54 protein-coding genes and 3 tRNA genes (1 of these 57 running past the window's edge) are annotated in these 57,671 nt (G+C 32.7%); 33 read left to right on the plus strand and 24 right to left on the minus strand.

Features of this window, described 5'->3' with window-relative positions:
* The first annotated feature begins 85 nt into the window (after positions 1–85).
* From NH26_RS18105 to NH26_RS18115, 3 genes are all read left to right on the plus strand, one after another.
* Positions 86–162: transfer RNA gene (locus NH26_RS18105), tRNA-Asp, on the plus strand.
* Between the two features lie 37 nt (positions 163–199).
* A tRNA-Asp gene (locus NH26_RS18110) sits at positions 200–276 on the plus strand.
* A 37-nt stretch (positions 277–313) separates the two neighbouring features.
* Positions 314–390, plus strand: a tRNA-Asp gene (locus NH26_RS18115).
* Positions 391–428: 38 nt separating this feature from the next.
* Here the strand turns inward: NH26_RS18115 and NH26_RS18120 are convergent.
* Complete coding sequence (locus tag NH26_RS18120; protein ID WP_044223288.1) at positions 429–1,379, minus strand: RluA family pseudouridine synthase; 951 nt, start codon at positions 1,377–1,379, stop codon at positions 429–431.
* Positions 1,380–1,440: 61 nt separating this feature from the next.
* On the opposite strand from NH26_RS18120, the gene NH26_RS18125 reads away from it, so the two are divergent.
* A complete protein-coding gene (locus NH26_RS18125; RefSeq protein WP_242427337.1) occupies positions 1,441–2,634 on the plus strand; it encodes a site-2 protease family protein in 1,194 nt (397 codons plus the stop codon).
* On the opposite strand, the gene cas6 is transcribed toward NH26_RS18125, so the two are convergent.
* From cas6 to NH26_RS18145, 4 genes are all read right to left on the minus strand, one after another.
* Positions 2,621–3,337 (minus strand): CRISPR-associated endoribonuclease Cas6, encoded by a 717-nt coding sequence (gene cas6 / locus NH26_RS18130; protein WP_084812231.1) that lies wholly within the window; start codon positions 3,335–3,337, stop codon positions 2,621–2,623. The genes NH26_RS18125 and cas6 overlap by 14 nt on opposite strands.
* A gap of 281 nt (positions 3,338–3,618) precedes the next feature.
* Positions 3,619–5,511 (minus strand): asparagine synthase (glutamine-hydrolyzing), encoded by a 1,893-nt coding sequence (gene asnB / locus NH26_RS18135; protein ID WP_044223292.1) that lies wholly within the window; start codon positions 5,509–5,511, stop codon positions 3,619–3,621.
* Between the two features lie 150 nt (positions 5,512–5,661).
* Positions 5,662–6,786, minus strand: coding sequence for a chromate efflux transporter (chrA, locus tag NH26_RS18140; RefSeq protein ID WP_044223294.1), 1,125 nt, complete (start codon positions 6,784–6,786; stop codon positions 5,662–5,664).
* A gap of 290 nt (positions 6,787–7,076) precedes the next feature.
* Entirely contained in the window at positions 7,077–7,580 is a 504-nt protein-coding gene (locus tag NH26_RS18145; protein ID WP_044223296.1) for a metallophosphoesterase family protein, read from the minus strand.
* A 109-nt stretch (positions 7,581–7,689) separates the two neighbouring features.
* Here NH26_RS18145 and NH26_RS18150 point away from each other — a divergent pair, with 109 nt between their 5' ends.
* Positions 7,690–8,304, plus strand: a complete 615-nt coding sequence (locus NH26_RS18150; RefSeq protein ID WP_044223298.1) for a DUF4251 domain-containing protein — start codon at positions 7,690–7,692, stop codon at positions 8,302–8,304.
* 284 nt (positions 8,305–8,588) lie between these two features.
* A complete protein-coding gene (locus tag NH26_RS18155) occupies positions 8,589–9,098 on the plus strand; it encodes a YciE/YciF ferroxidase family protein (protein WP_044223300.1) in 510 nt (169 codons plus the stop codon).
* Here the strand turns inward: NH26_RS18155 and NH26_RS18160 are convergent.
* Entirely contained in the window at positions 9,095–10,387 is a 1,293-nt protein-coding gene (locus NH26_RS18160) for an N-acetylmuramoyl-L-alanine amidase (RefSeq protein ID WP_052431993.1), read from the minus strand. The two genes, NH26_RS18155 and NH26_RS18160, sit on opposite strands and share 4 nt — an antisense overlap.
* Positions 10,388–10,655: 268 nt before the next feature.
* Here NH26_RS18160 and tatC point away from each other — a divergent pair, with 268 nt between their 5' ends.
* Positions 10,656–11,489, plus strand: coding sequence for a twin-arginine translocase subunit TatC (gene tatC, locus NH26_RS18165; protein WP_044223302.1), 834 nt, complete (start codon positions 10,656–10,658; stop codon positions 11,487–11,489).
* A gap of 93 nt (positions 11,490–11,582) precedes the next feature.
* On the opposite strand, the gene recR is transcribed toward tatC, so the two are convergent.
* Both recR and NH26_RS18175 read right to left on the minus strand, forming a co-directional pair.
* Positions 11,583–12,188, minus strand: coding sequence for a recombination mediator RecR (gene recR, locus NH26_RS18170; RefSeq protein ID WP_044223303.1), 606 nt, complete (start codon positions 12,186–12,188; stop codon positions 11,583–11,585).
* 10 nt (positions 12,189–12,198) lie between these two features.
* Positions 12,199–12,489: an ATP-dependent Clp protease adaptor ClpS gene (locus NH26_RS18175; RefSeq protein ID WP_044223305.1), complete on the minus strand. Its 291-nt coding sequence runs from the start codon at positions 12,487–12,489 to the stop codon at positions 12,199–12,201.
* A gap of 128 nt (positions 12,490–12,617) precedes the next feature.
* Here NH26_RS18175 and NH26_RS18180 point away from each other — a divergent pair, with 128 nt between their 5' ends.
* From NH26_RS18180 to NH26_RS18190, 3 genes are all read left to right on the plus strand, one after another.
* Entirely contained in the window at positions 12,618–13,517 is a 900-nt protein-coding gene (locus NH26_RS18180) for an SDR family oxidoreductase (protein ID WP_044223307.1), read from the plus strand.
* Positions 13,518–13,744: 227 nt separating this feature from the next.
* Positions 13,745–14,515 carry a DUF6089 family protein gene (locus NH26_RS18185; RefSeq protein WP_044223309.1) on the plus strand — a complete coding sequence of 257 codons (771 nt, stop codon included), beginning with the start codon at positions 13,745–13,747 and terminating at the stop codon, positions 14,513–14,515.
* Positions 14,516–14,597: 82 nt separating this feature from the next.
* Positions 14,598–15,314: a DUF6089 family protein gene (locus NH26_RS18190; protein WP_139263161.1), complete on the plus strand. Its 717-nt coding sequence runs from the start codon at positions 14,598–14,600 to the stop codon at positions 15,312–15,314.
* 82 nt (positions 15,315–15,396) lie between these two features.
* On the opposite strand, the gene NH26_RS18195 is transcribed toward NH26_RS18190, so the two are convergent.
* On the minus strand, positions 15,397–16,014 hold the full coding sequence (locus NH26_RS18195; protein ID WP_052431994.1) for an outer membrane beta-barrel protein: 618 nt from the start codon (positions 16,012–16,014) through the stop codon (positions 15,397–15,399).
* Between the two features lie 167 nt (positions 16,015–16,181).
* Between NH26_RS18195 and NH26_RS18200 the strand changes: the two genes are divergently transcribed.
* Genes NH26_RS18200 through NH26_RS18210 form a run of 3 tightly spaced genes read left to right on the plus strand, consistent with a single transcriptional unit; the run spans position 16,182 to position 18,900 of the window.
* Positions 16,182–16,970 carry a S1/P1 nuclease gene (locus tag NH26_RS18200; protein WP_052431995.1) on the plus strand — a complete coding sequence of 263 codons (789 nt, stop codon included), beginning with the start codon at positions 16,182–16,184 and terminating at the stop codon, positions 16,968–16,970.
* A gap of 52 nt (positions 16,971–17,022) precedes the next feature.
* Complete coding sequence (locus tag NH26_RS18205) at positions 17,023–18,222, plus strand: MFS transporter (RefSeq protein WP_044223314.1); 1,200 nt, start codon at positions 17,023–17,025, stop codon at positions 18,220–18,222.
* A gap of 6 nt (positions 18,223–18,228) precedes the next feature.
* Positions 18,229–18,900 (plus strand): HAD family hydrolase, encoded by a 672-nt coding sequence (locus NH26_RS18210; RefSeq protein WP_044223316.1) that lies wholly within the window; start codon positions 18,229–18,231, stop codon positions 18,898–18,900.
* Positions 18,901–18,902: 2 nt separating this feature from the next.
* Here the strand turns inward: NH26_RS18210 and NH26_RS18215 are convergent, their stop codons facing one another.
* Positions 18,903–19,544, minus strand: coding sequence for a histidine phosphatase family protein (locus NH26_RS18215; RefSeq protein WP_044223318.1), 642 nt, complete (start codon positions 19,542–19,544; stop codon positions 18,903–18,905).
* 141 nt (positions 19,545–19,685) lie between these two features.
* Here NH26_RS18215 and NH26_RS18220 point away from each other — a divergent pair, with 141 nt between their 5' ends.
* The 5 genes from NH26_RS18220 to NH26_RS18245 all read left to right on the plus strand — a co-directional run bounded on the left by NH26_RS18220 (position 19,686) and on the right by NH26_RS18245 (position 23,750).
* Entirely contained in the window at positions 19,686–20,105 is a 420-nt protein-coding gene (locus tag NH26_RS18220) for a hotdog fold thioesterase (protein WP_044223319.1), read from the plus strand.
* Positions 20,106–20,232: 127 nt separating this feature from the next.
* On the plus strand, positions 20,233–20,742 hold the full coding sequence (locus tag NH26_RS18225; RefSeq protein WP_044223322.1) for a hypothetical protein: 510 nt from the start codon (positions 20,233–20,235) through the stop codon (positions 20,740–20,742).
* Positions 20,743–20,750: 8 nt separating this feature from the next.
* Entirely contained in the window at positions 20,751–21,941 is a 1,191-nt protein-coding gene (locus NH26_RS18230; RefSeq protein ID WP_084812234.1) for a sensor histidine kinase, read from the plus strand.
* Between the two features lie 405 nt (positions 21,942–22,346).
* Positions 22,347–23,204, plus strand: coding sequence for a carboxylating nicotinate-nucleotide diphosphorylase (gene nadC / locus NH26_RS18240; RefSeq protein ID WP_044223327.1), 858 nt, complete (start codon positions 22,347–22,349; stop codon positions 23,202–23,204).
* A 12-nt stretch (positions 23,205–23,216) separates the two neighbouring features.
* Complete coding sequence (locus NH26_RS18245) at positions 23,217–23,750, plus strand: hypothetical protein (protein WP_044223329.1); 534 nt, start codon at positions 23,217–23,219, stop codon at positions 23,748–23,750.
* A 96-nt stretch (positions 23,751–23,846) separates the two neighbouring features.
* Here the strand turns inward: NH26_RS18245 and NH26_RS18250 are convergent, their stop codons facing one another.
* The gene (locus NH26_RS18250) at positions 23,847–24,647 is read right to left on the minus strand and encodes an alpha/beta hydrolase (RefSeq protein ID WP_044223331.1); all 801 of its coding nucleotides are present in this window, start codon (positions 24,645–24,647) and stop codon (positions 23,847–23,849) included.
* Positions 24,648–24,698: 51 nt separating this feature from the next.
* On the opposite strand from NH26_RS18250, the gene NH26_RS18255 reads away from it, so the two are divergent.
* Positions 24,699–25,601: a MerR family transcriptional regulator gene (locus NH26_RS18255; RefSeq protein ID WP_044223601.1), complete on the plus strand. Its 903-nt coding sequence runs from the start codon at positions 24,699–24,701 to the stop codon at positions 25,599–25,601.
* Here the strand turns inward: NH26_RS18255 and folB are convergent.
* The 5 genes from folB to NH26_RS18280 are packed head-to-tail and all read right to left on the minus strand — an operon-like array spanning position 25,588 to position 28,830.
* A complete protein-coding gene (gene folB / locus NH26_RS18260; RefSeq protein ID WP_044223333.1) occupies positions 25,588–25,944 on the minus strand; it encodes a dihydroneopterin aldolase in 357 nt (118 codons plus the stop codon). The two genes, NH26_RS18255 and folB, sit on opposite strands and share 14 nt — an antisense overlap.
* Position 25,945: 1 nt before the next feature.
* A complete protein-coding gene (locus tag NH26_RS18265) occupies positions 25,946–26,596 on the minus strand; it encodes a DivIVA domain-containing protein (RefSeq protein ID WP_044223335.1) in 651 nt (216 codons plus the stop codon).
* Between the two features lie 39 nt (positions 26,597–26,635).
* Positions 26,636–26,857: a hypothetical protein gene (locus tag NH26_RS18270; protein ID WP_044223337.1), complete on the minus strand. Its 222-nt coding sequence runs from the start codon at positions 26,855–26,857 to the stop codon at positions 26,636–26,638.
* Positions 26,857–27,360 (minus strand): hypothetical protein, encoded by a 504-nt coding sequence (locus NH26_RS18275; protein WP_052431996.1) that lies wholly within the window; start codon positions 27,358–27,360, stop codon positions 26,857–26,859. The genes NH26_RS18270 and NH26_RS18275 overlap by 1 nt, the downstream gene beginning before the upstream one ends.
* The gene (locus NH26_RS18280) at positions 27,361–28,830 is read right to left on the minus strand and encodes a hypothetical protein (protein WP_044223339.1); all 1,470 of its coding nucleotides are present in this window, start codon (positions 28,828–28,830) and stop codon (positions 27,361–27,363) included.
* A gap of 268 nt (positions 28,831–29,098) precedes the next feature.
* On the opposite strand from NH26_RS18280, the gene NH26_RS18285 reads away from it, so the two are divergent.
* Positions 29,099–29,971 (plus strand): hypothetical protein, encoded by an 873-nt coding sequence (locus tag NH26_RS18285; protein ID WP_044223341.1) that lies wholly within the window; start codon positions 29,099–29,101, stop codon positions 29,969–29,971.
* Between the two features lie 5 nt (positions 29,972–29,976).
* Positions 29,977–31,074: a S41 family peptidase gene (locus NH26_RS18290; protein WP_044223344.1), complete on the plus strand. Its 1,098-nt coding sequence runs from the start codon at positions 29,977–29,979 to the stop codon at positions 31,072–31,074.
* Positions 31,075–31,407: 333 nt separating this feature from the next.
* Here NH26_RS18290 and NH26_RS18295 read toward each other — a convergent pair whose 3' ends face one another.
* Positions 31,408–33,075, minus strand: coding sequence for a 2-oxo acid dehydrogenase subunit E2 (locus NH26_RS18295; protein WP_044223346.1), 1,668 nt, complete (start codon positions 33,073–33,075; stop codon positions 31,408–31,410).
* Positions 33,076–33,397: 322 nt separating this feature from the next.
* Between NH26_RS18295 and NH26_RS18300 the strand changes: the two genes are divergently transcribed.
* The 3 genes from NH26_RS18300 to NH26_RS18310 all read left to right on the plus strand — a co-directional run bounded on the left by NH26_RS18300 (position 33,398) and on the right by NH26_RS18310 (position 38,113).
* The gene (locus NH26_RS18300) at positions 33,398–36,907 is read left to right on the plus strand and encodes a PD40 domain-containing protein (RefSeq protein ID WP_158021962.1); all 3,510 of its coding nucleotides are present in this window, start codon (positions 33,398–33,400) and stop codon (positions 36,905–36,907) included.
* A gap of 23 nt (positions 36,908–36,930) precedes the next feature.
* Entirely contained in the window at positions 36,931–37,344 is a 414-nt protein-coding gene (locus NH26_RS18305) for a hypothetical protein (RefSeq protein ID WP_044223350.1), read from the plus strand.
* 85 nt (positions 37,345–37,429) lie between these two features.
* On the plus strand, positions 37,430–38,113 hold the full coding sequence (locus NH26_RS18310; protein WP_044223352.1) for a VOC family protein: 684 nt from the start codon (positions 37,430–37,432) through the stop codon (positions 38,111–38,113).
* Positions 38,114–38,164: 51 nt separating this feature from the next.
* Here the strand turns inward: NH26_RS18310 and NH26_RS18315 are convergent, their stop codons facing one another.
* Positions 38,165–39,235, minus strand: a complete 1,071-nt coding sequence (locus NH26_RS18315; protein ID WP_044223355.1) for a M42 family metallopeptidase — start codon at positions 39,233–39,235, stop codon at positions 38,165–38,167.
* Between the two features lie 152 nt (positions 39,236–39,387).
* On the opposite strand from NH26_RS18315, the gene pncA reads away from it, so the two are divergent.
* Positions 39,388–40,023: a bifunctional nicotinamidase/pyrazinamidase gene (gene pncA / locus NH26_RS18320; protein ID WP_044223356.1), complete on the plus strand. Its 636-nt coding sequence runs from the start codon at positions 39,388–39,390 to the stop codon at positions 40,021–40,023.
* Positions 40,024–40,096: 73 nt separating this feature from the next.
* Here the strand turns inward: pncA and NH26_RS18325 are convergent, their stop codons facing one another.
* Positions 40,097–40,654 carry a ferritin gene (locus NH26_RS18325; RefSeq protein ID WP_044223358.1) on the minus strand — a complete coding sequence of 186 codons (558 nt, stop codon included), beginning with the start codon at positions 40,652–40,654 and terminating at the stop codon, positions 40,097–40,099.
* A gap of 239 nt (positions 40,655–40,893) precedes the next feature.
* Between NH26_RS18325 and NH26_RS18330 the strand changes: the two genes are divergently transcribed.
* Positions 40,894–41,625, plus strand: a complete 732-nt coding sequence (locus NH26_RS18330) for an electron transfer flavoprotein subunit beta/FixA family protein (RefSeq protein ID WP_044223359.1) — start codon at positions 40,894–40,896, stop codon at positions 41,623–41,625.
* 35 nt (positions 41,626–41,660) lie between these two features.
* Positions 41,661–42,614, plus strand: coding sequence for an electron transfer flavoprotein subunit alpha/FixB family protein (locus NH26_RS18335; protein ID WP_044223361.1), 954 nt, complete (start codon positions 41,661–41,663; stop codon positions 42,612–42,614).
* Between the two features lie 434 nt (positions 42,615–43,048).
* Here NH26_RS18335 and NH26_RS18340 read toward each other — a convergent pair whose 3' ends face one another.
* The 3 genes from NH26_RS18340 to NH26_RS18350 form a co-directional block, all read right to left on the minus strand.
* Positions 43,049–43,444, minus strand: coding sequence for a hypothetical protein (locus NH26_RS18340; protein WP_139263162.1), 396 nt, complete (start codon positions 43,442–43,444; stop codon positions 43,049–43,051).
* Between the two features lie 156 nt (positions 43,445–43,600).
* Positions 43,601–47,176: a chromosome segregation protein SMC gene (smc, locus tag NH26_RS18345; protein WP_044223364.1), complete on the minus strand. Its 3,576-nt coding sequence runs from the start codon at positions 47,174–47,176 to the stop codon at positions 43,601–43,603.
* 117 nt (positions 47,177–47,293) lie between these two features.
* Positions 47,294–48,607, minus strand: a complete 1,314-nt coding sequence (locus tag NH26_RS18350) for a tetratricopeptide repeat protein (RefSeq protein WP_044223366.1) — start codon at positions 48,605–48,607, stop codon at positions 47,294–47,296.
* Between the two features lie 218 nt (positions 48,608–48,825).
* Between NH26_RS18350 and NH26_RS18355 the strand changes: the two genes are divergently transcribed.
* From NH26_RS18355 to NH26_RS18370, 4 genes are all read left to right on the plus strand, one after another.
* The gene (locus NH26_RS18355) at positions 48,826–49,269 is read left to right on the plus strand and encodes a hypothetical protein (RefSeq protein WP_044223368.1); all 444 of its coding nucleotides are present in this window, start codon (positions 48,826–48,828) and stop codon (positions 49,267–49,269) included.
* Between the two features lie 54 nt (positions 49,270–49,323).
* Positions 49,324–50,811 carry an acetyl-CoA carboxylase biotin carboxylase subunit gene (locus NH26_RS18360; RefSeq protein ID WP_044223370.1) on the plus strand — a complete coding sequence of 496 codons (1,488 nt, stop codon included), beginning with the start codon at positions 49,324–49,326 and terminating at the stop codon, positions 50,809–50,811.
* The gene (locus NH26_RS18365; protein WP_044223372.1) at positions 50,808–51,200 is read left to right on the plus strand and encodes a hypothetical protein; all 393 of its coding nucleotides are present in this window, start codon (positions 50,808–50,810) and stop codon (positions 51,198–51,200) included. Before NH26_RS18360 ends, NH26_RS18365 begins: the two co-directional genes overlap by 4 nt.
* Positions 51,201–51,369: 169 nt before the next feature.
* Positions 51,370–52,035: an AlbA family DNA-binding domain-containing protein gene (locus NH26_RS18370; protein WP_044223374.1), complete on the plus strand. Its 666-nt coding sequence runs from the start codon at positions 51,370–51,372 to the stop codon at positions 52,033–52,035.
* A 36-nt stretch (positions 52,036–52,071) separates the two neighbouring features.
* Here the strand turns inward: NH26_RS18370 and porX are convergent, their stop codons facing one another.
* The gene (gene porX, locus NH26_RS18375) at positions 52,072–53,622 is read right to left on the minus strand and encodes a T9SS response regulator signal transducer PorX (RefSeq protein ID WP_044223376.1); all 1,551 of its coding nucleotides are present in this window, start codon (positions 53,620–53,622) and stop codon (positions 52,072–52,074) included.
* 324 nt (positions 53,623–53,946) lie between these two features.
* On the opposite strand from porX, the gene NH26_RS18380 reads away from it, so the two are divergent.
* Together NH26_RS18380 and NH26_RS18385 are read left to right on the plus strand one after the other, a co-directional pair.
* The gene (locus NH26_RS18380; protein ID WP_044223378.1) at positions 53,947–55,164 is read left to right on the plus strand and encodes a flagellar basal body-associated FliL family protein; all 1,218 of its coding nucleotides are present in this window, start codon (positions 53,947–53,949) and stop codon (positions 55,162–55,164) included.
* 82 nt (positions 55,165–55,246) lie between these two features.
* Positions 55,247–55,540: a Dabb family protein gene (locus NH26_RS18385; RefSeq protein ID WP_044223380.1), complete on the plus strand. Its 294-nt coding sequence runs from the start codon at positions 55,247–55,249 to the stop codon at positions 55,538–55,540.
* Positions 55,541–55,608: 68 nt separating this feature from the next.
* Here the strand turns inward: NH26_RS18385 and NH26_RS18390 are convergent, their stop codons facing one another.
* Positions 55,609–57,671, minus strand: partial view of a beta-mannosidase gene (locus tag NH26_RS18390; protein WP_044223381.1) — the 3' portion only. Its footprint extends 466 nt past the window's final position; 2,063 of the gene's 2,529 nt are visible here — the last part of the coding sequence; its start codon lies beyond the right edge, outside the window; the stop codon is at positions 55,609–55,611.

Consider the following 57,671-nt stretch of genomic DNA (forward strand, 5'->3'; position numbering starts at 1 on the left):
ATACCTGCCTGCAGGGGGTCGCGGGTTCGAGTCCCGTCTGTTCCGCCAACAAGTCTTCATCAAGACTTTCAAAAACTAGCTGACTGGAGCAGTAGTTCAGTTGGTTAGAATACCTGCCTGTCACGCCGGGGGTCGCGGGTTCGAGTCCCGTCTGTTCCGCCAACGAGTCTTCATCAAGACTTTCAAAAACTAGATGGCTGGAGCAGTAGTTCAGTTGGTTAGAATACCTGCCTGTCACGCCGGGGGTCGCGGGTTCGAGTCCCGTCTGTTCCGCCAACGAGTCTTCATCAAGACTTTCAAAAACTAGATGACTGGAGCAGTAGTTCAGTTGGTTAGAATACCTGCCTGTCACGCAGGGGGTCGCGGGTTCGAGTCCCGTCTGTTCCGCCAACAAATTGAAAGGTAAGTTCGAAAGAGCTTACCTTTTTTTATTTGACGTATTTTTCAATAATTTCTTTCAAATCATCAGGCAAACCAAGTTCATATTTCATTCGTTCTAGAGTCTGAGGGTGATCAAAGTGTAATAACCTTGCATGCAAACAGTGTCTTCCAATGCTATTTTGTAGGGTTGTATTTGCCGTGTATTGCACTTTCTCATATCTTTTGTCTCCTACTAAAGGATGATCAATGTATTGCATGTGAACGCGAATCTGATGGGTTCTTCCTGTCTCGAGGATACATTCTACAATAGAAAACTGAGGGTAGCTAGCAATGGTGGAGTAATGAGTGATGGCTTCTTTACCAAAAACACCGTCATCAGATACTTCTATACTCATTTTGTCATCAGGGTTTCTTCCAATATGTTTTTTGATCATCCCTTTTTGGGGATCAGGAGTTCCCCATACAATAGCATGATATACTCTGTTAGTAGATTTTCCCTGAAATTGGGCTCCAAGATGTTCTCTTGCTTGTACTGTTTTAGGGATGACTACAATGCCACTAGTGTCCTTATCCAGTCTTTGTACTAAACAATCCTTTATTAAGGCTGTAGGTTGATTAGTGACGTTATAATGATGTTGTAAAGCATTCTGTAGTGTCTCCTTATAAACTCCTAACCCAGGATGCATCGACATGTTAGCGGGTTTATTAATAACAATAAAAGCATCATTCTCTTCTAGAATATCAAGAGGATAATCATAAGGGATAAGTTCTTCTAATTTCCTAAAGGATTCAAACCATTCTACTTTATCAAACGGTTTTAATTGGTAGCTAGCTTTTGATTTTTTATCATTTACTAAAACCATCTGCATTTTGATATGTTTTTGAATTACATTCCTACTTTTATTAGGGAGTTTAATGGATAGGAAATGATCCAATCGCATGGCTTGCCCACCTTCAGGAATATCAAATGATGCATGTAGATGTTTTATTGATGACATTTTTGATTTTGTATCTTAAGATAATTACTAACTTGCAAGACTAATTTTTTAGAAGAAGAATATGGAAGAAAATCAGCCTTCATTTGAGAACAAAGGTGACGAAATTACTCAAGAAAAAATATCTGTAAAGAAAAAGTTTGTGGGAATGCCCAAATGGAAACATTTTTTACTTTTCCTATTAACGCTAACTGCAACAACTTTTGCAGGGTTAGAGTGGATTTATGGTAAATCTGTTTTGTTTGATAGTATAACTATTGAACAATGGTCTGGAGCAATGACTTATTCTTTTTGTTTTTTGGGGATATTAACTGTGCATGAATTTGGTCATTACTTTACTGCAAAGTATTACAAGTTAAAAGTGACTCTTCCTTATTTTATTCCTGTTTGGTTTTTTACATTTTTACCTTCTATAGGAACTTTCGGTGCGTTTATTAATATTAAATCAAGATTAAAAACGACAAAAGAATTTTTTGATGTAGGAGTAGCAGGTCCTTTAAGTGGATTTGTAGTGGCATTAGGAGTATTGATTTATGGCTTTACTCATCTTCCCGCACCAGAATATATATTTGATATTCATCCCGAATATCAAAAGTGGGGATTAGACTATGCCCAACATGCTTACAAAGATTTAGCAGAGGGGACTGATATGATGCTGGGTTCAAATCTATTATTTGAAATACTTAAGCATATTTTTGTAGATGATTTAACACTGTTTCCCAATCCACACGAGTTGATGCATTATCCATTTCTTTTTGCTGGATTTTTAGCCTGCTTTTTTACAGCATTGAATTTATTGCCTTTTGGTCAGTTGGATGGAGGGCATGCTTTATATGGAATGATTGGTCACAAATGGTTTCATAAAATTATTCCATTTACATATTCTATATTTTTGTTTTGGGGAGGTTTAGGTTTGTTTTCAGCAGAAGACCCTAACGATTACTTATTGAGTTACGTACCTTTGTATTTACTGTACTTGTATTATGTATCAATGAAGTTATTTAAAGACAAAGTAACGATTGGTATGTATGTAATGCTTGTATTTACATCACAATTTGTGCTCACTACATTTTATCCGAACATTCAAGGTTATACAGGTTGGCTCTTATGGGGCTTCATGTTGTCTCGTTTCTTAGGGTTGAATCACCCACGTCCAATAATAGAAAAAGGTGTTGATACCAAAAGAAAAATTATTGGAATCATCACCTTAATCGTATTTATATTATGTTTTTCGCCTGCTCCTTTTATTCTTGAGTAGTGCTATCTTTAACAATATAAGGGGCTTTGTTTGGTTTGAAGTTAGGTATATCTAACATTCCAAAGCCATGGTCAGCTAATTCACCAAAACCGTTGTGGTAAATAAACTCTTGTACTTCTGGAGCTGCTAAAACTTCAAAAGGAAGGGTATACCCTCTAGCCTCCATGATTTCTCCATTTTTAATAACAGAGTAAATTCGAGCAAACTTCTTATCCATTCTATTGATTTTTTCCAGATACTGCTGATCAGGAATGATTTGAAATCTAAAAAATGAAGAGATTTGTTCTGGAGTATAAAGCCCTGACTTTTCCATTCTATACATGGTTGAGTCGTATAGCATATCAGAAAATTCATCGCTTAGAGGGTTAACAAATAATTTATTGTTTAAACCTTCTACTTGATGGAACGGTACAATTGGAGAAATACACAAATATTTCATTGATTGATGAAACAATGGAGCTTCTTCAATTTCTACGGTATCCGCTTGAAGCATAAGATTACCTAATAAAATATGTGATTCTCTGAACAGTCCATTTACTACCCTATCAATAAATGATTGCGTTGGGCTTGTTAAGACAATGGTTGCTTTCTTAGAAAAATAATGAAGCCCTTCTCTTCCCACCTTTGTTTGGCCTTTTAAACCAGAAAAGGTAAAGTAAGAATTTTCAAACATATCGTTATCAGCACACGCTATTCTTAGCATGTTCTGTACGAGTTTTTGGTGATGGAAGGGTAAAATTGCTCCCTTGTTTCTAAGATTGAAGATTATTCTAATGCGCACCTTCTAAAAAATTTGTAGTTGGTAACAAAAGGAAATTCCTTAAAGATAAAAAAATTAAATGATGTAATTACTCACATCTATAATATGTAAATATAAGAGAGTGTTTGGTATTCTAAAAAAAATATCATCTCCTTAAATAGCATATAATCTTAATATGAGAATTTTTTTCAAAAAATGATAATTATTTCGACAAAACCCTCTATTTAATCGATTTTAAATTTCTTCCACCAATGTTGCAGTACCAATATACTCCAAATTTGATTTTGATCGTAGTTTTCTGTTTTGAAAATAATGTCTTTTAGATTCTTAATATAAAGAGGATCAAATAGTTTCTGTTGCGCAATAAAATCATCTTCTAACATTTCGTTTACCCATGATCTTAAGGCTGTTTTATACCCTTTCATTAGAGGTACTTCAAATCCATGTTTAGGTCTTTTATATAACTCCTCAGGTAAAAGCGGACGGAAAGCATCTTGAAGGATTTTTTTCTTCATTTTACCATCAATTTTATATTCAGAAGGTAGGGACATTCCAAACTCAACTACTTTGTGATCTAGGAAAGGCACTCTAACTTCTAAGCTATTGTACATAGACATAGAGTCTACTTTATGTAGCATATCATTTACCAATAAACCATTGATATCAGAATAGAGTACATCAGAAAAACCATCTCCTGTAATATATTTAGTAATCTCTTCTTTCCTTTCTTCAAACTCCACCATATTTAATTGTTCTTTAAACTCAGGGTGAAGCATCTCTAATGTCGAAGATGTGTCTCTCCAACAACATTGAAACCAATACCTTTCTTGAGCAGAAAGCTTTAGCCCCTCACCAAACTTAACGGCTTGTCTTACTTTGTTACCAATAGCAGAATTTCTACTCTGAGGGAATTGTTTTAAGAGTGGTAAAAGGTTTTTGATGATGTTTGCTGTAGTTCCACCTTTCCTTGTTCTCCATTCTCCATAATGCTTATTATAACCGGCAAAAATTTCATCGGCACCATCTCCAGATAACGCAACAGTAACATGCTTACGAGTTTCTTTACTTAGAATATTAACAGCAATTGCTGAAGCGTCAGCGAAAGGTTCACCATAATGATCTAACATCCCAAATAAATGATTATAAAAATCATCTTGAGTAAGTTTAAAAGCCGTATGCTGTGTATTATATCTTTTAGCCACTAATTCGGCATAACGAGTTTCATCAAATAGGGGTTCATCTTTATAACCAATCGAAAAAGTTTGTAATTGATCGGTATGTTTAGAAGCCATTGCCACTACAGCTGATGAATCGATTCCTCCACTTAGAAAACTACCTAGAGGAACATCAGAGACCATTCTTTCTTTGACAGAATGTTCCATTACTTTTAGCAATTCGGTCTGAGCATCTTGGTAAGAGATTGTTTTATTTTCTGCTGTTTGATGCTTTAAATCGTAATAGCGATGTATCTTAAACTCTTTATTTTTAATCACCATATAGCAACCTTGAGGAAGCTTTTTTACATTCTTAAAAATAGAGTTTGGTGATGATATATAAGTTAATTGAAGGAGTTGAAAAATAGAATTGTAATCCACTTCCTTTTCCAATCCAAATTGAAGAAGGGCATTCATCTCACTTCCAAAGACAATTTTGTCCTCATCACATGAATATAACAGCGGTTTAATTCCTAAGCGATCCCTTGCTATTATTAAACTATCATTTTCATTGTCATAAATAGCAAATGCAAAGAAACCATGCAATTGGTCCAATGCTTTTATGCCAAAATGAATGTAGGCTTGTAAAAGTACTTCAGTATCGGAGGTCGTATGAAATTGCACTCCTCTTTGAGTTAAAGAAGCTTTAATGGTTTGATAGTTATAAATCTCTCCATTAAACACAATAGTATAACGACCACTTGGGTCTGTCATAGGTTGATTCCCTCCCTCGGTAAGATCGATAATAGAAAGTCTTCTATGACCTAAGTGTACAAAATGACTGCTGAATACATTACCTGCATCAGGACCTCTACGTGCTAGTTGATCATTGGCTCTATGCATATGTATAGCTTGCATTCGTCCAATTTCATTAAAAGCAAATAATCCAGTAATTCCGCACATTTAGCAAATAGTTTTAAGTTGAAAAAATTTGATTTACGAAATTACACTTTTATCCTTTTTAATCATATATAAGCTAAAAGATTAATAAAAAGAGTAGGGGAGTATCTAAGTAGTGAGATAGATAATCACTGTTTTAAATGTTTCTTGGAATTAAATAAATGTTGTCAAAATATATCCTAAAAGGCTTCCTCCTAGAATAACATGCATTGCGTTAGCCTTCTTTATTCCGAAAGTAGCAAAAAAGCCTAATCCACCAATGAGTAGACTTTTCCAGTCAGTAAGTGCAGTCATAGACATTTGAATGAGTACAATTCCCATTATCGCTACAGCTGCTACGTTTACACTGTCTAAAAAGTACCTTACTTTTTTATTTGACCTTAGTTTAGGGATAAAAGGGTTGAGTAATAACACTAGAATAAACGAAGGTAAGAAGATGCCTAGTGTTGCTAAGATTGCACCTAAAACTCCTCCTAATTGATAACCTACGAAAGTGGCAGTAGATAAAACGGGACCTGGGGTAAATTGACCAATAGCGATAGCATCCATCAGTTCAGCTCTAGTTAAAAAACCAGTTTGAACTAGTTCTGTATCTAAATAAGCAAATAAGACGTACCCGCTCCCATAAAGTACTGCACCTACTTTTAAGAACGTAAGGAAAATTTGACTTTGAGATATTTGTTGAAATGTATTAGGTATTAATAGTAAAGGTAAAATAGACTGTTTGACATTGTTATTATTTTCTTTAAATGAAAAGTAAATAATACCTAAAATACCTGTGATTAGTAACGCGAATACATCATTTATACCAAGTAAAGAGAGAAGTACCGTACTTAAACCAATTACAGCTAATTCTATATTTTTAATCGCTTTCTGACCTAGTTTTAAAACTGCCCCAAAAATAATGGATAAAACTGCTGGCTTTATACCAAAAATGAAGGGTTCTATATTGGGCAATTCTCCATAAGAGACATATAAACTACCTAAAATACCTGTAATAACAACAGCAGGTAAAATAAAGCTAAGTCCTCCAATGATGAGTCCCCAAAAACCTGCCCTTTCGTGTCCTACATGCATGGTCATTTCTGTAGAATTTGGTCCAGGAATTAAATTAGTTGCTCCGATAAGATCAAGGAAATGTTCTTGGGACATCCATTTTCTTTTTTCTACCACTTCTTGCTCTAGCATGGCAATATGAGCAGCAGGTCCTCCAAAGGCTAAACAGCCTAATTTAAACATCACTTGAGCTACTTCTTTTAGTTGATTGAATCGTGTCATAGGTGTAATTGTTATAACACAAATGTAATAGCTTGCCTTTTATGGGGTATTGACTATTTGAAAAAATACTTTTAAAATATGGACTATATAAAAAAACAGGCATAGAACACTTGATATCGTCCTATGCCTGTCTGTGTCACGCTTTTAGAAACTGATAATTTTTTCAAATTCTTTCAGTTTGCTAGCATTATCTCATCTCATAACTTTCATTACAAATTAAGCGTAAATTTCACACATGAGAAGATGACTTTAATGTAAATAAATGTTGATTGTAGTCATCTTTTTTAATATTATGTTAATGAAGCACGTTTCCCTAGCTCCACGACTCTTAAATTTTGTGGTATTCCGTCTGAGATAGTCAGTTTAATTAGTGTCCTCATTTGATGAAACCCATGTCTACCCGCTGCACCAGGATTAATATGAATTAAATTTCTTTCTTTGTCAGGAATAACTTTTAAAATATGGGAATGTCCACAGATAAATAATTTAGGACGGAGTTCTAATAACCTTTTTTTAAGCTTTCCTGTGTATCTAGGAGGGTATCCTCCAATATGTATCATATATACTTTTACTCTATCGATATTAAATATCTGTTCTTCAGGAAACTCTAACCGAGCATTTCCATTATCAATATTCCCATAGACTACTCTAAGAGGTGCTAACTTTTTTAAAGCATTAGTTACTTCTTCATCACCTATATCTCCAGCATGCCAAATTTCATCACAATCACTAAGGTGTTCTATAATTCTATCATCTATATAGCCATGTGTATCGGATATAATTCCTATCTCCATTGATCAATTGATTAATAATAAATGTAAATAATGGTAACTATCATGTTTGTTCGAACGTTCAGTTAATTGTAAATAATTTGGAAGAACATTCATTTAAACTTTAGATACTATGAAAAATTTAATCAGAAACATTGTGTTGTTGGTGACTCTATTATTTGCAGTATCAATAAATGCACAAGATACATTATCAAATACAAAAGCATTATCAAAAAAAGAAATTAGAGCTCAAAAAAGAGCAGAAAGAATAAAAGAAAAAGAAGAAAGAAAAAAGGCAGCTAAATTATTTGAGCAAATTTTACATGCTCAAGCAGTATCCGGAATAGATAGTATGGCCTTTGTTTTAGAAGCAACACAAGTATATGATCGTTATGGAAATATGGAAAATGTATCAAGTAACATCAATTTTGTAAGTGTAAATGGCGATATGGCTGTTTTTCAATTAGGATTTGATGGTCTTGTTGGATTAAATGGAGTTGGAGGTATTACGATGGAAGGTAAAATTTCTGACTATAAGGTGAAAGAAGAAGATAACGGTCGTAGAACAGTAAGTTTTAATGTGATGGGACCAGTGATGTTGGCTAGAATGCAATTTAGCATAGATGGAAATGGAAATTTTGCCAATGTAAAAGTAAGATCACAAACAGAAAATATTGAATTGAGTTTTCGTGGACAAGTAGTACCATCGAAAAACTCTAGTGTCTATGAAGGCATGAAATTATTCTAAAGATTTTAAAAGTGTAGTAGATGATGTAAAAAATGAAAGGGTATACTCATTGAGTATACCCTTTTTATATTGTTCACTTTTCATTTCATAATTTATCTAATGCAAATGTATGTAGATTAAACACTTAATAGTATGATTCTAATACTATTTTAGGGTGATTGTTGTCATTGAAAGTGTTAAAAAATAGGAGGTTATTTATATGTAAATAATACACTTGTATATTTGTAAGGTGTTGTAAATATGTGATTTATATTTTTTTTCACCCATAAATAAATTCCAATGTTATGAAACCATTAGAAGACCTACGAGACCTTTTCATTCATCAAATGAAAGACCGTTATGACGCAGAAACTCAGCAATTAGAGGTTTATCATCAGCTAAAAGGACGTGTACAATCAATAGCTTTAAGAAGAGTAATAGAAATTTGTGAACACAATGCTGAGAAACATTTAAACTCTTTGAATGAGTTATTTTTAGAACTTCATGAAAGTGAAATTGGAGATATATGCGAATGTTCTTTGGGTATGATCAAAGAAATGCAATTGATGATAGAACGTTCAACCAACTCTAATGTTGCTGATATGGCTATTGTGTCAACCATAAAACAATTGCACTCTAATGATGTTGTTGGGTATCAAATTATTTTAGGATATGCACATAAGGTACATGACGAGACTATAATGGATCGTTTGTATGAAATTCTAAAAAATGAACAAGATTTGGATATCGTATTAGATGATACCATGTCCAGATTAATTGAGAAAGAAATGGAAACAGAAAGAGTGTATGCTTAATTATTTTTTGGAATATAAATGTCAAGGGATTTTCTAGCTTCACTTTGTTTTACAGTAACAATAAAGGCGTCAGGAAATCCCTTTTTTCTTACCTTTTCTCTTACTTCTTGTGCCTTAGATTTGGCATAGTACTTCCCTACTAATACTTGATATTTGTATGGGTTTTTGGTACTGTCATCATAGAAAAGATAAATAGATTCCCCAAGCTTGGTAAACTCGTTTTTATTTAAGTCTAATTTTTTATCAGAAGACATAATTTGTATTCTGTAGAAATGTAATTCGTTTGGATTAATTTCTTCTTTAGTCCCTTTATTAATATCTGTTTTTTGAACAGCTACAGTAGTAGTATCTGTTTTTTTCTCTTGTACAGGGGGGGAGATTACTTTTTTAGGAGCAGTTTTCTGTACTTGTGGTTTTTCAAATTTTCTTATAAAAGCATCTTTAAAGCCTTTCTTTTTTACTGTAGCTAAGAGTTTATCAATATATTTTTTTTCGTATTCTCTACCCACATATAAAATGTACTTATTCTGAATCGCTACAGGTTCTATTTGCATGTTTAATCTGCGGTACTTTTTATAGGTCAATTCTTTCTTATCAGTTATTGTACCTATTTGTACTCTATAATAGGGATATCTTTTATCGGCAGCAGGTTTTGTTTTTAAATTTTCAAACTTTCTGATTCCTCTGTAAAGAGCCGAAGCTATGTAGGTTTGGCCTTTACCAGAGTTGAGAAATTTTTCCTCTTCATGGTTACTCATAAAACCACATTCCACTAATACACCAGGCATTTCTGAATACTGTAATACTTGAAGATTGTGTCCTCTGTCGTTTTGATCTCTAATTCCTTTACTTACTCTTCCTGTTCTTCTTAATTCACTATCAATTGACTTGGCTAGTGCATAAGAAGTGGGGAATTTTTTACTTTGTATATGTACTTGTGTACCCTTATAATTTTTATCTTTTAATGAATTACAATGTATACTGATGAAATAATCGGCTTTTACTTTATTAGCAAAGTCTACTCTTTCATTTAAAGTAAGTGTTCTATCTGTTTTTCGAGTATATTTTATGTCTACATTTTTGACCCTTTCTTCTAAATAACCACCTAATCTTAACGCGATATCTAAATTTAAGTCTGCTTCATTTTTTAAATAGGATTTAGGATGACTTTTGGGTTTGCCAACATCTTCTCCTCCATGACCAGGATCGATAACAATCACTATTTTTCTTTTAAATGAATATTCTTTGTGATTGTCCATTTGTCCGTAAGTAGTAGTACTAACAGTCACTAGAGTTAAACAAAGTAAAATAAAAGAGTATATGTAATTGTATTTGTACAACATTGTATTAAAAAATCTACGATAGGGATTGCTGTCATTAAGCTCAAAAATAAGATTCTTTATAAGAAATTACTATTTAGAGATCACAGACGAATACAAATTAGAAATATTCAGTACTTATTTACAAGTATTCGAACATAGTTATTTATTTTAATTATGCGATTTAAATCAAATTAACGACCTTTGCAGGCATTGAAAAAGATCAACTAACAAATATATGTCAGATCACAAAGAGGAAAACGAAATGTCGTTCTTAGATCATTTGGAAGAACTAAGATGGCACGTTATGAGAGGAGTTGGATCCATTTTAATTTTTTCGATCCTTGCTTTTATCTCAAAAAAATTCGTATTCAACGTTATAATATTAGGTCCTTCACGTTTGGACTTTCCTACATATCAATGGTTATGTGAGTTATCTCATTATTTAGATACCGATGTATTGTGTATCCAAAGCCTTCCTTTTACAATTCAGAGTAGAACGATGACAGGGCAATTTGCAATGCACATTATGTCTTCTTTTGTGATCGGTTTGATTATGGCATTTCCATATACCTTTTGGGAAATATGGAGATTTATTAAACCTGGATTGTATAATAATGAGAAATCTGCTGCAACAGGGGCGACATTCTTTGTGAGTTTATTGTTTGCCACAGGGGTACTTTTTGGTTATTATGTAGTATCTCCACTTGCAGTTAATTTTCTTTCCAATTATCAGATTGATGAAAGTGTTTTAAACGAGTTTGATATTACCTCTTATATATCCACTATTGCAATGATTGTTTTATCAGGTGGAATAATGTTTCAATTACCTATGGTAGTTTATGTCTTATCAAAATCTGATATGATTACTCCAGATGTAATGAAGGAATATAGAAAACATGCTCTAGTTGTTATTCTAATCATTTCAGCCATTATTACACCTCCAGATCCAATTACTCAGGTAATGATTGCCGGGCCAATCTTTGCACTATATGAGATTAGTATTCTTATCTGTGCGAGAGTTGTCAAGAAAAAACAAAAGGCTGCAGAAAAAGCATTAAGAAAAATATAGTTTACCAATTTCATTTAGAATTGGATAGATAAAAAAAGATCAACTTAATTCAATAAGTTGATCTTTTTTTTGATATTTCTTTGAGAACAGAGTTTATAAATCTGTTCTTTCTGCAATTGATCGTCCTAAAGTTAGCTCATCAGCATATTCTAATGCACCACCTACAGGAATACCTCTTGCAATATTTGTCAGTTTTAAAGTAGTTATCGCCTCTAATTGCTGACGGATAAAAAAAGCGGTTGTGTCTCCATCTAAACTTGCATTAAGAGCAAATATCACTTCATTAATGTCTTCTTGATGTACCCTATCAATTAAATGTTCGATAGTTAAATCATTAGGTGTAATACCTTGAAGTGGAGAAATAACCCCATTTAAGACATGATATAATCCTTTGTATGCACCTGTAGATTCTATAGCCAAAACATCTGACATATTTTCTACTACACAAACAACAGAATCATCTCTTGAAGGAGATGCACAAATATTACATAAATCTTCATCAGAGATATTGTGACATTTCTGACAAAATTTGACATTTAGTTTAAGGGACGCGATTGCGGTTGCTAAATCTTTGGCAAACAATTCATCCTCTTTTAAAATGTACAATGCAAGGCGTAGTGCAGACTTTCTACCAATACCTGGTAAGTTGGAAAGTTGCTCAACGGCATCTTCTAATGATTTGGAAGGAAGGTTTAACACAAATAGTAATTTATAATATTTCGGCTGAAATACCTCTGTCCACCATAGACTTTCGCATAGGGGATAATTCGTCAAAAGTGCCATTCTTTACAGCACATTTTCCATTATAATGGATAATCCAAGTACATTGTTCAGCTTGATGAGTAGTATGATCACACACTTGAATGAGTGCATCAATTACGTGTTCAAACGTATTTACTTCATCATTGAAGACAATAAGCTCTCGCTTCTGTTCTGAATCGACTTCAGTTTCTTCTAGAACCTGTACGTCGGTATCATGTTGAGTTGCTAACGTAATCATTGAAATAAGATTTGATAATGCAAATTTAATTAATCGCTAGGATAAAATTCTAATCACACTGCATATATCGAGTTTTGATTTAGTAGATTGTGTTATCAAATATACTCAGATATATAATTTCACAATATATGAAAAATAAGGTACTTATCACAGGATCAAATGGTTTACTTGGTCAATCTATGCTTAAATTACTTAAAAAACAGGCAAATGTTAATATTTACGCAACAGGTAGAGGAAAGGACAGATTTTGTGAAAATGGGTATGATTATCATTCATTAGACCTTACAAATGAACAAGAGATCGATGCTTTGATTAAAAAAATTCAACCGAATTGTATCATTCATTGTGCAGCAATGTCTAAAGTGGAGGATTGTGAAGACCATCAAGAATTAGCTGTGAAAGTCAATACAAGAGCAACAGAAATACTAGCAGACGTAGCCATAAAATATGGAGTTGATCATTTTATATTTATTTCTACCGATTTTGTTTTTGATGGAGAGAAAGGAATCTACAAAGAAGATGATGAAAGAAACCCTCCTAATTTTTATGGTCATACCAAGCTTCAAGCAGAAAACTATCTCTTGAAAATATCTGATCAATTACCAATATCAATTATTAGAACATGTTTGGTTTACGGACAAGTAAAGGATATGAGTCGATCGAATATTATGCTGTGGGCTAAAAATCAATTGACAAATCATATGCCTATTAAAGTTGTGGATGACCAGATGAGAACACCTACTTTTGTAGATGATTTAGCCATGGGAATCCTATTTTGTATGGATAAGAAAGCGGTAGGAGTTTATCACATCTCTGGAAAGGAGGTTTTTACACCCTATCAAATAGTAATGACTTTAGTGAAAGAATATAATTTGAATAGTGATTTAGTAGAAGCTGTAAATGCATCCACATTTAAAGAATATGGAAGAAGACCTTTAAAAACTGGGTTCGATATTAGTAAAGCACAACAAAATTTAGGTTATAGTCCAATTTCTTTTTTAGAAGGAATGAAACAAGTAATAAAATAAAATCTCATTTTCATTGTTAATAAAATAGGTATTATCTTATATTTGCTAAGCGAATTTATTTACAATAAGGCAACTATTACTCTCTGTATTTTAGATTTACCAACTTATTGTGTGCAATTTGGCATAAAAGATGTATATCTTTTTAGGGTGGATTTACCCACTTTTTTAATTATAGAAGAATAAAACTTCTCTTCATACAGGAGATTGAATATAAACTTTCGGTTTTAATGGGATTTAAAAACTGTTTAAAAGCTGTTCTATTGATGATGATCTTTACTTTCGCCTATTCTGAAGTTTCTGCTCAGGGTTTGAAAGGTAGGGCTAGATTTACAGCAAAGAAAAGATATTGGAGTTATGGTGGTACTTTGACTACAACCAACTTTATGGGAGATTTATCTCCGGTAAACTCTAAAGGTAGTATTGATTGGGGTGCTACAAGAGCTCAAATTGGTGGTTTTATACAAAAAAGATATGCACCAAGAATTTCAGCAAGACTGTCTTTAGGAAATAACTTTTTTTCGGGAAGTGATAAAGATGCAGGACTTAACCCTGATAGGGGGTATGAATTTAATTCTTATGGATTAAACTTGAGTTTACAAGGTATTATCGATTTATTCCCTAACGCAGGAGTCTATTATAGACGTCCTAAAATTCCAATTCCATATATTGGTATTGGTGTAGGTGGTTTAGTAGGTTCATATAATTTAAAGCAAAATGCATCTGATGATTATCAAGGTGCAGTACTTGATGGGGAAAAGTCTGAAGCATTTGCTACTTATATTATTCCTTTATCATTAGGTTTGAGATACAAATTATCCACTCACCTTGATTTAGGTTTCGAAGGAACAATAAACTATGCGGGTTCAGATTTGTTGGACGGTATTGATAATTCAAACAACGGAAGTACGTTTAAAGAATTTAATGATGTGTACTTAACTATAGGTTTTTCTCTGAATTACATTATGGGTGGTACTATCAAAATGCCTAAGTTCCGTTAACAAAAACACTAATACAAAAAAAAAGTCCGCTGGTTTAAACTTGCGGACTTTTTTTGTACTTTTAGAATACAATTTTAAAAATATGAATATTACTTATTTAAGAAATACTATACTAACACTTCTTTTTAGTTTGTTCATGACAAAACATGTTCAAGCTCAAGATTGGATTTTAGGTGGTGGTATTGGTGTGTCTGCTTACGCAGGTGACGTTTCTCCATTGCCTCATCCTTTAGATTATAGAGTTGGAGTTAAAGGGTTCGCAAAGTATAAAATGAACAATTTCCTTCATTGGAGAACAGATTTACATGCAGCTTGGAACACTGGGAGTGATAGCAGATTTGATAAACCATTACCTAAATCAAGAAATGCTAGTTTTCAAAATGTGATGATTAATTTAGCTACAGGTTTTGAGTATAACTTTTTAGGTTTTAGAGAAGATAAAAATAAGCGAGATAGTTTTACTCCTTACTTTTTTATGGAGTTGGGAGCTGGGTTGTTTCCTATTATTGAAACAACCACTGAAAATCCTCCTGCTTTACCATGGGCTGTTACTTTACCTTTTGGTGTTGGGTTTAAGAAAAGAATATCAACACATTGGGACTTTGGAATGGAATTGAGTGTTACAAAGCCATTATGGTCTGATAAAACGGATACCATTTATAGAGACGACGACCCTTCTACACCAATCACAGAGCAATTAACAGTACCTTCTTGGAGAGATAATTATTATTTCCTAGGATTTACTTGGTGTTATAATATTATCAATGTTAACTGCCCGAAATCTCCTAGAATAAGATAAAATACAAAGCATAAAAAAAATAGCTACTCATTTGATGAGTAGCTATTTTTTTTATGCTTATACAAGATAAATCTTAGTATGATTAGTCATTACCTCCGAAGAAGAAACCAACACTAGCAATCCACTGTGCAGATTTCATAGAAGTAACGTTAGCTTTTTCAGATAAATAATCAGATGATCCTTCGTATTTAACATCGATCGTTAACTTTTTGATATCAACACCTAGACCGGCTTGGTATCCCCAAACAAAATCATTTGAAGAAATTTGAGGAGCTGTTGGGTCTAACTGTGCTGCAGCATCTTTAAAGTTGTCAGATAAATTAACCTGTCCTACAACACCGCCATAAGCTCTTGCATTAATACCTAATAAACCAAATTTAAAACCAGCAACAACTGGAATATCCATTCTATTTACATAAGTATCTTGTGTTATACCATTAGCAGAAATAGAACCACCAACTCTTGAGTATAGTGCTTCACCTTGAACGTAGATAGGTAATACAGGAATATTTACTCTTAACATAAGACCAGCATGCCATGAAGCCGTACCTTCAGTTTGCCATCCAGAAGGAGCACCTTCTAAATTAAACTTAGATGCGCCAATACCACCTTTGACACCAAAACTTAATAGACCAGATTGAGCATTTGCAGTTGCTCCAATAAGGAGTAAACCACAGATAATAGTTAAAATCTTTTTCATGATAAAAAAATGATTGAGATGTAATTGTTCTTTAGTTAGACAATCGAAATAATCAGAATGTCAATTTCACAAAGATTAATTGAATAGTTTAGGGTTTTGTTTTGATGCCCTAAAACAACATTCTATCTTGCATTGCATAAATAACAAAAATTTAACCAATCGTAAAGATGAAGCATTTTATTCTTTCCATTATCAGTATCACTTTATTATTTGGAGGAACATTTTTACCTCAAAAAGTTATGGCTTGGGGACAAACAGGACATAGAGTTGTAGCTGAAGTGGCTGAAAATCATTTAAATAAGAAAGCAAAAAAAGCCTTGCAAGAGATATTAGGAGATTCTGCTTATTTACCTATTGTAAGTACTTGGATGGATGATATAAAATCTGATAAGAAATACTCTTTTATGTCTCCATGGCATTATATCAATTTAGATGAGGGTGAAACATTTAAAGATATTCAAAGAAGTTCTAAAGGAGATATTCTAAAAGCAATAGATGATATGATCAAAATTTTAGAAGATGAAAATTCTTCTAAAAAACAAAAAGCATTAGCGGTTAAAGTTTTAACTCATCTTATAGGAGATTTACATCAACCTTTTCATGTGGGACATAAAAGTGATTTAGGTGGAAATAAGGTAAAAGTGACTTGGTTTGGTAAACCATCAAATATTCATAGAGTTTGGGATTCTGATATGATAGGCTCCAAAGGATTAAGCTATACAGAATTAGCAAAGTTTGTTGATACTGCTTCAGTGGAGGAAGTAGTAAAGATTCAGAGTGCTTCTACTGTAGATATGATGAATGAATCACATCAATTATGTACAAGATTTTATAAAGAAGTAGGGGATGGTAAGCTAGGTTATCGTTATATATATGATAACTACCATGTTGTTGAAGATAGAATTATGAAAGCGGGAATTCGTTTAGCCGGTATATTAAATAAAGCACTAGGTTAATCAGAATAGTTTTTGATAACTTTGAGGAGCATGTTTTGATAGAAATTAAAACATGCTCTATTTTTTTTACCTTATCAACAAAGATTTGACATTACAAAATAAATCAGAAGTATATACTTTAAATTTTTGGTTATTATGCTCTAGCTCGTTACTGTTTTTTACGAGCTTTAATATGATCATACCTGAATTACCAGACTACTTAACATCCTTAGGTGGTGAAGAGTATAAAGGACTTATTATCGCATTATTTACGGTTACTGCAGGTATATCGAGACCATTTTCAGGAAAGCTAACAGATAGAGTTGGGCGTGTACCTGTAATGTTTGTAGGTGTATTGGTTAGTTGTATCTGTACATTATTCTACCCTATTGTAGGAACAGTATTTGGCTTCTTATTAATAAGGTTTTTACATGGATTTTCTACAGGATTTAAACCAACAGGAACGTCTGCTTTTTTAGCTGATATTGTACCTGCGGATAGAAGAGGAGAGGCGTTAGGCGTATTAGGATTTTTTTCAAGTACAGGTATCGGAATAGGACCTTATTTTGGTTCGTTAATAGTAATGCATTTTGATATTGAGGTGATGTTCTATATTTCCTCAGGTATTTCTTTATTATCAATTCTAATTCTTCTAAACTTAAAGGAAACATTATCCAATCCAGAGAAGCTTAAAGTAGAACATTTCATCATTAGAAAAAATGAAATTATAGATAAATCTGCTATACCTCCTTCCATTGTTATGCTTTTGTGCACAACTGCTTATGGTGTGATTTTAACTTTAATACCTGATCTCAGTACCCATTTAGAAATAGAAAACAAAGGGGCTTTTTTCTTATATTTTACTGCAGCTTCAATGCTAGTAAGAATATCTGCAGGTAAGCTATCCGATAAATATAGTCGTGTGACTGTATTGAAATTTTCTACAATAATATTGGTGTTTGCTTTAATAGCCGTTGGGTTATCAAGTAATGCTGTAGAGTTATTCGCTGCTGCAATATTGTTAGGAATTGGTATTGGTACAAATTCTCCATCTGTTTATGCATGGACCATAGATAGAGCTTCAGAAAAACATAGAGGTAGGGCAATTGCAACAATGTATATTGCCTTAGAAATTGGTATTGGATTGGGAGCGGTTATATCTGCAGAAATCTACGATAATAATGTACATCAAATAGGTTGGTCATTTTTTGCTTGTGCAGGGATGTGCTTCTTGGCTTTTCTTTATGTGATGTTTAATAAATTTGATAAATAACAAAATATGAAATTCGAATATTTATTCTCCGATTGTGATGGGGTGATTATTGATAGTGAAATCATCGCAGCAAGAGTGATGGTGAAGTACATCAATAACTTTGGGGTGAAAATAGATTTAGAAGAATATCTTAGAACATGTTCAGGAAAAACCTTTTCCGGAATTATGCAGTCGCTGTCTGCAAAATATGATATCCCTTTAAAAGAAAACTTTGTTGAGGAAATTACAGACCTATATATGGCTGCAGCAACAAAAGAAGAAAAAGCAATTGATGGTGTAAAAAAGGCTTTTGAAGCGATTTCTTTACCAAAAGCAATTATTTCTAATGGATACAAAGAGCAAATCAATCATTCTGTAGATTTTTGCCAATTAAGAGAGCAATTTGAGGATAGAGTTTTTTCGGGGGTAGAAGATGTAGAATTTCCTAAACCTGCACCAGATATATATTTATATGCTGCACAAAAAATGGGTTTAAAACCCGAAAATATTATAGTAATTGAGGATAGTAAAAGTGGAGCGAAATCAGCAGTAGAAGCGGGGATGTATGTTATAGGTTTCACGGGTGCATCTCATATTTTAGAGGGGCATGATCAGGTTCTTTTATCACTAGGTGTTAAACATGTGATTCAAAACATGTCAGAGTTACCCCCTCTTATTGATGAGATTTGTACTGAATAAAATCATTTTGCATGGTCTTTAATTTTTACATTTGCTAAGTGTCTTGTATCATTGGCTTGAATAATTCTAAACTTTTTGTTTGAATAAGCTAAATGATATAAGGCTAAATTAGAATGTTCATATTGATCCATATCCTTTAAAGGCTCATCCATTAATGTAGAAACTAAGATCTTCATAGCACGACCATGTGTACATATTAAGACATTATCTTCACTTTGGTTGGATAAGATATAATGCATTGCTAATCGTTGTCTTTGAGCTACCTCAAATGGCGATTCAGCATCTGCTAATTTGTAGTGATAATTACCACTATTCCACTCGTTAAGTAATTTCTTATGGTTTAAATTATCTTGTGGAGTTAAGGGTCTACCTTCTTTTTCTCCCCAACTAATTTCGTTTAAACCAGATAGTTGTTCGAATGGAATACCTAGATTAACAAAAGGTTGTACACTTTGTAAGGTACGTTTTAAAGATGAAGTATAAATCTTGTCAAAGGCAATATGATTGTATTTATTAAAGAAGTCTAAAGATTGATCTATTCCTGTTTTGTTAAGGTTCGAATCAACACTGTTTCCTTGGACATATCCTTTTTTATTGAAATCAGTCTCGCCATGCCTGATAATGTAAATGTGTTTTGTTACCATAATTTTTTATTTTTTTCAAAAGTAAAATCATTTGAATAATGATTTAAAGGTGAAACATAGTAAAATTGTAGAAGTATTGTTCTACTCCTCTATTTTACGTAAAAACTGGTAGTTTAGTATATAAAAAAAAATAAAGCATGTATGTTTAATAGTAAAGTTACAATAAAATCACTTAATAAACTCAGAAACAACATGGTTGGACATGTTGGAATAGAATTTTTAGAGGTTTCTGAAGGATTTATTAAAGCTTCTATGCCTGTAGATGAAAGAACAACTCAACCTTTTGGATTATTACATGGAGGAGCTTCGGTTGTATTAGCAGAAACGTTATGTAGTGTTGGGGCATTATTGCATATTGATCAGGAAGATCAGGTTGCAGTTGGACAAGAAATCAACGCTAATCATATCAAATCAGTAAAAAATGGCTTAGTTTATGGTGAGGCTAAAGCGATTCATATGGGGAAAAAGACTCATGTTTGGGAAACCAGAATTGTTGATGAAGAAAATCAGTTAATTTGCATTTCAAGAATGACTGTAGCCATTATTACTAAGAAAAAGTAAGGTTACTACATCATTTTTTAAAGATGATGTAATTTTTTTATTGATTTTAAATCCTCAATTTTGAACCAATCCTTTTTAAAGGAACTTTTTTATTTTTTAATTAAGCGGACAATAACAAATTTCATTTATGGCAAATAACAAGTGGGTATTTATTCTATTCGGATTTATTTCATTGGGTATCATTGCAGTTTTATCAGGAGCATTTGTTGATATTGAAATTGAGCAAAGAAAGCATGAGGGGTTTACCATCAAAGGTTTTGCCTATGAAGGCGATATTACTAAAGAAGCATTTACTCATTTGTATGATTCTGTGATCCAGCAAAAAAACAAAGGAGTATTGAAGGGCGACATGGCTGTTTTGTTTTATACTCACCCATCAGAACATCAAAAAGCAAATGTGATTGTAGGAGTGATCAATGATAAACAAAATAATGATGAAAAATTCACGGTTTATCATCAGAAGGCTTATGAAGAAATCTATTCTATAATTAACTTAGGAGAAATGTTTACTCCTAACCCAGATAATGTGATTGATGCTATTGATCAATTGAAGGAAGAAAAAAATCTGAAAGGGACTAAATACCTCGAATATTATACTTCACCAACTGAAGTTATTCAGTCGGTAATCATTGACTAGAGATTATTTTGAAGGGAAAAATTTATACTAATCGATCAACACTAAAAATATTAGTTGTTTTCACAGGCCTAATCATAGGTGTAATTTCAATTATTTATACAGAATTGTTGGTCAGCGAACTAAGACAAAGAGAGTATGATCAGATTGACTTTTTTGCAAAAGTACAATCAAAACTAGCGTCTATGAATGGGCAAGATAATGCCGATGTGACTTTTCTCTTGATGGAAGTGATACAAGGAAACGACCTAATTCCTGTGATTCTTGCTGATGAAAATCAATACCCTATTAGTTCTAAAAACTTAGAAATACCTACAGACCTTAACAATCAAGAAAAATTAGTCTATTTATCAAAAATGATAAAAGAGATGGAGCAAACTTATGCTCCCATCAAAATAGATTTTTCTAATGGGGAGGTGCAATATATTTACTATGCAGATTCTCATCTAATTAAAAACTTACGCTTTGCTCCATTATTACAGATTTCGCTTTTTGGTATTCTAGCTTTGGCGGCTTATTTGGTGTTTTCTACCTCAAGAAGGGCAGAACAAAATCAAGTATGGGCAGGGTTGGCGAAAGAAACGGCTCATCAATTGGGTACGCCTATTTCTTCTTTAGTAGCTTGGATTGAATATTTTAAAACAGATGAAGATTTTGATCAGAGTATTATTGAAGAATTACAAAAGGATGTAAATCGACTTGAAATGATCACCGCTAGGTTTTCTAATATTGGCTCTGAACCTGTTCTTAAACCTAAATATTTAGAATCTAGTGTAAGGAATGCAGTAGATTATATGTCAAAAAGAATCTCTGCCAAAGTAAGCTTGAGCGTAGATTATGACATCGATAGTCAGGTACAGATCAATATAAGTAGACCTTTATTTGAATGGGTAATAGAAAATTTATGTAAAAACGCAGTTGATGCAATGAATGGTGTTGGGAAAATCCATATCAAAATGCATTTAACTCAGCATAAAAATACAGCTATCATAGATATAAGTGATACAGGAAAAGGTATTCCAAAAAATAAATTATCTAAAGTTTTTAATCCTGGTTATACCACTAAGAAAAGAGGATGGGGTTTAGGACTTACTTTAGTAAAAAGAATTGTAGAAGAATATCACCAAGGTAAAATCTATGTTTTGGATTCTGTGTTAGGAGAAGGCACTACTTTTAGAATAATGATGCCTATAATGATGTAAGTTTGTAGATCATTTTTAAAGAGATATTAAGGATTTAATCAACTAATTTATTGGTATTATTGACCAATTTTCTGATCTTTGTATTGGGTCGGTCACATATTGGATTTTTCAACGTGAACTCATATAAGGTGTACCGGTTATTGAAGAGCAGGCCTCAACTTTACTTCGGTAAAGTCATTCTTAGGAATGTTAACAGTGGAAGGTCGACATTTTATCGGGAAACCTAAACTTGTTATAAATGGAAGAATTCCAACCGACCCTTTTTACTTTAAAGCGATGCAATGCATGGCTTTTTTCTTTTTTATGGGGGGATATCGTCTCGTTAAATACATATATTTTGAATTTTTGACAGATCAATTTAGAGAAGGTCTTAACAATTAAATTCATTTCATTACTTTTGTGTCCGTGAAACCAAAATATTTAACTGAACAAGCAATATCATCTTTTATTCAATCAGCATTGAATGAGGATATTGGCGACGGAGATCATTCGACACTTTCTTCAGTACCTGAAGATGCGATTGAGTCCGCAAAAATGATATTTAAAGATACAGGGATTGTTGCCGGTGTAGAAATAGCCGAAAGAATCTTTAATGCTTTAGATGAAACATTAGAAGTGAAAGCACTTGTGAAAGAAGGAGACTTTTTATCACATGGAGATATAATTATGGAAGTAAAGGGTAAAGCACAATCTATCTTAATGGCAGAGCGCTTGGCCTTGAACTGTATCCAACGTATGAGTGGTATTGCTACACATACAAACAGGGTAGTAAAACTTGTTGAAGGAACTAAAACTAAAATTCTTGATACAAGAAAAACTACTCCTAATTTTCGAATTCTAGAAAAATGGGCTGTTTACATTGGTGGTGGTCAAAATCATAGATTCGGATTGTATGATATGGTTATGCTAAAAGATAATCATATTGATTATGCTGGAAGTATAGAAAAAGCTGTAGCAAGAACAAAAGATTATTTAGCATCAAAAAATAAATCACTAAAAATTGAAGTAGAGACTCGAAACCTTCAAGAGGTGAAAGAAGCTCTAGCTGCAAATGTTGACGTGATAATGCTTGATAACATGCATCCTGATACAATGAAAGAAGCTGTGGTATTGGTGAATGGCCAATGTAAAACAGAAGCTTCTGGAGGTATCACAGAGGAAGTTGTTGCAGAAATAGCTCGTACTGGTGTAGATTATATATCATTAGGTGCATTAACACATTCAAGTTTAAGTAAAGATATCAGTTTAAAAGCTGTAAAGTAATTAACAAACAAAATGACAATTAAGACAAAGAAATATCAATTGGATTCAAGTACTTATGTAAAACTTGGATTAATGGGTGTAATGAAAGAATTATGGTGGTTCTGGTTTCTTCCAGCTTTAATAATTATCGTTCCTTCTCTTATTTGGCCTGACTCAATGGGTTGGTGGATCGGAACAGGTATCATCCTTTCAGTATTATATGTTCTTTTTTGGTGGGCTCAATTTATGGGTGCAACACAAATGGAACAATCTAAAGTATTCTTCGAAAGATTATCGTATGAAATTGATTCAAGATTCATTATGATGAAGAAGAATGCAAAAGAAGGAATGCCTATTAAGTGGGATATGGTTAAAAGTGTACAAGTAAAGAAAGATGCATTTGTTATCGTTTTAGGTAATGATAATATTGAGGCTAATAAAATTCAAAAATTCTTTGCTTCAAAATTGGGAATGCCATTATACTTACCATTCTCTATTTTTAATGGAGACCAAGAAAAATATATGATGAAGTTGTTAGAGCGTAAAAATTTAATCGCTAAAGCATAAATATATCAACATAAAAAAATCCCTTTTATAGTACTATAAAAGGGATTTTTTTATGCCTTAATTTTATAACGGATAATCAGACTTGTGTTATTAAGATCACTTATTTGTTACTAGCCAACTAAAAAAGCTTTGCAGTACAGTAAAGTGATTACCTTTTAAACGTATCAGATGTTTTTCTTCCATTAAAGCAGTGAATTTTTGTAATCTAGATTCTGAAATAACTCTATCTGATACACCACTCACTAAGTAAAAAGGAGTATGATGTTTATGAAGTAATTTTTTGAATTTTTTATTTGAGATTCGTGCTTTTCTTAATGCTATCCAAGTTTTTGCTATTTTCTTAGATTTCTCTTTAGAATCGACACTGTTTAAAGCAAATTGAGCAAGATGAGGTGAAATAAGATGTATAGATTTTATACTCGATATGATACGAGTTAACAATCTATTCTTAGACATTATATATTTGAATACAGGATTGATAAATTTATGAGTTAGGGCAGGGAAGTAATAATTTTTACCCACACCATCGGGTGCTACCAAAAATAAAGTATCGCATTTTTTAGGGTTTTGTTTATAGCTAAATAAAGCTAATCTAGCACCAATAGAAAAGCCACATAGTTGCCAAGACTTAAAGTGATTTACCCTTGCAAAATGAAGAATATAATGATAAACAGTAAGAGGATAATTGGTACTTAAAGATTTATCAAATAAATCATTTCCAGAATGATAGGGCAAACTTATTGATAATATGGTATATTCGTCCGTTAATTTGGATATTGGAGAGAATACATCAGATGTTTGACCGTATCCATGAAAACAAACCAATAATTTTTTACCGGATCCTATAACATTGAATCCCTTAAAGTTTTCTTTAATATTTTGGGAGAAATAAAACAATTTTTTATGTCAAACTGTTAAGAGGTTGTAAAAAATTTGAAAACAGATTCTATGAGTAACTATTCAATAAAAGATTTAGAACATTTAACTGGAGTAAAAGCTCACACTATCCGTATCTGGGAACAAAGATACAAATTAATAACCCCTAAACGATCAGAAACGAATATTAGATTTTATAACGATTCAGATTTAAAATTAATGTTGAACGTTTCGTTGTTAAACAATAACGGTTTCAAAATATCTAAAATTGCCAAATTATCTCAAGATGAAATACATGATGAGGTTTTAAAAGTAGTTGAGACGAATGAATCGAGTTTTGATCAAATATCAGCCTTGACTATGGCGATGTTAGAATTCAATGAATCACATTTTGAACAGATTATTGCATCTAACATTCTTAAAAAGGGTTTTGAGGATACCATGATTAACATTGTCATGCCATTTATGAGTAGGATAGGTATTCTTTGGTTAACAGGCTCTGTATCACCAGCACAAGAACATTTTATATCAAATCTTGTGAGACAGAAAATCATTGTAGCCACAGATGCTCAGATTATAGAAAATCAACCAGATCAACCAACGTTTATGTTGTTTCTTCCGGAAGGTGAATTGCACGAAATTTCTTTACTTTTCGCAGCATACATGATCAGAGCAAGAGGCTTTAGGGTTATTTATTTAGGTCAATCATTACCATTTAATGAATTAAAAGATGTCCATAACGGATTCCAATCAGAATATCTTTTAACAGTTTCTACCTCCATTGCACAAATAAGTGATATGCAAAAGTATATTGATAAGTTAGGATCAGCTTTTCCTGATTCCAAAATCTTATTGACCGGCAGACAAATTGTTGGTAATGACTACAAAATGCATGACAACATGGAAGTAATTCCTTCAATGCAGTATTTTATGGAATTATTGGATAGCTTAAAAGAGCCTGTTACTGTTCAATAGTAATGCTCGAAGATGTACAAATTGATCCTATAGGTGGATTAAACTTCTTGATGACTACTTTCACCTTATGAACACTATCACCCCATTTATCATAAACATCATTGACAATATTTTGACCTATGGTTTCCAATAATTTAGTGGAAATGTCCATATGGTTTTTGATAATCTCAAATAGTTCCATGTAATTAATGGTGTTATTGAGATTATCTTTTTTTGCGGCTTCAGAAAAATCAGTATCAACGCTAATATCTACACCGTATTTGTTACCAATTTTTCTTTCTTCTTCAAAGAACCCATGATAAGCAAAAAATTCAAGCCCTTCTAATGCAATACTGTTTTTCATATTATTCGTTTACAAGATTTAAATCTTCAAAGAAGCTAGTAGCCGTTGAGTTATCAACACTAATCTTATCATTCATTTCTTTTGCTTTTTCCTTTTGAATTTTAACAGAAGATTGATCAGCGTGTGCCATATCCTTGATTGCTTTTAAACGTCTAGTTTCAGAAAGTGCTTTCTCAGCCATATCACTTAAAGCATCTAAAAGTTTATCAGAGTAATTATCGATGGCTTGATAATCACGTTTCATCATTTTAGTATCTTTTCTTAATTTATCCATATCATTACTATAGCGTTTTTTAGCTTCATGCATAGCATTATCCGCTCTCTCTTCCGCTTCTTTTAGGATAAATTCAGCTCTTTGTTTGGCTGTAGAAAGAATAGTATCTGCTTGTTTATCAACGTCTCTTAATGCAATTTTTTTTGCATTTTCTGCTGAATTGATACTATCGATCATTTTTTCTTCTAGACGTTCAAACTGTCCTAATCTTTTTTTATAGTCTTGAAGTTCAAGAATAAGATTTTCATTTGTTTCTCTTAATAATTCAATTTCTTTAGCTACAGTATGTAAAAGTCTAGTTACATCTTTAGCGTCATATCCTCCAAAAATTTTCTTTTTGAAGTTTTTGTTAATTAAGTCGTTTGGTTCGATACTCATGGTTTAATTTGTTAATTGAAGTAATAGAAGTTTCTCAATTTAATCGTCTTCAATGCATTTTTCAAAGTTTTTTTCTAATTCTTGCCAATAATTTTCATCTGAGTCAGGGACTGCAATTACTTCATTGCCAGTTTGTACCCTCCAGTAATTTGAATTGTAAAGGCATTTTTTCTGATATTCTGATAACTTATTGTACTGGGCGAAATTTTTATACTTTCCTCTTTCTGATAAAAGTTTCTGATATATTTCTTTGGTTTTCATTATTGAAATCCTCTATTTTTTAATTTTAAGCATTCAAATCCTACCTCAAATATACCTTCTTCTATCCAAAATCCTGCTAATGTATCTTTATCAATTTGACGATATATTACTAAACCTTTGAAAGTATGTTCCTTGTCTTTGTAATCAAAATGTACCACTAGAAAGTTTTTTATCACTTTACCTATGCCTTTCTGATATATATTGCTAATACCTACTGCCCAATCTAAATGGTATTGGTTGTCATTTTTTTGAATTTGTAAGCTACCGCTATATTTGCTTTCTTCGTCCCAAGGGTTGTGCCCATCAACGGAATAATTTCCAATAGCGTCAATTTCTAGATTGGTATCAAACAAAGTGTTATTTAAAGAAGAATGGAGTTGAAAATAAGCAGTTTGTAGTAATGTAAATTGTTGCTCAATATTTTCATCATTGAATTCGTCGTTGATAAATTCAATGTGATGTCCTTTTTTAAAATATTGAATAATTTTTTTAATAAAATGCATTTAATCTCTGCCTATGTTGTAAGTAAACCCTAAGAATAGACTTAAAGTGTGTTCTTTAATGCCCATTACATTATTTCTCTCTCCTTGTAAAACTAATCTTTGATCAGGAATAATTTCTTGAGGTTCTGAAAAATTAGCCACTTGCTTAAGGTTTTTATCAAAGGCAAAGGAATATTGAAGACCAGCAATGATATCTGTTTTGAATATAGTAAACTGTCCTCCTAAGGTTGTGTGATATTGATCGATAGAAAAAGAAGTGATTTCTGATGGATAACGATTGTCATAACCTCCTTTATAATTATCATACACAAAGTCAGTTCTAAATCCTGTCATCAATTCAATTTCGTCTGCTAAGTTAACTCTATAACCGACAGCGATATTAGTAACATCATCATTTTGAGCATAGTAATCCAGCCAGTTGTTTGTTCTAATACCTAAGATGTTATTAGTAACATAAGGTCCTGGTGGTTGGTCTGTTATTAATTTATATCGATCAATTGCTGCAAAGTATTCCGCAGTGAAATAAAATGAAGACTTTTCACGTGCGTAGGTAGCTCCTAAAGCAATACTAAACGGGTCTTTAAAATTTGTAGGTAAATCTTCTTGAAATTCAGAAACTAACATATTAGGAAGTAAATCTCCATTTTGATTGTGGATATTTTGCATAGAAACTTCTCTGTAAATCTTTGAATCACCTAAATATCTAATCGAAGGAGATTGAACAGCTAACCCAAATTGCCAATTATTTAACTGATATTTTAGTCCTAATTTAAATAAAAGTCTTGAAGTATAACCTGTAATAGATTGTACATTTTTATATTGAGAAATATAGAATGAATCATCATTATTAGTAGGGTCAGCAGAAAATGCTCTTGTTTGTATCTCATAATCATACTTAAAGCCAATATAAGAGTGGTATCCACTTATACCAACACTAAATTTTTCATTAAACTTTTTAGCTATTCCAATACTTAACCAATAGTCTTCATAATCCATTCTGTAGTAATAGTCTGCAAGATAAATTTCATTACCATCTCTACTTTTAATCAGATCTAATTCTAATGCATTTCGGCTTCTTAATTCTGAAGATACTTTATCTCTAGTAAAACTAGCCAATTCAATACTTGTACTTTTCCATCTTTTAGGTCTTAATAAAAAAGCGACAAATCGAGGTTGTACTTTAAAGTTCCAATCAGAATAACCATCTTCCTGTCCAAGTGCTTTTTCATAATCATAGATGTATAGGCTGAAAATATTAGCCGAAATAGCAAACTTTTGGTAATCAATATCCGCAATTTGTGCAGGATTATAGAAAATAGCGGTAATACCACTACCACCACCAACAACGGCACCTGATAATAAACTCGCATCTGTATTGAAACTATTATTCCAGTGTCTATTAGATTGGGCCTGTACTAATAAAGCAGACAAAAGGAATGAAATTAAGATGAAAATAGATTTTTTTACCATGAAAAGAAACAGATTATCTTTAAGCTATTTTGAGTGATTATTTCTAAAAGTAATCAATTAGATTTTTAATTTTTTTAAAGTTAGTAAAATTGATTTAACATTTCTTTTTCAATATTCAAAAAGGTTCATTAATTTAATGTAAGTAATAAAAATTTAAAGTCTAAAAGAATTATCATTAGAAGTCAGACTTTACTTTGTATTACTGATTAAACACTTAATACTCGATGTTTTTTTAAGTGTAAAGTTCAATCTAACTTATTACCTATCAATGAATCTTCAAGTATTATTGAAGTGTTATTTATCTCTTCTCTTATTGGGAATTTCTTTTGCTGCATTTGCACAAGAAGAAAAACCACCTACGCTTAAAAAGCAACATTATTTTATTGCTGGAATCAATTATTCTCCAAGTACTAAATCTCAAGATTTAGCTTTTTCTCCTTTGACTTATAAAGGCAATGGAATAGGAGGTACAGTAGGTTATTTACTTACTTCCGAAAATTTCGAATTTCTTTTCGATGGAGGTTTTGACTTTGGTATTTTATACACCGATTTATCAGGTATAACAGATTCTGGAGGAAATATTTTTTATAATGTACCTGCTCATATGCATGCTTTATGGAAAATAAACCCTGTATTAAGTTCAAAAAAGAACATGCATTTTAAAGTAGGTGGAGCTATTGATTTTTCTGGTAACTATCGAGGAAATTTTTCTTACACCAATTCATCTTTAAATTTTGAATATATAAGTGGTTTTGGATTAGCAACTCAATTTTCATGGGATGTTTTTTATCAATCGTCAGGGAAATTTTTAAGAAAAAAGGATAGGAACCTGACTTTTGTTTGGAATTTTTCATTGCCATTGATGGGGACATATATTCGTCCTAGCTACAATACGATTAGTAATTTTACTACTGGAGCCAATTTTATTTCAGGTGAAGGGAAAAGTAATTTTGCTTTCATTGGTGATTTAGTACAGGTAAATTCAAGATTGGAATTCTATTATCATTTTCATAATAAAAATGCATTGAGATTTAATTATGTATGGAGGTATTATGGTGTGAATGAAGGAAGTAGTGGAACGTCGAAAGGTGCTAGCCACAGATTGGGAATTGCATTTATGTTTAATTTAACTGGGGAATAATTACGATGAAAAAGATATTAAGTATTCTAATCGGTTTTCTAGCCATGGTTGTTTTAAGCAGTTGCGAAAACCTATTTATAGAAAAAGATCCAACCTCTAATAATAGAGAGACATTTCGTTATTTATGGCAAAAAACAAATGATCAATATTCTTATTTTGAATTGAAAAATATTGATTGGGACAGTGTCTACAATGTTTATAACGGTATAATAACAGACAACATGCCTCAAGAAGAATTTTTTGGACATATGTTTGATATGATGGCTACTCTTAAAGATGGTCATGTAAATTTATATTCTCCTTTTAATGTTTCTCGATATCCTGAGTTAGCTGTTCCTGATTCTAATTACGATGTGAGAATTATTAGAGCTCATTATTTATCTGATTATTATGCCCAAACAGGTCCTTTAACGAATGATTTAATTCACACCTATGATGATACAGGTGCTAAAGTACCTTTAGTTAAAGAAGTGAACGGTGAAAACAAAGGGATTTTATATGTCAGGTATAGTAGTTTTTCATCTATGATTTCTAATTACGATATCGACTATATCATCACTCGTTATAGAAATGTTACTGAAGGGATGATTTTTGATGTGAGAAGTAATGGAGGAGGGTCCCCATTAAATATTTTTCAAATATGTAAACGTTTTATCCCACCAAGCTCTGGTACAATTACTTTATACCATAGTAGGAATAAAGTTGGGCCTGGTCCAAATGATTTTGATGAATGGATTCCTGCTGAAATTTCTCCCAAAGGATATCATTATCCCGGTAAAATTGTCATTTTGACGGATAGAGGTTGTTATAGTGCAACATCTTATTTTGCCACAGCAATTCAAGCTGTAAAAAAATTACATCCTGTAAAGATTATAGGTGTACCTACAGGTGGAGGTTTAGGAGCTCCAAGAGGAGGTCAATTACCTAATGGATGGTATTATAGAATGTCTGTAACACAAACAAGGTCAGTTGATGGTGATACAGGATTTGAATTAGGCGTTCCTCCAGATATTGTTGTTACTCAACAACCAGTTGATACACAGAAAAATAAGGATACACTTATTGAACGGGCCATTTTTGAGATCTTTGAAGGAACATGGTAAAGGCTTTTTTTTATAATTTTATGTAACATAAATTTTGTATTATCCGTATATAAGAGTGCGAATAATACTAAAACATATACTGTCTAACCACAGTAAAGATCCAAATCTAAGAGGACGCAACTTATGAAAATAAGTTGCGTTTTTTTTATTTATGAATTTCATCATTAAGCACATACTGTAGTACTACTTTTATGATTCAAATTGTGAGAACTATTGATAACTATTTTGGAATGAGTAGTCATAGATAATAAAAAAGCCACTTCAAATTAATGAAGTGGCTAAATATATATAGCGATTAAACTATTTTCATCTTAATTGCTTGGCAAAGTCGAATTAGATAAGGATTCTAACAGGATCCTCAAGTAAACCTTTTAGGGTCTTCAAGAATGCTGCACCAATAGCACCATCTACAGATCTGTGGTCACATGTAAGAGTAATCTTCATGATATTACCAGGAACAATCTGTCCGTTTTTGACAACAGGTACTTGTTTGATGCCACCTACTGCAAGAATACAAGAAGCAGGAGCATTAATGATAGAAGTGAATTGCTCAATGCCAAACATACCTAAGTTAGATATAGTAAATGTAGCACCAGACATTTCATCTAAGCCAAGTTTTTTATCTTTTGCCTTACCCGCCATTTCTTTTACTGTAGAAGAAATTTGAGATAATGACATCATATCAGTATGTCTGATTACAGGAACAACTAAACCATCAGGAATAGCAACTGCAACACCAACATTAATATGATTTGCTAATTTGATTACATCATCTTCAACGATTGAGTTAACCATAGGGTGCATCTTTAATGATGTCGCAACGGCTTTAACTACCATATCGTTAAATGAAATCTTAACCTCAGCAATTTCGTTCATAGACTTTCTAGCGGCCATAGCCTTGTCCATATCGATATCCATAGTCAAGTAGAAGTGCGGAGCACCAAACTGACTTGAAGTTAAGTTTCTAGCAATAGCTTTACGCATACTGCTCATTGGCTCATCGTTGAAGCTTTCAACGCCAACAGGTGCAGCAGCAGCTGGAGTAGCGGCAGCAGCAACAGGAGTTGGAGAAGGTACATATGCCTCAACATCTCTCTTAATTACTCTACCATGCTCACCAGAACCAGGAATCATAGCAATATTAAAACCTCTATCATCAGCCATTTTCTTAGCTAAAGGAGAAGCAAATACTCTTTTGCCATCATGTTCAGGAGCTGGAGCAGCATCTCTAGATTGAGCTACTGCAGGAGCAGATGGTGCTGCTTTTGGTGCCGGAGCAGCAGCAGGTTTTGCAGCTGGAGCTTCAGCCTTAGGAGCTGGAGCCGGAGCAGCCTCAGCAGGTGCTGCAGCATTTTGCTCTTCAGCTTTTAATAGTGTTTGGAAGTCGGCTCCATCTTCACCGATGATAGCAATTACTCCATCAACAGGAACAGAACCACCATCTTCAACAGCAACGTACAATAGTTTACCTTCGTCGTAAGACTCTAGTTCCATTGTAGCTTTGTCAGTTTGAACTTCAGCAAGAATATCACCTGCATTTACTTCATCACCAACTTTCATTAACCATTGAGAAATTGTACCATCAGTCATTGTATCTGACATTTTTGGCATTTTTACTACTGTTGCATTGATACCAGAGACATCAATTGCTTCAGCAGCAGGGGCTGCAGCCGGTGCAGGTGCTTCTTCAGCAGCAGGTGCTGGAGCACTTTCAGCTGGTGCAGCGGATGTATTTCCGTTAAGAAGAGATTGATAGTCTTCACCCTCTTCACCAACAATTGCAATAATTCCATCAACAGGTACAGCCTGTTTTTCTTCGACAGCGATATATAATAAAACACCGTCTTCGTAGTTTTCGAGTTCCATAGTGGCTTTATCTGTTTCCACTTCAGCGATAACATCGCCAGATGAAATCTCATCTCCTACTTTTACTAACCAAGATGCGATCACGCCCTCTGTCATTGTATCTGACATTTTGGGCATTCTGATTACTTCTGCCATAATCTAATTAAGACTCTAATTTTGTTTGTCTTTACATTTTTCGTTTTCGTGCCAAAAATAAACAGAAATTTTAAATATTATGTAAAGTTTAGAGATTTGTATTCATTTAAATTTAGATGTTTTCAATTTAGATGAACTTTTTAGGCTTTTCTTACGTTCATTTTCATTTTTTTTATTAATTTGAATAAAGCTAAGCTCTTGAAATTTTACTCTTACATTAACTTGGATTATTACAATTGCTTGTTGACTCTTTAGAACATTATGTGGCAGACTTTTATAACTTCTTCAAAAAATCTGGCTTACTCAAATGAGGACATATACTATGCAACTACATATAAGTAGAACTCTATCAATATTATTTCTATTCATGACTTCGATGGTAAATGCACAACATTTTTTCCATTTAGATAAGTTTGGAAAAAACCGTGTTCAATACGAAGTATTCGATTGGAGTTATATAGAAACAGAACACTTTGAACTTTATTATTACGGTTATGGTATCACCATTGCTAAAATTGCAGGTGAAATCGCCGAAAGCGAATATCAGTACCTAACAGAAACAATTGGTCATGCACCTTTTTATAAAACTAAAATACTAGTTTATAATTCTATTCAAGATTTAAGACAAAGTAATATTGGTTTATTTCAACAGGGATATGCCGCTACGGGTCAAACTAATTTTATTCGTTCTGAAGTAGAAGTATCTTTTAGTGGAAGTAAAGAAATATTTGAAGAAGAAGTAAAAAGAGCAATATCTGATGCATTTATTTTTGAAATGATGTACGGTGGTTCTTTAAAAGACATGATCAAATCTTCTTATTTATTGAATTTACCCAATTGGTTCGTGGTTGGAGCGTCTGACTATATTGCTAGAGGGTGGTCTAGAGAGATGGATGATATGGTCAGAGATTTCTTTTCGAGACACCCAGACAAATTTCCTAATATTAGATACATAGAAGGTGATGATGCTCGTATTGTGGGACAATCTATATGGAATTACTTGGTAGAGACCTATGGTAAAAGTAATATGGCTAGTACTTTAAACCTCACGAAAATTATCCGGGATGAAAAAGTTTCCATTCAAAATACTTTAGGTATTTCTTATGAAGAATTTATAGAAGGTTGGAAACAATTTTATTTGAATGAACATGAAACGTTAAATAAATCGTACAAAGACATTGATCCAAAAAATAGGATTAAACGAAATAGAAAATCAAGGATATATAATAAAGTTAATTACAATCCTAGTGGTACAAAAGTAGCGTATACTGAAAACGATAATGGAAAGTATAAAATCAATATTTTTGACCTTGAGAAAAAGAAAAATCAAACAGTATTTAAAAGTGGTTACAAAGTAGTCAACCAGCAAATAGATTATGATGTACCGTTAGTAGATTGGATTACTGATGAAGAACTAGTGATTTTCTCTCAGAAAAAAGGCAATAATTTCATGTGGATATATAACGTATCCAAAGGTGGCTTCAATACATTTTTTAGATACCTAAAACGTAAGATTGAATTTAAATTTGATCATATTAATGATGTATCAGTTTCTCCTGATGGTAAAAGAATTGTTATGAGTGCCGAAAGGAGAGGACAAACGGATATCTATGAACATAATATAGCTCGACGAAGAACCCGTCAGATAACAAAAGATTACTATGACGATCTTTCTCCGTCATATATGAATAATAGTAACGATATTATTTTTAGTTCAAATAGAACGAATGACTCAACAAAATCGAAAAAAGGGAATATTGAAGATATTACTTCTACATTCAATTTATATAAGTACGATAAGAGCAAACCAACAGAGCTTAATAGGTTAACTAATAATTTGGGGAAAGATATAAAACCTCAGATGGTGAATGATACTACTATTCTCTTTTTAAGTGATAGAAAAGGTATTACCAACTTCTTTTCTTATGACTTAACGGATTCTCTAACGAGACAAGTGTCTAATTTTAAATATAGTATCAAAGACTTTACTGTTAGTGGCCAAAGAGTTTCTTTTATTGCTTATAGTGACGAAAAGGAACACATGTATGAGGGGCGCATCAACCCTAATAAAAATGTATTCACTCCTAAGACTCGTCGTCAACAGATCATGGATCTTAGAGAACTAAGAGCATTAAAGAAGAAAAGACAGTTACAAAGAAAACGACAAGAAGAAGAAGATAAACGCATGGCGTTATTCAGAGAACAACAACGTCAGAAGGAATTGAAAAGAGTTCAAGACTCTATTTATGAAGCGAAGTTAGCCGAGGAGTTTCTAGCAGAAACCAATGATACTACGGTTACAAATTCGATTACATGGGAAGACGAGGACTCTGTTATTCAAGTACAAGAAAAGGTGACATTGGAAGAAGCTAATAATGAATTAGTGATCAAAGAGGAGGATAAAGAAATTGATGTTGATCCAATGGATGAAGAAATTGATTTTGAAAATTTCACTTTCATAACATCAAGGGAAAAAGAAAAAGAAACGGATAATAATTTATTACCTAATCAACCGACTTATTCTGATACACCAACTGAAGCTAATACAGATGATTATAAGTTCTTCTCTTATAGTAAAAACAAACGAGATGCTTTTTGGTCAAAATATAACGAACGCTTAAAAGCGAAAAGTGATGCCACTAAAAAGAAATCGATGTTTACTAAATCAAGAGATTATGAAACTCGTTTTTCTGTAGATGGTTTCAATACAAATATGCGTTTTGACCCATTGTATGGTTCTGGATTACAATTTGAAGTGATGATGACAGATGCTATGGAAAATCATAAAATTAATGCAGGTTTGTTCGGTACATTCTCTTTAGATAATGGTAATTTCTTTGCAGAATATTTATACCTAAAAAGAAGAGTAGATTTCAGTATTAGATATGAGAGGAACGCTTTAGAAATTGAACAAAGATTACAAAAGTATTCTAAGTCGTATTATGAAGGGGGAATGTCATTACCAATAAGCATTAGAAGTAGAATTGAGGTTCAGCCATTCTTAGCTTTCACAAGATATACAGATACTTCTTTACAACCTGGTCTTTCTGTTCCTGATGTTAAGAGAAGCTGGACAGGTTTTAATGTGGAATATGTATTTGATAACAGTCTTGAGAGGGGAAAGAACATGTTGATTGGTACTAGAGCAAAGATCAGATATGAAAATTATGTTGGTTTAAATAGTGAATCTTTTTCTTTTCAAAATTTGAGTTTTGATGTGAGAAGATATCAAAAAGTATTAAGGTCTATGACTTTAGCTTTAAGGGCTTCAGCAGGAACTTTCTTTGGTCAATCACCGATGACCTACAGATTAGGAGGTATGGATAACTGGGCATTTGGGTCTATGGACAATGATCCTAGAGGAGTACCTAGAGAAAACCAAACAATAGAAGATGCCGATTTATCTCATTTATTCTTTACTCAATTTAATATGCCAATGAGAGGCTTTAATTGGAATAAATGGGAAGGAGAAAATTATATGTTGTTTAATGCCGAGTTAAGAATGCCAGTAATGAAATTCTTGACAAAGAAACCTGTAAAATCAAAAATTCTTAGAGATTTACAGTTTACAGTATTCTTCGATATTGGTTCTGCTTGGACAGGTGTTAATCCTTTCGAAGAAGATAACTCATTAAACACAGAAGAGATTTCTGCAGGTGCATTTGATGCTACCGTTAAAAACTTTAGATATCCATTCTTGATGGGACATGGTTTCGGAGGTAGAACTACATTATTAGGTTATTATCTTAAATTAGACGTTGCTTGGGGAATTGAAGATGGATTTAGACAATCAAAACCAAAGTATTATGTAACTTTAGGGCATGATTTCTAAAATTAACATCAAATAGAACTTATATGACTAATTTGAGTAAACTAATCGTACTAATTTTTTTAGGTGTTGTAGCTTCTAGTTTTAAAGCTATTCCAACAGAAGAGGCTTCGACATATTTCATCAATCCAATTTTACAAGTTACTGTAATGGATGATAGAGGTAATGTCGTAGAAGGAGCTTCTGTTACTATTTATGAGACAGAAGATGATGCTTGGGATGAAGAAAACGGCATTGAAGCAAAGACCAAAACAAACCAAAACGGTAGAGTGAAATTTACTAAAGGTTTAAAAGAAAAAGCTTATTATGTAGTAGCTAAAAAAGGAAAGTTAGTTTCTGAAGATGGCTTAAAATCTACAAAACTTAAGAAAAATAAAGTCAATAAAGTCAATGTAATCATTGGCGCGGATAAAGGAGTAAGCGTTCCAAAAATGAATTAATTCTTTTCCAATAAGAAAATGAGGTGTTTCAAATGAATTTTTGGAGCACCTTTTTTATTCAACAACATTGAAACAAAAGTAATTTATGTATATCCTATCTCTTACATTATATACTTCTCATTTAGAAGAACAAAAATCGTTTTATCAAGAGGTATTCAACTGTAAAGTGTTAAAGGAAAGCGAAAAATCTTTTGAAATAGGTATTGGAGATTCTAGCTTAATTTTTAAAGAAGCAAAGGAAACGTTCCCTTATCATTTTGCAATAAATATTCCTTCTAATAAAATAGAGGATGCTAAAGTTTGGTTAAGTAATAGAGTGGAATTGCTGCAATTTGAAGGAAAAGAAATTATTGATTTTTCCGCTTGGAACGCAGAAGCAATTTACTTTAAGGACGAAGATCAGAATATTGTAGAATTCATTAGTAGACATAATTTAAATAGGCTTTCTGATAATAAGTTTGATAATAACTCATTACTTAATATATCCGAGATAGGTGTTCCATCTATTGATATTAATACTTTATACCAGGAATTAGAAAAGTGTAATCTGCCTATTTATGATGGGAGTATGGATAGATTTTGTGCCGTTGGAGATGAAAATGGATTATTTATTTGTATTAATCATCAAAAAAAGAAAGAGTGGTTTCCCTCTTCAACATTTCCTCATGTGATAGATTTTGAATTACTTATGGAGCATGAAAAAGAGAAATTCAAAGTGGTCTATCAAAATGGAAATTTGAATATAAAAAAACAGGTAGAACTGAAGTAGTTGTACCTGTTTTTTTTATGTTTAAAAATGCTTAGCACTTATCAATAATTTCTAGATATATCTAAAATCATGATCGTTATCTAATTGTTTCACGAATTCGTGCATCAACTTAATAGTATTTTCAATATCATCCATATGTGCCGTTTCTACAGTAGTGTGCATATATTTTAAAGGAAGTGATATTAAAGCCGAAGGAACTCCACCGTTAGAGTAAGCAAAAGCATCTGTATCTGTTCCTGTAACTCTAGAAGAAGCAGCTCTTTGGAAAGGTATTTCTTTTTCTTTTGCTGTGTTGATTAACATTTTAAGCAGGTTATTTTGTACTGCTGGAGCAAAAGTTAAAACAGGACCATTTCCACCCTTTGTTTCACCTTCTGTCTGTTTATTATACATTGGTGCAGAAGAGTCGTGACAAACGTCTGTAACAACTGCCACATTTGGTTTGATATGTTGAGTGATCATCTCAGCACCTCTTAGGCCTACTTCTTCTTGTACAGCATTTACAACATATAGACCGAAAGGAACATCGAAAGACTCTTCTTTTAGTCTTCTAGCCACCTCAGCAATCATAAAACCACCAATACGGTTATCTAATGCTCTACCTGTAAGGTATTTGCCTTTATTTAATTCGCCTAACTCATCAGGGTAAGTAATGACAGTACCAACAAAAATTCCCATTTCTTCTACTTCCTCTTTTGAAGCAGCTCCTACATCAATAAAGATGTTATCTAAAGAAGGATTAACTTCCTTACCTGGTTTACGAGTATGAATTGCTGGCCATCCAAAAATACCTTCAACAACACCTTTTTCACCATGCAGTAAAACTTTTTTAGAAGGTGCAATTTGATGGTCAGAACCTCCATTTCTTATTACATAGATATAACCTTCAGGAGTGATATAATTCACAAACCATGAAATTTCATCAGCGTGAGCTTCAATAACTACTTTGTAGGGAGCATCTGGATTAATAATACCAACTGCAGTACCATAGTTATCTACATAAGTATCATCCACATATTGTTGAATATACTCTAACCAAATTTTTTGACCTTCAGCTTCGTACCCTGTTGGTGAAGCATTATTTAGGTATTTATATAAGAAATCTTTACTATGTTGATCCATTATGTTTTAAAATAAATTAAAATCTGTCTATTTTACTGATCTGTTACGTTAAGTTACATAGTTCGATTAATTCTTGTATCATCTTTATGATTTTTTTTAGTGATATATTAAATTGAACTGTTTTTAGAACCATCAACACCTTAATAAAATATATGCGTGCATTAATCATTATAGATGTACAAAAAGATTTTCTAGCCAATGGATTCCTTGTCGTACCCGAAGGAGAGAAAGTTATTCCTGTTATCAATAATATCAATCATCATTTTGATGTTGTAGTAGCCACTAAAGATTGGCATCCTGCAAGTCATAAAAGTTTTGCCTGTAATCATCATGAGAGAGAAGTAGGCGAAATTGTTGAAGTAAATGATTTACCGCAGATCTTATGGCCTGCACATTGTGTTTCTAACTCTGATGGAGCAAAATTTCCTGAAGATCTAAACACAAAGGTGATCGAAAAAGTTTTTGAAAAAGGAACAAAAGAAGATGTAGATGATTACAGTGGCTTTTTTGATAATGGTAAATTAAATGATACTGGTTTACATGATTACCTTCAATCTAAAGGGGTGAAAGAAGTGTATGTTGCAGGTATCGCTCTAGATTTTTGTGTTAAGTATACGGCATTAGATGCTAAAGCTTTAGGGTATAAAACGTTTATGATAGAAGATGCCTCCAAAGGGATTAATTTTAGGCCCAATGATGTTCAGAATGCTATTATAGATATGAAAGTCTCTGGAATTAGAGTAATTCATAGTCGTGAATTAGAAAAAGTTTTTAGCGGAGATTATTAGTCAAAAGATATTCGTATAAAAAAAACGTATCAAAGTAATAGAAACTTTGATACGTTTTTTTGTTTATTATTAATTATGCTTGGTCTCCCATATCAGAATCAACACCTTCAGCACCAATTCGACCAATTTCTTGATCAATCATCCATAGTCCTTGTGGGCTATCTTCTCCGATGATATCAAATGCATCTAATATTGTTCTAGCAGTTTCTTCTTCTTCTCTTTGCTCAGCAACAAACCATTGTAAAAACTGGAATGTACTGAAGTCTTTATTTTGGAAACAGCAATCAACGATTTCATTAATGGCTTTTGTCACTTTAATTTCATGTTCTAAAACCATTTCGAAAACTTGTCTTAAAGATTCAAAATCGTAGGGTACAGGAGTAATTTCAGCCGCTTTAGCATGTCCTCCAACTGCATTAATATATTTGAAAAATTTCAGCATATGTTGTCTTTCTTCTTCAGCATGCTCATATAAAAACTCTGCAGCTTTAACGTATCCTTGTGTTTCACACCAAGAAGCAAAAGAAAGGTAATATTGAGAAGATTGATCTTCCAATTGTACTTGTTGATTTAACATCTCTTCGACTTCTGCTCCTAAAGAGGATTGTAATCTTTTTTTAGTGATTGGCATTTTCGTAATCTGGGTGTTTATGTTTAAATTAATATTCCTTACAAATAAAAAACTTTTCAAAGGATTTTGTTTCACATATACCCATAAATCTACTTTGTGAATGTTTTTTAATAATTATTCTAAATAAAGTTTGGAATTTATTATGCTTGCATACTATTTTAGCTAAACCAATAAAACATTATAATTAAAAACTAGCTGTATTACCCTTAAAGATACAGTGATATCCAAAATAATAACACATGAAAATTTTAGTTTGTATTAGTAACGTTCCAGATACGACAACAAAGATCAAGTTTGTTGATAATAAACTTGATACTAAAGGAGTTCAATTCATTATCGGTCCATATGACGACTTTGCTCTAGCAAGGGCTGTAGAAATCAAAGAAAAAGAAGGTGGCACTGTCACTGTTTTAAATGTAGGTTTAGCAGATACTGAGCCTTCGATTAGAAAAGCTTTAGCTATCGGAGCAGACGATGCTGTCCGTATTAATGCAGAGCCCACAGATTCACTATTTGTTGCAAAGCAAATTGTAGAATATGCTAAAGATAAAGATTTCGATATGATTTTAATGGGACGTGAATCTTCAGATTTTAACTCTGGACTTGTTCATGGTTTAGTAGGTGAACTATTGAGCTGGCCATCAATTGCACCTGCAATGAGGTTAGATATTGATGGATCTACAGCTAAACTACATAGAGAAATTGAAGGAGGACATGAAGAAGTGGAAGTAGGAATGCCTTTTGTTGCAGGTTGTCAAGAACCAATTGCAGAATGGAAAATTCCAAACATGAGAGGGATTATGATGGCTAGAAAGAAACCTTTGGCTGTCATCGAACCTGTAGGGGTAGACGGAGTAACTTCTTATGATTCATTTGAATTACCACCAGAAAAAGGAGAATGTAAAATGGTAGACGCAGCTCAAATGGACGAGTTAGTTGGTTTACTTAAAAACGAAGCAAGAGTCCTTTAATCAATCCATTTACTTAACACATAAAATATCAGAAAATGTCAATATTAGTATTTATAGAAGCAGATAATGGGGTTATCAAGAAATCATCATTAGAAGCAGTTACATATGGTTCAAAATTGGGTGATGTTACTGCGGTAGCAATGGGTTCAATTGAGGAATCAGAATTAGCAAAAACAGGAAAATTTGGTGCAGCCAAAGTTTTACATTGTTCAGACGAAAGATTGAATGATGGAGTGATTGCAGCTACAGCAGCTTTAATTGCAGAAGCAGCATCTCAAGTATCAGCATCTACAATTGTAATGTCTAGATCATCTCTAGTAGATGCAGTAGCAGCAAGAGTTGCAATTAAGACAAACAGTGCTGTAGTCGCTAATGTTCAAGATTTACCAGACACATCGAATGGTTTTACGGTAAAAAGAGGAGTATTCACAGGTAAAGCATTTGCTTTTGTAAGTGTACCTGATGGTAATAAAGTCTTGACTATTGCTAAAAATGTTGTGCAGTTAGAAGAATCAGGTGCTGATGCCGCTGTAGAAGGAATTTCAGTGAATTTCTCAGACGCTGATTTTGGAGTGAAGAGAGTAGGAGTACATAAGCAAGAAGGTGATATTTTATTACCAGAAGCTGATAAGGTGGTTTCTGCTGGTAGAGGCTTGAAAGGACCTGAAAACTGGCAAATGATAGAAGACCTAGCAGGAACTCTTGGAGCTGCAACAGCTTGTTCTAAACCAGTTTCTGATATGGATTGGAGACCTCATCACGAACACGTTGGACAAACGGGTATTAAAGTAGCTCCTCAGTTATATATTGCAGTGGGTATTTCTGGTGCTATACAACATTTAGCAGGGGTCAATTCTTCTAAAGTAATTGTTGCCATTAATAAAGATCCAGATGCTCCTTTCTTTAAAGCGGCAGACTATGGAGTGGTAGGAGATGCTTTCGAAGTAGTACCAAAATTGATAGAAGCAATCAAGAATAATCAGAATTAGTAGCCTGAAAATGAAAATGTTTCGAAATCTTAAGAATTATTTGTTAATAATCGAAGAAGTTATTGATATTTATTAATAGTTCATTATATTTGTAACACTTCGATGATACTTTAGTATTATTCAAAGACTTTTTTAACTTAGTCGGACATTTTTTTTTCATTCGGCAAACTACTGATGAAAATCGTATAAAGAACCTCAACACGAAAGTGTTGAGGTTCAGTTTTTTTATAGAGATTTTTTTTATTGTACATCCATATTTTAAGGATGCCATAAAGTAGTAACACATTAAAAATTAGAGTAAGTTGGATGATTATTTTTTGTCTAATCCAGGAAGAATAGAATAGCGATAGCTACGTGATAATAATTCTAACATAAAGTAGACAAAAAATAAAACCCACAACTTTCGATTTTTTGTACAACTTATTAACTCGACACTATTCTATTTTTTTATTCAACTTTGCTAATTTCTTTTTGATTCTTTTAAAATCTTTATCCATGCAGTATTTGAGAGATTTTACTCTTAGTGCTTTTTTATATTGTTCTATTGCTGAGAATATGTCCCCCGTTTTCCAATAGTAATCTCCTTTAATTTCTAAATTGACACTATTGATATCAAGGTCTAGGCTTTGGTCAATCCATTCTAATGCTAATACCATTTGATCATTATCATTTAAAAGATCTTTAGCAGTTTTAGCACAATGATACCATTCTTGATTATAGAATAACTTATTGTTACCGTTATTCAATTTTAAAGTATCATCTTGGGTAGTAAAAGAAAATAGAAAAGGTAATAATAATAAAGACAAGAGGGACAAGGATCGATTTTTCATAATAATTAGTTATTGAGAGTACATTTATGATGTGCTCAATACTATTCAAAAATCGAATAACAAAATATAACTAACTGTAAATCAGTTTATTAAATTAAATTTACAAGATTGTTAATGTTCGTAAATGAACAGGAGATTGAAAATGTGTACAGTATATTATTTAGATGTAAAGGCATCTAATTGAGGAGTATTTCTGATATCAACAGGAACGACCGTTGTGACACCTTGTTCAATCATTGTTACCCCATAAATTACATCGGTACTTGCCATGGTACGTTTATTATGAGTCACGATAATGAACTGAGAGTTATGAGAGAACTTATTGATAATTCTACAGAACTTATCAACATTAGCATCATCTAGTGGTGCATCAACCTCATCAAAAATACAGAATGGTGCAGGTTTTAATAGGTAAATAGAGAATAATAATGCTGTAGCAGTTAATGTCTTCTCCCCACCTGATAATTGATTAATGGTTAGTGGTCTTTTACCTTTAGGCTGAGCTAAGATCTCAATTTTAGAGTTTAACGGATCGTCTGGGTCAGCTAATTTTAAATCACAGTTATCTTCTTCTGTAAATAGAGAACGGAAAACTTCCATAAAGTTATCACGAATCTGGATAAATGCGGTCATAAATTTCTCTTGAGCAATAGAATCGATGTCTTCAATAGTTTTCATCAATTGTTCTTTTGCTCTATTAAGGTCGTCTCTTTGATCTAGTATAAAAGAGTTACGTTCCTTTATTTCATTGTAGGCATCTATGGCTGTATGATTTATTGCTCCTAGATTGGCTAATTTTCTTTTAGCATCTTCGCTTACCTCCTCTAATTCGAAAATAGGCATAGCTTTATATGGATTTTCTTCCTCATTTTCATCCTTTCGGTTGTGCAGGAGAAGTTGTTCCAAATTAACTTCAAACTCTACAGCTACTTTTTCTTTTACAGAAGTTAAAGACAATCGAAGCGTACTAATTCTTTCGTTGGCAGAGAGTAAGTTTTGATCTATTTCTTCTTTCTTTACTTGAAGCTGTTTAATTTCAATTTCAGTATCAGCAATTAATTCTTTAGCAGCTTTATAAGCTTCTTCTGCTTCAAACACGCCTTTCTCAATATTAAGACGTTCAATTTCCATACGTTCTAATATAGAAGCACCTTCTTCATCCATAGAGTCTGATTTTAATAACTCAGCATCTACTTTTTGGATTTCTACTATATTATGATCGATTCTTTGGTTGCCCTTCGCTAGTTCTTCTTCTTTAAAATCAATTTCTTTTTTCAAAGAGTTGTATTGATTTTCTTGTTGTAGAAAATTGATATGTAGCTGATTGTATTTGCTAGAAAGTTCAACTTTCTTTTCCTTTTCAATCGTCAGTTGATCTTTCATCTCGAAGAGTTCCTCTTCTATATATTCAATGGCATTCGATTCGTCTTCTAGCAATGGTTTACCTTCTGAAATTGTAACTTCAGCTACTCCAATTCTTTCAAGTATCTCTTCCTTTTTGTTACTGCTTTGTTCCAAAAATTTTGCGAACTCTTCTTTTTGAGTTTTAATCTTGATGAGTTCTTGAGATACTACTTGTAAATTATGTTGAGCATTTTCAAGTTCATGTTGCAGATTGACTTGAAGAAGCTCTTTATGTTCTGCTTGCTTTTCTACTTTTTTGATATGAATTTCTTGAACTTCAGTTTCAAGTTCTTCAATTTCAGTAGTCAGTTGTTCTAAGTGACGAATACGTCCTAATGACTTTCCTTCGAAAGATCCTGTAGAACCTCCAGAAATGGCAGATTTACGTCGAATTGATCGACCGTTCTTTGTGACTAGAATAACACTATCGTTCTTAGGAAGATTATTTTGATTACGATGTACGATATACACACCATCTAATAGATACATGATTAAATCAGCGTATTTATCATCATAATCTACCACTTCTAAGGCAGGGACAGCATCATCAATAGATTTTCTAGGAGAAGGCTTATAACCTTGAAATTTATCTAAAAGAAGGAAATTGGCTTTTCCTTTTTTCATTTCTTCTAAAAGGTTAACTGCTTTCCAAGCATCGTCTTCTGTTTCTAGTACAAAATAATTCAGGTAAGGGGATAAGTAACCTTCTATTGCTACTCGGTATTCATCATCACAATGTAAAGTATCCGAAAGCATCGGAGCTTCTTTCGCCCAATCAGTATTTTGTTTTAAGTATTTGATAGCCTCAGGATATCCTTCTAAGTTATCTACCAAAGACTTTGTTAATTGATGTTCATTCTTTTTTGCATCAAGGATACGGAAGATCTCAGATGATCTATCTTTAATGTGTTCTAATTCCTCTCTGCAATTTTTAATTTTCTCTTGATGAAGTGTATGTTTTTCTTTTACTTCATCATAAATAACTTGAGCACTTAAACGTTCTCCTTCTAAAGAGGCGTATTGAGTGTCAAATTCTTCTAGGCTTGATGCCTTATCGTTAGATTCTTCATGGGCACGTTCTAATTCCTGCTTTAAAGCTGAAAGCTGTACCTCATTGATTTCTATTTTTTGTTTTAATTGGAAGATCACAGATTGTTTATTCTTTACCATCTGTTCGAAGTCATTTGTTTTAACTTCTAATTCATCCGCTTTTTGTGTTTGATTGTCCCTTTGTCTTTGAGTAGCTTCCAATTCATGTTCTACCTCCATCACCATTTTTTCGATAGAGCCCAGTTGAATTTGTAAAGCTTCAATACCTTGTTGTGCCAAAGAAACTGCATCTCGGTCTTGAGATGCTTGATTTTGTAACGTAGTCTTTTTCTCCTCTAAAAATCGGCGTCTTTCTCCTTTAATCTTTTTCTCAGATTCGATTTGACGCATTTTGAGGATATGCTCATTCAGAGTTTTTTGCCTAGAAGCAAGTAACTCTTCTTTATCTATCGACTCCTTTTTCTCTTTTGAGATAGAAGTTTCTAGTTGTTCAATATTTTTTAGCGTTTGATTTCTATCTTCATTAATAGCAGTCATTTTATCTGCTAAAGAATGAAGTTCATCGGCTTGTGTAGCTACTTTTTTTAAGGCCAATTCGATACTAGAAGACTTATAAGTTTCTTTTAACTTAATGTAGCGTTGTGCTTGTTTTGCTTGTCTTTCTAGAGAACGCATATTTTTTTCTACTTCAAAAAGTAGGTCATCCACACGTTCTAAATCGGCATCAGTATCTTTAAGTTTTTTAAGAGTTTCTTTTTTACTTTTCTTAAATTTTGAAATACCTGCAGCTTCTTCAAAAAGTGTTCTACGAGCATTTTGAGTATCATTCAATAGTTCATCAATCATCTTTAATTCGATGATAGCATAACTGTCTGATCCAATACCTGTATCTAAGAAAAGTCCGTGAATATCTTTTAAACGACATGGAACTCCGTTTAATGAGTATTCCCCTTCACCAGAACGATAGAAACGTCTTCCAATAGTTACTTCTGTATATTCTGTAGGTAAAAGGTTTTTATTATTGACAAAAGTAAGATACACTTCTGCCATTTGGACTGGGCGTCTAGATTTGGTACCATTAAAAATGATATTATCCATTTTATCCGATCTTAATGCTTTGGTACTTTGTTCACCAAGCACCCATCTGATTGCATCGACAACATTGGATTTACCACTGCCATTCGGTCCCACTACAGCAGTGATACCTTCATCAAAGTTTAAAGTGACCTTATCACCAAAACTTTTAAAACCTTTTATTTCTAGCTTTTTTAGTAACATTAGATAACTATTGGATTATCCAAATGTAACAATTAAATGATTTTATAGCACAAAAAAAGCCACTCAATATTGAGTGACTTTCAAATTATCTGTTGATATCAGATGATTCCTTAGATTCTAATTTTTCTTTGCTAAACTATTTTCTTTTTTTATCCACTTGAGGTAGTCTTTAGCAGCAATATTAAACTCTGCAGGGAAATTGGAAGAAAAAGTGGTTTTTGCTTCTTCATATTTCTTTTCATTAATTTGAATCATTCCCATTAGGAAGTTGGATTTGTATTTTATTTTAGGTGAATTTGAGTTTTTTAGGGTGTTTAATTTCTCTAAAGCATCATCATATTTTTCTTCTTTATAAGCGATAATAGCTTCCATAAATTTCACATCAGGTAAAGGAATATCACATTGTTCAAATTCTTTGATATGCTTTTTAGCATTTGCGATATCCCCAAACTTGATTTCGAGATCAATTAGATCGGCTAAGATTTTTACTTTTTGTGTGTTCTCTATTTGGATTGAAACTTTATGCTCTAATAAAGTGACAACTTCTCTTCTGTCTAAAGTATTTTCTTTTAACTCAATAAGTAAATCATAAGCTGGTTCATAAGCCTTATTCATTTTAATGACTGCTTCGAGCGTTTTTTCCGATTCCTCCAACTCATACATTTGGTATTTACATAATGCCAATTGATATTGATATTCTGGAGACATAGAAGAAGCCTTATTTTTTATTTTATTGTTGGTTACTTGATTAAATGCAGAGTAAGCATTTTCATATTCCTCTAGAGAGTGATGGGCAAAGCCGAGTTCGTAATAATAATGATCATGTGCTTTTCCTTTTTCTTCTTCCATCATATTAATAGCTGTTTGCATACTAGCTTTAGCCATCTCATGATTCTTTGTAATGTAATTATGATATTTAGCATCCATATATAGGATATAGCTATTTTGAGGTTGCACACTTTTGGCATCTTCTAAATGTGGCCCTGCTTCCTTATAGTTCCCAGTTTTATCTAAGAGGTTAATAATTCTTGTTTTGTAAGCTATTTGTCGATCAGGGTCTGTTGAAACTTTAAATGCGGCATCAAGATGTTCTACAGCCGAGTCATAATTTTTAGCATCTTTGGCTAATAAAGCTAACTTCAGGTGAGCATCTAAATTATTAAAATCAATTTCTACAGTTTTATTAAAATATTCTGTAGCTTCTTTTTTCTTTTTGCTTTTGAGGTATGCCATTGCAATAGCGTAAGTGTACTTTGCATTTTTAGGGTCTTTGGCTATGGCAACTTCATAGGCCATGATGGCTTCAGGAAATTTCCCCATTTTAGCATATACTTCACCTTTTACAAAATAATCGTTAGGTGGTGTTTCTTGTGCAAATACTAGATTACTAGTTAAGAAAATAATGAATAGTAAAGAGTAAAGTTTTGTCATTGCAATAAAATATGGTAGTTAATTGGATTATTTTGAGCATGTTTATATCGACATTGTCGAGATATTTATGTTCTATCTATTATTAAATTAAGGTTTTGTGCAAAAATAAATGTCAAAAATTTAAATAATTTCACTTTGATGTATGTTTTTGATGTAATACTATGTTTTTTAATGTGTTGATTATTAATATTTTGTGATTTAATTGAATTGATTTTAAGATGAGTTTAAAACAAGACGAGTGGGAAAAGCATTTTGAAGATTTAGAAATGAAAACTTTTGGGAAAAATGCGTTAATAGTAATGCGAGATCAAAGTATTCAATTGTTACAAAAAATCTCATCAGAACCAAAAGCAATAAAAGGTGGGATGTGGGCTTCTTTGCAAACAAAAGAACCTCTTTTTGGAGGCCTTTTTTTATTGAATGATCAAATGGTTTTCATAGGAGGGACTCCCAAAGAATCGCAATTAAAAACCTTTGAATGGAACTGGGGAAATATCACAAAGTTTGATAAATTAGAAGATACAAAATTGGGTATCACAAAATTCTTAGACATGAACATAGGAGGTCAGAAACTTCGTATTTCAGGACTAAAAGGATTTGTTCCCTTATCATTTATACTTATACTAGAGAAAATTTGGTTTGATCAACTATCAAACAATTAACTTAACTCAACCAATACCAATAGTAAAACATACTGAAAACAACACTACAAAAGCATGAAAAAAATTAAACGATTACTTATTGCAAATAGAGGAGAAATTGCAGTAAGAATTATACGATCAGCAAAAGAACTAAACATTTTTACTGTTGCTGTTTATAGTGAAGCAGACAAAGAAGCACCTCATGTAATGATAGCAGATGCAGCTGTACCTATTGGACCAGCAGCTTCTTCGGAATCCTATCTTAAAATAGATAAGATTATTGAAGTGTGTCATGAATATGATGTTGATGCCGTACATCCAGGATATGGTTTTTTATCAGAGAATGCGGGTTTTGCCAAAAGAATAGAAGATGAGGGAATCATTTTTATTGGCCCATCAGCACATGCCATTGAGGTAATGGGTAGTAAATTAAAAGCTAAGCAAACAGTTGAGAAATATGAGGTGCCGCTAGTTCCTGGAGGGAATGAAGCCATTGAAGATGTTGCCGCTGCAGAAGCAATGGCTAAAGAGATTGGGTATCCTATATTAATCAAAGCATCTGCTGGTGGAGGTGGTAAAGGAATGAGGGTAGTGAATGAGCCAAAAGAGTTTATATCACAGATGGAAAGGGCTGTAAGTGAAGCCCAAACATCTTTTGGTGATGGAGCTGTTTTTATCGAAAAATATATTCAATCACCTAGACATATAGAAATTCAGATATTAGCAGATAAAAAAGGCAATACAGTGCACCTTTTTGAAAGAGAATGTTCTATTCAAAGAAGACATCAAAAAGTGATTGAAGAGGCTCCTTCTTGTGTTTTGACAGAAGAATTAAGAAAAGAAATGGGGGAGTGTGCTGTACGTGTTGCCAAATCTTGTGAGTATGTTGGAGCAGGGACTGTAGAGTTTATTTATGATAGTAGAGGAGATTTCTATTTTCTGGAAATGAACACTCGTCTTCAGGTAGAGCATACCGTAACAGAAGAAATTGCAAAGCTTGATTTAGTCAAAGAACAAATTAGAATTGCAGAAGGTGAAGCATTAGGATATACTCAGGAAGATTTAAAAATACACGGTCATTCGATAGAAGTAAGAGTATATGCAGAAGACCCATATCAAAATTTTTTACCTGATACAGGAGTATTACATCGTTATCAAGAACCAAAAGGGGAAGGAATTAGAGTAGATAGTGGTTATAGAGAAGGGATGAAAATGGAAATGCATTATGATCCTATGATGAGTAAATTGATTGTTTGGGCAGAAGATAGAGAGAAGGCAATTAAGAAAATGTTGTTGGCCTTAGAAGAATATAAGATTTCGGGCTTAGAAACTATTCTTCCTTTTTGTAAGTTTGTATTGCAACATGAAGCCTTTGTAAGTGGTGATTTTGGAACTCATTTTGTCGATCAATATTATGATGCAAAACTTTTAGACCAACCACTTTCTAAAGAAGAAGAAACTGTTGCTGCTGCTGTTATGGCAGAGTTATTTTTTGAGAAGAAAAAATCAAACGAAACTTCTTCACTAATTAATCAAACCACCCCTTGGAAATTAAAACGATGACATTGAATAAAATCTTGACTGCTTCTTTAATAGTAGTACACATATTATTGATCACTTCTTGTGCTAAAGATGCCAAAGTATCTGAAGACGATTTTGATATGACTAGTTGGAAAAATGATCCTCAAGGCTGTAAAGGAGATAGAGCAATCATAGATCAAGATTTTATGAAGATTAAAGATAAACTACTCGGAGTGAGTATTACAGGTATTCGTAAAACTTTAGGAGCTCCAGATAGGGTAGATCTAGACAACCGTAGTACAAAACAATATGTTTATTTTGTACAAAAAGGCGGTCAGTGCGAGGACTCAGATGAACAATCTGTAGGAAAGTCCTATAGAATTTATTTTGATGCACTGGAATTAGTTAGAGAAATATCACCGGAATTATAAAAAAAAGCAGTTTATAATTAATATTATAAACTGCCGATTTCTCAATAATATTTTGTAAACTGACTATATCTAATAATAGTCTTAGTTATGCGAAACTATGTTGTTACTTCCTTTAAATTAATCAAGGCCTTTTAGATAAAAATACAAGTACCCAAACAACATTTTTATTGTGGATTTAAAAGAATTAAAACAATTAGTCAACCAAGGAGAAGGCTTTAAAATTGAGTTTAAAAAGAAAGCTGCAGATCCATTGAAAATAATGAAAGAAGTGGTTGCTTTTGCCAATAAATATGGCGGATATCTTATTGTGGGTGTCGCTGATGATGGTAGAATTGATGGGTTTACAGATATTGAAGGAGAGAAATTTGTTTTAGAACAAGCTATAAATACATACTTGTCTAAAAAGATCGATTATACCATTCATATAGTACAAATAAGTGCTTTACGCCAAGTTTTAGTTTTTGAAATCCCTCCATCTGAGAAACAACCCATTTTTTTACTTTATAATTTAAAAAGAAGAATAGGGAAGCCGTATATACGTGTTGAAGACAAAAGTATTCAGATGAGTAAAGTGATTCGTAAAATATTAAAAGCAAGAAGTAGAGAAGAAAGTCATGCGGTATCTTTTGGAGATGATGAACGGAAAATTATCCAATTGATTGATGAAAATGGATATATAACGATTGATCAAATAGTAAAAGAACTACAGCTTCCTGAAGTAGAAGTAGAGGATAAAATGATCGGTTTATGTTTATCAAATATTCTTCAGGAAATGCCTAGAGAAACAGCTGACAGGTTTATAATACATCCTACCTCTGCATTATCATGGAAATAAAAAAAGTTAGCACTAGGCTAACTTTTTTTATTGATTTTATTTTCTGTCCAATTCAATAAAAGGAATAATCATTTCGTCTATTGAAATACCTCCATGTTGGAAAGTATCTTTGTAGTAGCTTACATAATAATTATAGTTATTAGGATAAGCGAAGAAGTAATCTTCCATGGCAAAAACAAATGAAGTGGAGACTTCTGTTTTCGGAAGTCCAAAATCTTCAGGATGTTTGATCGCCAATACATTTTTCTTATTGTAAGATAAGTTTTTACCTTGCTTGTAGCGAAGGTTTGTATTAGTTTCTCTATCGCCTACTATCTTATAAGGTTTTCTTGTTCTTACTGTACCGTGGTCTGTAGTGATATAAACTTTACAATCTTTCTCAGAAAGTAATCTCAGCATTTCATAAAGAGAAGAGTGTTCAAACCAAGACTTTGTAATAGAACGGTAAGCGGCTTCGTCCGGTGCTAGTTCTCTAACCATATTGGTATCAGTTCTAGCATGAGATAGCATATCAACAAAATTATAAACCACAGCATTGAATTTTTTGTGCATCAAACTGTTGATCTGATCGTTGACTTGCTTGCCTTGTGATGTTCTAATGATTTTATTGTAAGAATATTTTCCGTTAATACGATGTCTAAGAAGTTGTTCACCTAATAACTCTTCTTCGTAATTATTTTTACTTTCATCGTCATTATCATTTACCCACCATTCAGGATATGTAGCTTCAATTTCAGAAGGCATCAAACCAGAAAAGATAGCATTTCTAGCATAAGCCGTGGTTGTAGGTAAAATCGGACAATAGACATCTTCTTTTACTGTAAATAAATCAGATACCAATGGTTCAATTACTTTCCATTGATCATATCTTAGATTATCAATAAGTATAAAGAAGACAGGTTTATCGTTTTCTTTAACAAAAGGAAATACCTTTTCTGCTAATAATTCATGAGAAAGTATGGGACGTTCGTCAGGCTCGTCCATCCAATCGGCGTAATTATCTTTTATAAATCGACAGAAATTATGATTGGCTTCGTTTTTTTGCATTTCGAAGACTTCACTCATACTTTTATTTTCTGTTTCATTGATTTCTAAATCCCAATAAACAATTTTCTTATAGGTTTCTACCCAATCTTCCCAATCCATATCATTCATGAAAGACATCATGATACTCTGGAAGTCTTGCTGATAGGCAGAATTAGTTTTTTCGTCTACTAATTTTTGCTTATCTAATAGCTTTTTAACGGATAAAAGAATTTGTTTTGGATTTATTGGCTTGATCAAATAATCTGCAATTTTAGCACCGATAGCATCCTCCATAATGTATTCCTCTTCTGATTTAGTGATCATCACAACAGGAATACTTGGTTTAATTCTTTTAATTTGTTCTAAGGCTTCTAATCCAGTCATACCGGGCATATTTTCATCTAAGAAAATAATATCAAACTCCTCTTCTTCACATTTTTCAATGGCATCTAAACCACTTAATACAGGGGTGACCTCGTATCCTTTTTTCGTTAGAAATAAAATATGTGGTTTTAATAGATCGATCTCATCGTCTGCCCATAAAATTCTTTGTTGACTCATCCGGAAGATTATTAATTAGATTAATTGATTCTTTATTTTAACTGAAGACACAGATTTATTGTTACGGTTGTAATATAAAAATATGGATTTATAACAAAATAAGAAATAGTACGTACTTAATCAGTATTTTTATTCGTAAAACAAAAATATTCTTAACTTCTAAAATGTTATTTTAATATCTTCGTTATCTAAATAGAACTAATAATGAATTAGTTGTATCAAGTTATTATTTTATTGATGACAAAGATAAAAATCAAGAGTTAAATTTTAAACTGGTACTTCGAATTCACTGAAACCATAAATGAATTTCGACCAAATTAAATTATGGAGGAAAACTCAAATACTCAAAAGTCTAAACTGCTCATAATAATAGGAGCCATTTTCGGTGTAGTATTAATAGGTACAACTATTGGGATTTACTTCTTTGGAGGTGACGATGACACAATAGATCCAAGTCTTGTAGAAATAGACGAATTTGTGAAAGAAAATACGGTTTGGAACCTCAATGGTGATGCCGTACAAGGTAGTGCTGTTGCAATTACAGTACGATTTCCAAATATGAATCTAAAGCAAGTAGAGAATGCTTTGGAAAGAGCCGATCAAAATGTTCGTCAGGTAGATGCAGACATCAGAAATGTATGGGGGAATCTAGGTGATGATACTTCTGACCTTGAAAACAGTTTAAAGAATTTACAAGGTGAACTTTCTACGATGAAAGATATTTATCACCATACAGAAATTCTTTCAAATTCGGTAAATAGAGGAGAAGCAAATGGAGAAAGTCAAGCTGTAAAAAATGCTTTAAATCGTCTATTAAGTACAAGAGAAGGCTATATTCGAGACATCAATGTAATGCAAGAAAACATTGAAAAGGTTCTGACAGTTTTAGAAGATTCAAGAAGTCAGAATGCAACTATTGGCGGTGTAAAAGATGCTATTGAGGAACTAGAAGTCGCTAATAAAAGACTTTTCCAAGAAGGACATTCTTTATTGAAAACATTATTTGCATTTGAATATGTTTACAATAACCATCGTTCTTCTAATGCTGATGGGAAAGGTATAGATATATTCTACATTGATCTACAAGACTATTTATATGATAGAATTATAGTAGAAAAGTCTCAAAAGAACTTCTATTATAAAAAAGGTAAATTTGATAAAGTAGTCAATGAGACGAAAGACCGTTTAGGAGTTTTAGACGATGTAGTTGCTTTAAAGCAAAAACGAGAATTGAAACTTAGCGAGTACAACGAATTGTCTGAACACTTAGGTAAGCTAAATGAATTATATGCAGCGGCAGGGGTGTCTATCTTATCAAATGGTTATGAAAATATATCATTTGATACGAATGAAAATTGGGAATACTCTGTGGCAGATGAATCTGATAATTCTCCTTTAGTGATTGTTTGGAGAGTAGAGGGAACACCTTTGCAATCGGGAACAAGTACTGCGGAAGCTGCTTATCAAATCACTTATGAAAATGAGGACGGTGACGAGTTGGCTTTAAAAAGTAAGGTAGAGTCTGAGATAAACGCACAATAAATTCTTTTGAAAATATGATTGTCATTGGTAATTCTTTCTAAAGGTTTGCTTATTTTAGCTTTCCAATTAAACAGACAAAATCATGATTAATCATACCGTATTATTCAAATTTAAAGAAGAAGCAACAGCAGCTCAGATCAATGCAATGGTAGATGCTTTACAAGCATTGGACAATAAGATTGATGAAATCAAAGAAATTCAGGTAAAAGAAAATTTCTCTGAAAGAGCGAAAGGATTTACAATAATGCTTTACTCTAAGTTTGAAAGTAAAGAAGCGTTAGAGGCTTATCAAGTACACCCAGCACATGTTAGTGTGGTTACTGAACATGTTAAGCCAATAGCAGAAGATATTATGGCCATTGATATTGAATATTAATGACAACAAAGGCAGATCATAACATGATCTGCCTTTTTTATTATTTAGTTTTTGAAATGAAATGATAATTATTTTTGTTCTGGAAAACCAAAGGCTTTAGGTGTTTGCGTTTCACTATCATAACTTCCTCCATTTTCTCCGGTAAAATCATCAAAGAAGTGATAGTAAGAACCATATAATCCATATTTGTTTTCTAAATCCATACGTTCTTTCATCCATACCTTAAATTGATCAGAAGCCTCTTTTTGATCACCTATTAAAAAGAAATAATCATTACTTGAGATCACTTTTCCTTTTTGATCTGTCAATTCTAATTCAACAAAAAACTTTTTATTGATCTTTTCTAATACATCTTCAGAAATAGATTCAAATTTTTTAGCACTATTTCTTTCAACAGTACCAATTTTATATTCCTTTTTTGATAGTACATTTCCTTCATCATTTTTGATGATCATCTTAGCTGTACATCCTTTGTATTTTTCATAGTAGTCATTAATTACCCATAACTCACCTGTGAATTTCTCTTTATTAGACCATCTTCTTTTGTGAAAGTTGAAACTAATTAATGTTGGCTGATATGCTTTTTTTACAAACTCAAATGATCTTTTAGGCTTTTGATAATTATCTACAATACCCCATTTCATATCGGGCCAATAAGTAATAAAATGACATAGAGCGATCCCACTTAATTCTGGTTTCTGACGTCTAAAGTATTCAATACCATTTTGAAAAATAATTCCTTGAGCATCTTGAGACGCATTGACAAATTCTTCTAATGAACCTTTCATTTCATTACCAAAAACATCCCAATTTTGCATTCTTAATCGGGTTAAATCGGCCCAATGATGTCCCCAGCTTAATCCCGGAGTCCAAAGTTCATCCTCAGGAATGAATTTTTTCAAACTTTCTACAGAAGGAACAGAAGTAATAGCAAATTCAGGAACGATTGGAAACTTAAGTTCTTGATACCAATCTTCATGCAGCCATTTTCCCATATCATAGAAATATCTTAAGGCATGTACTGCTTCTTTACTTTTAAACCCTGCTTCCTTAGATACATGACAAGTTAAAGGAGAATCTGGAACATAAGGAAGGTTGACATACGCTTGAAGAGAATCGCCTAATTCTTCTAAAAAGGCACGGCCAAACTGAGGATCTCTTGTACGTAGCAACATTTCTTCACCACCTTCCATCATGATTAAAGAAGGATGATTTCTACGTTCTTTGACTACTTTTATGGCTTCGTTATAAATCTCTGTCAGTTTCTCTCTCTCAGTTGGGATGTTACCTGTTCCTAATGGAATAATGTCTTGCCAAACCGTAATACCCATTTCGTCACAATATTGGTAAAACTCAGGGATTTCAGGAGGGTGCCAACCAAAAATACGGATGTTATTCATATTGGCTTCTTTTGCTAAACGAATCAACTCTTTGTATTTATCAAGTGTTGTTCTACCCACAAAAATATCTGGAGGACCTCCCCAACATGCCGAACGAATAAAATGGAACTTACCATTAATATATGTCGATCTAGGAAAGCTCACATCAACATCTTTAACAAACCCAGGGTTCCACTTTGATGTGACTTCTCTAATACCAAATGTAGTGGCATTGTAATCGTGATTGTTTCCTCCCTCTTTTAAAGTGATTTTGACTTCATATAAATTAGGTTTACCTAAATCCCAAGGCCACCAAAGTTGTGGTTGTTTTATATGAATGTTTTTAGTTATTTTATGTAATCCAGGAGCAACTGATGCATTAAATTTTAATTCAATTGGTTTACTATCAAAGTTCTTACCTTCCAATGAAGTTACAAAGGTCATTTCTTTTGTTACTTCAGATGTGTTTTCTATTGTCATTTCAAGCTCGACTTCTGCAGACCCATCCTTATTGATAGAGTTATTAGCAAATACATCATCGAACCTAACTTTACCAGTAGTGACCATTTTTACAGGTCGATATATTCCAAAAGGTATTAAATCTCTCCAATAGTCACCGAACCAAGGGGTTTTCTTCCCTGCAACATTTGCATTTACTTTTGGAGGGGGAGCCAACTTAACCACTAACATGTTTCTTCCTTTTAAGAAATCATATTTATGAATTCTTAAATATTCATTGACATTAAATTTAA

Source organism: Flammeovirga pacifica, from assembly GCF_000807855.2.
Classification (GTDB): Bacteria; Bacteroidota; Bacteroidia; order Cytophagales; family Flammeovirgaceae; genus Flammeovirga; species Flammeovirga pacifica.

Coding starts and splice junctions, on each gene's coding strand:
- NH26_RS18365 (WP_044223372.1), top strand. CDS start 50,808: ATGACATTGAATAAAATCTTGACTGCTTCTTTAATAGTAGTACACATA.
- NH26_RS18275 (WP_052431996.1), bottom strand. CDS start 27,360: ATGCATTTTATTAAAAAAATTATTCAATATTTTAAAAAAGGACATCAC.
- NH26_RS18220 (WP_044223319.1), top strand. CDS start 19,686: ATGTTTAATAGTAAAGTTACAATAAAATCACTTAATAAACTCAGAAAC.
- NH26_RS18255 (WP_044223601.1), top strand. CDS start 24,699: ATGAGTAACTATTCAATAAAAGATTTAGAACATTTAACTGGAGTAAAA.
- NH26_RS18350 (WP_044223366.1), bottom strand. CDS start 48,607: ATGACAAAACTTTACTCTTTACTATTCATTATTTTCTTAACTAGTAAT.
- NH26_RS18205 (WP_044223314.1), top strand. CDS start 17,023: ATGCTCTATTTTTTTTACCTTATCAACAAAGATTTGACATTACAAAAT.
- NH26_RS18330 (WP_044223359.1), top strand. CDS start 40,894: ATGAAAATTTTAGTTTGTATTAGTAACGTTCCAGATACGACAACAAAG.
- NH26_RS18380 (WP_044223378.1), top strand. CDS start 53,947: ATGGAGGAAAACTCAAATACTCAAAAGTCTAAACTGCTCATAATAATA.
- NH26_RS18355 (WP_044223368.1), top strand. CDS start 48,826: ATGAGTTTAAAACAAGACGAGTGGGAAAAGCATTTTGAAGATTTAGAA.
- NH26_RS18385 (WP_044223380.1), top strand. CDS start 55,247: ATGATTAATCATACCGTATTATTCAAATTTAAAGAAGAAGCAACAGCA.
- NH26_RS18325 (WP_044223358.1), bottom strand. CDS start 40,654: ATGCCAATCACTAAAAAAAGATTACAATCCTCTTTAGGAGCAGAAGTC.
- NH26_RS18200 (WP_052431995.1), top strand. CDS start 16,182: ATGAAGCATTTTATTCTTTCCATTATCAGTATCACTTTATTATTTGGA.
- chrA (WP_044223294.1), bottom strand. CDS start 6,786: ATGACACGATTCAATCAACTAAAAGAAGTAGCTCAAGTGATGTTTAAA.
- folB (WP_044223333.1), bottom strand. CDS start 25,944: ATGAAAAACAGTATTGCATTAGAAGGGCTTGAATTTTTTGCTTATCAT.
- NH26_RS18335 (WP_044223361.1), top strand. CDS start 41,661: ATGTCAATATTAGTATTTATAGAAGCAGATAATGGGGTTATCAAGAAA.
- NH26_RS18340 (WP_139263162.1), bottom strand. CDS start 43,444: ATGAAAAATCGATCCTTGTCCCTCTTGTCTTTATTATTATTACCTTTT.
- NH26_RS18150 (WP_044223298.1), top strand. CDS start 7,690: ATGAAAAATTTAATCAGAAACATTGTGTTGTTGGTGACTCTATTATTT.
- NH26_RS18190 (WP_139263161.1), top strand. CDS start 14,598: ATGAATATTACTTATTTAAGAAATACTATACTAACACTTCTTTTTAGT.
- NH26_RS18155 (WP_044223300.1), top strand. CDS start 8,589: ATGAAACCATTAGAAGACCTACGAGACCTTTTCATTCATCAAATGAAA.
- NH26_RS18175 (WP_044223305.1), bottom strand. CDS start 12,489: ATGATTACGTTAGCAACTCAACATGATACCGACGTACAGGTTCTAGAA.
- tatC (WP_044223302.1), top strand. CDS start 10,656: ATGTCAGATCACAAAGAGGAAAACGAAATGTCGTTCTTAGATCATTTG.
- NH26_RS18245 (WP_044223329.1), top strand. CDS start 23,217: ATGACAATTAAGACAAAGAAATATCAATTGGATTCAAGTACTTATGTA.
- NH26_RS18270 (WP_044223337.1), bottom strand. CDS start 26,857: ATGAAAACCAAAGAAATATATCAGAAACTTTTATCAGAAAGAGGAAAG.
- NH26_RS18280 (WP_044223339.1), bottom strand. CDS start 28,830: ATGGTAAAAAAATCTATTTTCATCTTAATTTCATTCCTTTTGTCTGCT.
- asnB (WP_044223292.1), bottom strand. CDS start 5,511: ATGTGCGGAATTACTGGATTATTTGCTTTTAATGAAATTGGACGAATG.
- NH26_RS18265 (WP_044223335.1), bottom strand. CDS start 26,596: ATGAGTATCGAACCAAACGACTTAATTAACAAAAACTTCAAAAAGAAA.
- NH26_RS18225 (WP_044223322.1), top strand. CDS start 20,233: ATGGCAAATAACAAGTGGGTATTTATTCTATTCGGATTTATTTCATTG.
- cas6 (WP_084812231.1), bottom strand. CDS start 3,337: ATGCTAAGAATAGCGTGTGCTGATAACGATATGTTTGAAAATTCTTAC.
- smc (WP_044223364.1), bottom strand. CDS start 47,176: ATGTTACTAAAAAAGCTAGAAATAAAAGGTTTTAAAAGTTTTGGTGAT.
- NH26_RS18360 (WP_044223370.1), top strand. CDS start 49,324: ATGAAAAAAATTAAACGATTACTTATTGCAAATAGAGGAGAAATTGCA.
- NH26_RS18215 (WP_044223318.1), bottom strand. CDS start 19,544: ATGGTAACAAAACACATTTACATTATCAGGCATGGCGAGACTGATTTC.
- NH26_RS18295 (WP_044223346.1), bottom strand. CDS start 33,075: ATGGCAGAAGTAATCAGAATGCCCAAAATGTCAGATACAATGACAGAG.
- NH26_RS18180 (WP_044223307.1), top strand. CDS start 12,618: ATGAAAAATAAGGTACTTATCACAGGATCAAATGGTTTACTTGGTCAA.
- NH26_RS18185 (WP_044223309.1), top strand. CDS start 13,745: ATGGGATTTAAAAACTGTTTAAAAGCTGTTCTATTGATGATGATCTTT.
- NH26_RS18145 (WP_044223296.1), bottom strand. CDS start 7,580: ATGGAGATAGGAATTATATCCGATACACATGGCTATATAGATGATAGA.
- NH26_RS18285 (WP_044223341.1), top strand. CDS start 29,099: ATGAATCTTCAAGTATTATTGAAGTGTTATTTATCTCTTCTCTTATTG.
- NH26_RS18305 (WP_044223350.1), top strand. CDS start 36,931: ATGACTAATTTGAGTAAACTAATCGTACTAATTTTTTTAGGTGTTGTA.
- porX (WP_044223376.1), bottom strand. CDS start 53,622: ATGAGTCAACAAAGAATTTTATGGGCAGACGATGAGATCGATCTATTA.
- NH26_RS18310 (WP_044223352.1), top strand. CDS start 37,430: ATGTATATCCTATCTCTTACATTATATACTTCTCATTTAGAAGAACAA.
- NH26_RS18195 (WP_052431994.1), bottom strand. CDS start 16,014: ATGAAAAAGATTTTAACTATTATCTGTGGTTTACTCCTTATTGGAGCA.
- NH26_RS18300 (WP_158021962.1), top strand. CDS start 33,398: ATGCAACTACATATAAGTAGAACTCTATCAATATTATTTCTATTCATG.
- NH26_RS18315 (WP_044223355.1), bottom strand. CDS start 39,235: ATGGATCAACATAGTAAAGATTTCTTATATAAATACCTAAATAATGCT.
- NH26_RS18120 (WP_044223288.1), bottom strand. CDS start 1,379: ATGTCATCAATAAAACATCTACATGCATCATTTGATATTCCTGAAGGT.
- NH26_RS18290 (WP_044223344.1), top strand. CDS start 29,977: ATGAAAAAGATATTAAGTATTCTAATCGGTTTTCTAGCCATGGTTGTT.
- NH26_RS18125 (WP_242427337.1), top strand. CDS start 1,441: ATGGAAGAAAATCAGCCTTCATTTGAGAACAAAGGTGACGAAATTACT.
- NH26_RS18210 (WP_044223316.1), top strand. CDS start 18,229: ATGAAATTCGAATATTTATTCTCCGATTGTGATGGGGTGATTATTGAT.
- pncA (WP_044223356.1), top strand. CDS start 39,388: ATGCGTGCATTAATCATTATAGATGTACAAAAAGATTTTCTAGCCAAT.